A 55,133-nucleotide genomic window follows, 5' to 3' on the forward strand; every position below is an offset into this window, starting at 1 on the left:
ACACGAACTGTCAACCCTTCAAGTGGACCGCCACCGCCGATTCGATCCTTGTGAAGCTGCATCGACTTTGCTCACGTATCAGCGGGACAGGACACTAGTTCTGCCGCTGTGCGGGGTCGATCCGCCGCTCGCGATCGGCCGGCTGCAGCAGCACCACCAGCGCACCGGCCCCGCCTTCGGCCGGGCGGGCCTGCACGAAGGCCAGCACCTCGCGCTTCTGCACCAGCCAGCGCAGCACCCGGGTCTTGAGCACCGGGGTGCGGCCCGGTGAGCCCAGTCCCTTGCCATGCACCACGCGCACGCAGCGCAGGCCATGGCGGTGGCATTCCCGGATGAACTGGCCCAGGGCTTCGCGGGCTTCGTCGATGCGCAGTCCGTGCAGGTCGATGTGGCGCTGGATGCTCCAGCGGCCCTCGCGCAGCTTGCGCACCACGTCCGGGCCCAGGCCGGGGCGGCGGTAGCTCAGCAGGTCGTCGGTGTGCAGCAGGGTCTCCACGTCGAACTCGTCCGACAGGGCCTCGTGCATGACGCGGGCTTCGTCGAGCTGGCGCTGCACCGGCTGGGTCGAGGGGCCGGCGGGGCGGTGCTCGAACCGGCCATGGGCGGGCAGCCGCACCACCGGCCCCACGGCCATCTCGAACAGGCGCTGCTCGCGCTCACGGCGGCGCTCGGCCTCTCGGCGCTCGGCTTCCTCGGCCGCCAGCCGGGCCGCATGCTCGGCCATGGCGCGCCGTATCTGCTTGAGTTCGGCCAGCGACTGGATCTTCATGCGGCCGATTGTCGCCCCGGCCTGCCGGGCGGTGGGGCCGTGCCCCACATGACCTTCAGACCAGGCCCATCTCGGCCATGGAAGCCACGCGCTGGCGGGTGACGATGAAGTGGTCCAGCACCCGGACATCGACCAGCGCCAGGGCGTTGCGCAGCATGGCGGTGAGCGATTCGTCGGCCCGCGAGGGCATGCACTGGCCGCTGGGATGGTTGTGGGCCAGCACCACCGAGGCGGCCTTGTGGTGCAGCGCCCGCACCACCACCTCGCGCGGGTACACGCTGGTCTGGTTCAGCGTGCCCCGGAACATCTCCTCGCAGGCCAGCAGGCGCAGGCTGCTGTCCAGGAACACCACGGCAAACACCTCGTGCGGCAGCGAGCCCATGCGCAGCTGCAGGTACTCGCGCACCGCCATGGCGTTGTCCATCAGCGGCATCTGCTGCATTTCCTCGTGGAGCGAACGGCGCACCAGCTCGAGCACCGCCAGCAGTTCGGCCCGTTTGGCCGGACCCAGTCCCCTCACCCGGGCCAGTTCGTTCGGGCCGGCCTGCAGCAGGCCGCGCACGCCGCCGAAGCGGTCCAGCAGGTCCTGCGCCATCTGCAGCACATGACGGCCGGGCAGGCCGGTGCGCAGCAGGATGGCCAGCAGTTCGGCATCGGCCAGCGCCTGCGGGCCGTGGCTGAGCAGCTTTTCACGCGGTCTTGCCTGGGCGGGCAGGCCCTTGAGGCCGGGGATGGCGATCTCCTGCATGGAGCGGCTCCGGGAAAGAGGGGGCGGTCTTTTTACAATACGGGTTTTGTCGGTACACCCCGACGTGTCCCCTTTCCTCCCTCCCGCCATGTCCCAGGTCCAAGACGGTTCCTTCCTCACCCTGCACTACCGCATGTCCGACCTGCAGGGGCGGGCCTACATCGACACCTTCTCGGGGGCGCCCGCCACGCTCAGCCTGGGCTCGGGTCAGCTCTCGCCCGCCATCGAGCAGCGGCTGATCGGCCTGGAAGAGGGCGCCCGCACCGTGATCGAGCTGGCGGCCGGCGAGGCCTTCGGCGAGCGCCAGCCCGAGATGCTGCAATGGGTGGCCCGCAAGCTGCTCGACGAGCTGGGCGACCCGCACGAGCGCTATGCGCCGGGCGACGTGGTGCAGTTCCCCACGCCCGACGGCCAGGGCACCTATGCCGGTGCGGTGCGCGAGGTCCGCGAGGACGGCGCCGTGCTGTTCGACTTCAACCACCCGCTGGCCGGACAACCCGTCCGGTTCGAGGTGCAACTCATCGGGGTGCTGTGATGCCGCTGCAAGACATCGTGCTGGCCGAACCGCGCGGCTTCTGTGCCGGCGTGGACCGGGCCATCGAGATCGTGGAGAAGGCGCTGACCAAGTTCGGCGCACCCATCTATGTGCGCCACGAGATCGTGCACAACACCTACGTGGTCAACGACCTCAAGGCCAAAGGCGCCATCTTCATCGAGGAACTGTCCGAGGTGCCGCCGGGGGCCACGCTGGTGTTCTCGGCCCACGGCGTGAGCAAGGCCATCCAGCAGGAGGCCCACCGGCGCGGCTTCCAGGTGTTCGACGCCACCTGCCCGCTGGTGACCAAGGTGCATGTGGAGGTGGCCAAGCTGCACCGCGAGGGCTTTGAATTCATCATGATCGGCCACAAGGGCCACCCCGAGGTGGAAGGCACCATGGGCCAGCTGGACAGCGGCATCCACCTGGTCGAGGATGTCGAGGACGTCGCCCGCGTGCAGCCGTCGCAGACCGAGAAGCTGGCCGTGGTCACCCAGACCACGCTGTCGGTCGACGACGCTGCCGAGATCGCCGCAGCGGTCAAGGCCCGTTTCCCGCAGGTGCGCGAGCCCAAGCAGCAGGACATCTGCTACGCCACCCAGAACCGCCAGGACGCGGTCAAGCTGCTGAGCCCGCAGGTGGACGTCGTCATCGTGGTGGGCAGCCCCACCAGCTCCAACAGCAACCGGCTGCGCGAGGTCGCCCTGAAGCTGGGCACCCGCAGCCACATGGTCGACAGCGCCGACGAGCTGCGTGCCGAGTGGTTCGAGGGCGCCACCCGCGTCGGCCTGACCGCCGGTGCCTCGGCCCCGGAGATCCTGGTGCAGCAGGTCATGGAGCGCATCAAGGCGCTGGGCGCGATCTCGGTGCGCTCGATGGAGGGGCTGGTGGAAACCACCAAGTTCCCGCTGCCCAAGGGCCTGCGCATCGACGGTGCGCCCGATGCCGCCCCTGCCGGCGACGCCTGAAACTTCCCTCTTCTCCCGATTTCCCCATGCTCGACATCGTCCAACTCCGCAAAGACCTGCCCGCCGTCATCGAACGGCTGGAGCGCCGCAAGAACCCGCAGCCCTACCTGGACGTGGCGGCCTACCAGGCGCTGGAGTCCGAGCGCAAGACGCTGCAGACCCGCACCGAAGAGCTGCAGAGCCAGCGCAACAGCCTGTCCAAGCAGATCGGCATGCTCAAGGGCAAGGGCCAGCACGCCGAGGCCGATGCGGTGATGGCCCAGGTCGGTGCCATCAAGGCCGAGCTGGAGGCTGGCGCGGCCCGCCTCGATGTGATCCAGACCGAGCTGCAGACCCTGCTGCTGGCGGTGCCCAACCTGCCGCACGACAGCGTGCCGGTGGGCAGCGACGAATCGGGCAACGTGGAGCTGCGCCGCTGGGGCAGCCCGCGTGCCTTCGACTTCCCGGTGCGCGACCATGTGGACATCGGCGAGAAGCTGGGCCTGGACTTCGAGACCGGCGCCAAGCTGGCCGGATCGCGCTTCACCTTCATGCGTGGTCCCATCGCCCGGCTGCACCGCGCACTCGCCCAGTTCATGCTGGATGTGCAGACCCAGCAGCACGGCTACACCGAGTGCTACACGCCCTACATCGTCAATGCCGACACCCTGCGCGGCACCGGCCAGCTGCCCAAGTTCGAGGGTGACCTGTTCGCCGCGAAGAAAGGCGGTCAGGACGGCGGAGAAGAGGAGCAGGCGCTCTACCTCATCCCCACCAGCGAGGTCACGCTGACCAACGTGGTGCGCGACACGGTGCTGACCGAAGCCGAACTGCCGATCAAGCTGACCGCGCACACCCCGTGCTTCCGCTCCGAGGCCGGCAGCGCCGGGCGCGACACGCGCGGCATGATCCGACAGCACCAGTTCGACAAGGTCGAGATGGTGCAGATCGTGCATCCCGAGAAGAGCTACGAGGCCCTGGAAGAAATGACCCGTCACGCCGAGGCGGTGCTGCAGCAGCTGGGCCTGCCCTACCGCGTGCTGGCCCTGTGCACCGGCGACATGGGCTTCGGTGCCACCCGCACCCACGACCTGGAGGTCTGGGTGCCGGCGCAGGGCACTTACCGCGAGATCAGTTCGGTCTCCAACTGCGAGGCCTTCCAGGCCCGCCGCCTGCAGGCCCGCTTCAAGAACGCCCAGGGCAAGAACGAGCTGGTGCACACCCTGAACGGTTCGGGGCTGGCGGTGGGCCGCGCCCTGGTGGCGGTGCTGGAGAACTGCCAGAACGCCGACGGCAGCGTCACCGTGCCCGAGGTGCTGCGGCCCTACATGGGCGGGCTGGAGCGGCTGGCGGCCTGATCACCGCCGGCCTGCAGGATGGCATCGGCCGCCTGCAGCAGTTCGGTGGTGCCCAGGCGCACCACCCGCCGGCCCCGTCCGCGCACCTGCAGCACCAGCCGCGCGCTGAACCAGTGTTCGTGGCCCCGCCAGGCGATCAGCCGCGCCTGGGTGATGTCGGCCCAGGCGATGCGCCGGGGCGCGATCAGTCCGTGCCGCACACCGTCGGTGTCGAACTCGGTGACCGAGCCCATCACCTCGGCCCACTGCCCCAGCACCACCAGGCACAGCAGCCCCACCGCCAGCAGCAGATCGGACGGCATCAGGCGACACGCCTCCGACAGCAGTGCCGACGGCACCAGGGCCCCGACGGCCAGCCCGGCCACCAGCCGGATGCCCACCGGGTAGCTGGGGCCCTTCAGCGGCAGCGCGAGGTCGGGCCGGGGTTCAAGGCTTGCCGGTGCCATCGCCGTCGGCATTCGGTGCACTCAGCCCATCGAGCAGCTTCTCGGTCGCTTCCTCGGTGTCCTGCGTTTCATCGGCGGTGTCGTTCGGGTCACCCACGGCAGGCATTTCCACCGCATCGATGTCCACCACCTGCGGTGGATCGAGGAAGACGGTGACCGTCTGCGGCACGAAGATCACCAACGCCACCAGCATCAGCTGCATCAGCACGAAGGGCACGGCACCCAGGTAGATGTCGCGCGACTGCACCTTGGCCGGCAGCGCACCGTTCTTGAACAGCGTGTCGGCGATGCCGCGCAGGTAGAACAGCGCAAAGCCGAAGGGCGGGTGCATGAAGCTGGTCTGCATGTTCACGCACAGCAGCACGCCGAACCAGATCAGGTCGATGCCCAGCTTGTCGGCCACCGGGCCGAGCAGGGGCAGGATGATGAAGGCGATCTCGAAGAAGTCGAGGAAGAAGGCGAGGAAGAACACGAAGATGTTCACCACCACCAGGAAGCCGATCTGCCCGCCCGGCAGGCCGCTGAGCAGGTGCTCGATCCAGATGCCGCCGTCCACGCCCTGGAACACCAGCGAGAACACCCGCGAACCCAGCAGGATGAACACCACCATGGCGGTGATGCGCATGGTGCCGGTCATGGCCTCCCAGACCAGTTCGCGGTTCAGCCGGCGGTGCAGGGCGGCCAGCACCACCGCACCGGCGGCGCCCATGGCGCCGGCCTCGGTGGGCGTGCAGATGGCGGTGCTGATGCCGGGCAGGCCACCCATGCTGCCGAGCACGGCAAAGATGAGCACGGCCGACGGGATGATGCCGCGCAGACACTGCTTCCACAGCGCCCAGCCGCTGGCGGTGCGCGATTCCGGCGGCAGGGCCGGCAGGGCCTGCGGCCGCAGGCGGGTGAGGATGAAGGTGTAGGTGAGGAAGATCAGCACCTGCAGGATCGACGGACCCCAGGCGCCCTTGTACATGTCGCCCACCGAGCGGCCGAGCTGGTCGGCCATGACCACCAGCACCAGCGAGGGCGGCACCAGCTGCGTGATGGTGCCGCTGGCGGCCAGCACGCCGGTGGCGTAACGCATGTCGTAGCCATAACGCATCATGACCGGCAGCGCGATCATGGACATGGCGATCACCTGCCCCGCCACGGTGCCGGTGATGGCGCCCAGGATGAAGCCCACCACGATCACCGAATAGCCCAGCCCGCCCTTGCGGGTGCCGAACAGCTGGCCCATGGATTCCAGCAGGTCCTCGGCCAGACCGCACTTCTCCAGGATGGCCCCCATCAGCGTGAAGAAGGGAATGGCCAGCAGCAGGTCGTTGGACAGGATGCCGAACAGGTTGAGCGGCAGGTTGCCCAGGAAGCCGGGCGGGAACCAGCCCATGTGGATCGCGAACAGCCCGCAGCCCAGGCCGAGCGCACCCAGCGAGAAGGCCACCGGAAAGCCGATCAGCATGACCACGATCAGGCCCGCGAACATGAGCGGGGCAAAGGTTTCCATGCTCATTGCAGCGGCCTCTCGTAGTGGGTGTCCATGTGCAGCCGGCCCATGAGCCAGGCGGCGCGCTTGATGATTTCCGACAGGCCCTGCAGGGCCACCAGCGACATGCCCAGCGGGATGGTCAGCATGGCGGGCCAGCGGATCAGGCCGCCGGCGTTGCTCGACATCTCGCCGGTCAGGTACATGCGCTCCACGATCGGCCAGGCCAGCCAGGTCAGCGCCAGCGTGAGCGGCAGCAGGAAGCACACCAGCCCCAGCAGGTCGACCCACACCTTGGTGCGGGTGGGGTACAGGCCGTACAGGATGTCGACCCGCACATGCTCGTTGACGCGCAGCACCTGGGCCGCCCCCAGCATCACGCAGGTGGCGAACAGGTACCACTGGATTTCCAGGAATCCGTTGGAGCCGATGTCCAGCAGGTAGCGCACCAGCGCATTGGCGGTGCTGATGGCGCAGGCCAGCAGGATGGCCCACTTGGCCAGGGTGGCCATGCGGTCGTTCAGACCGTCGATCGCCCGTGACAGGGCGAGTAATCCGTTCATCCTTATCTCCTCGGCCCAGGGTGGGCGGACCGGGAGGCTAGGGGTGGCGGGGTAAACGGCCCGTAAAAAGCGGCCGAACGCCCGGGCAGGGCGTCAGGGGGTCGTCAGGGCTGGGGCGGAGGGCCGGGCATCAGGCGGTAACCGATGCCGACCTCGGTCAGCAGATGGATCGGACGCGTCGGGTCGGCCTCGAGCTTCTGCCGCAGCTGGCGGATGTAGATGCGCAGGTAGTGGCCCTGCTCGGCATGGCCGGGCCCCCAGACCTCGCGCAGCAGCTGGCGGCTGCTCACCACCCGGCCGGCCTGCTTGGCCAGCACCTCCAGCAGCCGCCACTGGGTGGCGCTCAGGCGCAGGCGCTCGCCGTCGCGCACCACGCTGCGCTCGGTGAGGTCGATCTGCCAGGGGCCCACCAGCAGGGGCTCCTGCTGGTCACCGGTGCGTGCGGCCAGGCGCAGGGCCACCCGGATGCGGGCATGGAGCTCCTGGACCCCGAAGGGTTTGACCAGGTAGTCGTCGGCGCCGGCATCCAGGGCCTCCACCTTCTGCGCCTCCTGGCTGCGGGCCGACAGCACCAGGATGGGCCGGTTGGTCCATTCGCGGATGGCCCGGATCAGGCGGATCCCGTCGCCGTCCGGCAGTCCCAGGTCGATCAGGAAGACGTCGATGCGGCGGTTGCCGGCCAGGGCCAGGCCTTCCCGCAGCGAGGCCGCCTCCTGCACGGCGTAACCCTCGGCCGTCAGCGTGGTCCGCAGCATGTCGCGGATGGTGGCTTCGTCGTCGACCACCAGCAGGTTCAGGGGTGTGCTCATTCGGACTCCATCAGGCGGGTCAGTTCGTCGCGCGCCTGGGCCGGGACCGGCACGGTGATCGTTAAGACGGCGCCGTTGCGGTTGGCGGCTTCGATGTGTCCGCCGTGCAGCCGCACCACCGCTTCGCAGATGGCCAGGCCCAGTCCGCTGCCGGCGGTGCCGGTGGCACGGTCGCCCCGGACGAAGCGCCGGAAGATGTCCGGCAGTTCCTGGGGGTCGATCCCCGGTCCATGGTCCTGCACGCACAGCACCCAGGCCTCGTCGGTGGTGGTCACCTCGATCTCCACCGGCGGGTCTGCAGACCCGTGCCGCGCGGCATTGGCCAGCAGGTTGGCCAGTGCCTGGGTCATCAGCCGGGGGTCGCACCACAGCAGATCGTTCTCGTTGAGCTGCAGCCGGCACTGATCGGGCTTGAGCGTGCCGGCGACCTGTTCCAGCGCTTCGCGCACCAGCTCGCCGGCCGGGCACCATTCGGGCTCGATGACCACGGCGCCGTCGTTGAGCCGCGTCCAGGCCAGCAGGTCGCTGGAGAGCGTCTGCAGGCGCCGGGCCTGGTCGATGATGTGGGCCAGCAGCTGATCACGCTGGGCCGGCGCGAGGTGGCCTTCCTGGCCGCGCAGGGAACTGGCGGCGCCCATGATGGTGGTCAGCGGTGTGCGGAAGTCGTGCGAGATCCCGGCCAGCAGCGTGTTGCGCACCCGTTCGGCCTCGGCCTGCAGCTCCACCGCACGCGCTGCCTCCAGCGCCCGCAGGCGCTCGATGGCTGCCTTGCGTGCCTGGGTGGTGAGATGGCTCACCACCAGGCCCACCACCAGCGCCACGGCAAAGGTGAAGAAGTACTGCGGATCGGTCGGTTTGAGCGACCAGCGCGGCGCCACGAACAGCCAGTCGAACACCATCACCGACGTCAGCAGGGTGAGCACCGCCGCGCGCTGTCCGTGGCGCAGCGCCATGATCACCATGGCCGCCAGATAGATCAGGATCAGGTTGATCGGGTGCAGCGCGTCGGCGATCAGTTCGCACAGGCCGGTGCTCATGAGGATCGCCAGAAACACCTCGCCAAGCTCACGGCCCAGGCCGGCCAGGCCCGGTCGGGCAGGTTCGGACGGTGATCGGGTGTTCACGGAGCGGAAGACAGGGCCAGCGGTGGTGCTCCAGCATAGCGGGCTCCACCTGCCCCCATCCGGGCCGCCAGCGTGTTCACCACACCCGCCGTGTCACCGACGCGGAACATCGACAGCAGCCGGGCCTGCACCGGTGCCTGTTCCAGCTGCTGCAGCAAGGCATGGTCGCCCGGCGACGGCGGGTACCTGACCAGCAGGGTGATGGACTCCAGCAGCCGCGCACCGGGGTCGATTCCCAGGGGAATGCCGGGCTCATGGGCCGCGTACACCAGCCGGGTGTGCTGCAGCTGGCGCACCGCGGCATGGGGAACGGCCACGCCGTTGCGGACCGCGGGCAGCTCACGGCGGTAGCGTGCCAGCAGGGCGGCGCGCACCGCGCCCCGGCGCACCCGGCGGCCATCGGCCACCTGCCGGTCGATGAAGGTCAGCAGCGCATCGAAGTCCGCCGCCGTGACGATGGGGTGGGCCTCGGCCAGCAGCACGGGACGGATCGGGGCGTCAGAAGACCCACACCAGGGCCGTGCCCGCCGAGAAACCGGCAGCGGTCAGGCCCAGCAGCGCCACATCCCGCCGTTCGTCCTTCTGCCGCCACGACAGCAGCGTCGTCACGATCATCACCGCCGCCAGCACACCCATCAGCACCACTTCGCTGTCCACGTCCGCTCCTTGTCCCGGGGCCATTCCCCGGCACGGGATTGAAGACGGCGAGGGGTAAAAAGTGCGTAAAAACGCTCAACGGCGGCGCACCCGGTCGCTCTTGCGGGTGCGCACGAAGAAGTCATCGGGCTTGGTGCGGACCCAGTCCACAAAGGAGCGCAGAGCGGGGTGTGCCAGCAGCTGCTCCACGCTGTGGTAGCTGCGGGCGAGCTCGGTTTCGGTGAGCACGGCATGGATCTGCCGGTGGCAGATGCGGTGCAGGTCGATGGTGTGGCGACCGCCCTTGCTCTTGGGCACCAGATGGTGGGCATCGCGCTGGTCGGCCGGAATGGCCCGGCCGCACAGCGGGCAGGCCGCCGGTACCGACACGGTCCGTTCCGCCTGCTCGGCCAGGGCGGCCAGCGCCCGTGCCTTGGCCCCCCTCATGGTGTGGCCGGCACCACCCGCAGCACCCGGCCTTGCGGGCTGTCGGTCAACAGCCACAGCGCGCCGTCCGGGCCGGCGCGCACATCGCGGATGCGCTCGCCCAGTTCCCGGAACAGCAGTTCCTGCGCCCCCACAGGGCCCCGCGCCGGATCGGCCATGGGCACGCGGCGCACGCTGCGCTCCTTCAGGGCCGCCACCATCAGGCTGCCGCGCCAGGCCGGGAACAGCGCACCGTCGTACCAGGCCATGCCGGCCGGGGCGATGGAGGGCGTCCACTGCAGCAGGGGTGGTTCCATCCCGGGCAGGGTCTGGAATGGCGTCACGCGGGCATAGGTGTAGTCGATGCCACCGGTCACGACCGGCCAGCCGTAGTTGGCCCCCGGGCGCAGGCGGTTGAGCTCGTCGCCCCCGCGTGCTCCGTGTTCATGGGCATAGACCACGCCACCCGCCACCACCAGCCCCTGGGGGTTGCGATGGCCCACCGACCAGATCTCCGGCAGCGCCCCGGACCGGCCGGTGAACGGGTTGTCCGCCGGGACCGAGCCGTCGGCCCCGATGCGCATGAACTTGCCCAGATGGGTGTGCAGCCGCTGGGCGTCGGTGCGATCCAGGTTGCCGTCGCCCATGCCGAACACCAGGGTGCCGTCGGGCAGCCAGGCCATGCGGCCGCCAAAGTGCTGGGTCTCTGCCTTGGCCGGCAGCGAGGTGAAGAGGGGCTTCACGTCCAGCAGCCGCGTGCCTTCGAGCCGGGCACTGGCCACCCGCAGGTGGTTGGCCTGGGGCTGTCCATGGGCATACGACAGCACGATGCGCCGGTTGCGGGCAAAGTCGGGGTCGGGCAGCACCTCGAACAGGCCCGACTGCCCGCGCGCGAGCACCGGGGGAACGCCGGCCACCGGTTCGGATCGCAGTTGCAGTCGGCCATCGGTGCCGGGCTCGATCAGCCGCAGACGGCCGGCCCGCTCGGTCACCAGCAGGCGCCCGTCCGGCAGGAAGGCCAGGGACCAGGGATGGTCCAGGCCGCTGGCCACCGTCTCGATGCGGTACGGGGTGGTCTGGGCAGGAGCGGGGGGCGCAGCGGCCAGGCCGAGCACGCCCGCCAGAAACAGCAGAACAGTCTTCATCGTCACGAATCATGGAACAAAGCCGATCGACCCGTGTGATCACGCCCTTTGCAGGACGGTTCCTGCCGCGCCGCCCTGGCGTGCTGCTGCTGGCCTGGCTGCTGGCCTCGGCCTGGGGATCGGTGGTGCAGACCCACTGGAACCTGCAGGCGCTGGCGGGGCTGGGGCTGGAGCTGCCCCCGGGCCTGCGCCTGAGCACCATCGGGCAGGACCTCGTCCATTTCGGTCCCGTCTATGCCGGCATCGTGGCGGCCGGCTGGGTGCCGGCACTGGCCGTGGCGCTGGGACTGGCCCGGCGCCTGCCGGCCTGGCGCGGCGGGCTGCTGGCGGCCGCCGCCGGCCTGGGCGTGGTGGCGGCCATCCGGGCGGTGGATGCCGTGGCCCCCATGCCCGCCTTCATCGACGCCACCCGCGGGTGGCCGGGGCTGCTGGCCATGGCCGCCGGGGCCGTGCTGGCCGGCGCGCTCTACGCGCGGCTCAGCCGGCCCGACTGAGACGCCGCCACCGGAACCGGTGCGTTTTCAGTCCAGCTGGATGTTCAGACCCTTGATGAGCGTCTGCATCTTGCCGGCCTCGGCCTTGATCAGGGCCTCGAACTGCTCGGGCGTGCCCACCACCACCTCGGAGCCGATCTCCAGCCACTTTTCCTTGAAGGCCGGGTCGGCAAAGATGGCCTGGATCTCGGCATTCAGGCGGGTGACGATGGGCTTGGGGGTGCCGGCCGTGGTCGAGATGCCGTGCCAGGCGTAGTACTCGAAGTCGGCATAGCCCAGCTCGCTGATCGAGGGCACATCGGGCAGCAGGGGCGAGCGGGTTTTGGTGGTCACGGCCAGCGGACGCAGCTTGCCCGCCTTGATGTGCGGCAGCGAGCTGCCCAGGATGTCGAACATGCTGGTGATCTGGCCGCCCATGAGGTCGACGATGGCCGGGCCGGCGCCCTTGTAGGGGATGTGGTCGATCTCGACCTTGGCCTTGGACTTGAACAGTTCGCCCCCCAGGTGCTGCGGCGTGCCGTTGCTGGCCGAGCCGAAGGTGATGCGGTTGGTCGGGTTGCGGGCGGCCTCCACATAGTCCTTGAAGCTGCGGATCTTGCTGTTGGTCTCGGACACCTCCAGCACCAGCGGGAACTTCGAGATCTGGATGACGGGTGCCAGATCCTTCACCGGATCGAAGCCCAGCCGGGGATAGAGGTACTGGTTGGCCGACAGGTTGCCGCTGGCGGCCAGCAGGATGGTGTAGCCGTCGGGCTTGGCGCGCACCACCTGGCCGGTGCCGATGTTGCCGCTGGCACCGGCCTTGTTCTCCACCACCACCGGCACGTTCAGGCGCTTGGACAGGGCAGGGCCGATCAGGCGGGCCATCAGGTCGGTGGGGCCGCCGGGCGGGAAGGGCACCACGAAGGTGATGGGGCGGCTGGGCCAGGCGTCCTGGGCCAGGGCGGCCAGCGGCAGGAGCAGGGCAGCGATGAGGCTGGCTTTGAATTTCATGGTGTCGTCTCCGGTGGTTGTTGTGGGTGGGAAAAACGGGTCAGCGGGCGTCTTGCGAGTGGATCTGCAGCGCCTCCAGGAAGCGCGAGACCATGTTGTAGGCCGCCACCGTGGCGGTGATCTCCACCACCTGCTGCGGCGGGTGCAGGGCGGCCACGCGCTGGAACACCGCATCGGGCACCTGCACCTGGCGCGTCATGGCATCGGTGTAGGCCAGCACCGCCCGCTGCTGCTCGTCGAACAGGGGGCTGGCTTCCCAGTGCTCCAGCGCATCGAGCTGGGCCTGGCTGATGCCCTCGTGCAGCGCGATGGGGGCGTGCTGGTCGGCCTCGTAAGGCGCGTGGTTGAGCAGGGCCACCCGCATGATGATGAGTTCGCGCAGGCCGCCGGGCAGCGAGTTCTTCTGGCGGATGGCGGTGAGGTACGTCAGCCAGCCCTCGGCAATCGGCCCGCTGTGCAGCAGCATCTGGTAGAGGTGCAGCAGGTGGCCACGCTCGGCCACGATGCGATCGGCCAGGGGACGCACCTCGTCGCGGGTGCAGTCGGCATAAGGAAGACGGGCCACGGATCTCGTCCTGGGTGATGGAGGAGCGCCGATTCTGTGGCGGGCCGATTGATATGAGAAATTCATTTTGTCGATCGATTTATCATCCATCGGCATGAATATCTCGCCCAAGCAGCTGCGCATGTTCCTGGTGCTGTCGGACACGCTGAACTTCAGCAAGGCCGCCGAACAGCTGTTCATCTCGCAGCCCGCGCTCACCAAGGCCATCCAGGATCTGGAAGAGGCACTCGGGCTCACCCTGTTCGAGCGCACCACCCGCAGCGTGCGCATCACGCCCAGCGGCGCACGCATGGCCACCGTGGCCCGCTCGGTGCTGGGCGAGTTCGAGGCCGGGCTGCAGCGCTTCCAGTCGTCGGCCGAACGCGAGGCCGCGCAGGTGGCCATCGCCGCCTGGCCGTCGCTGGCCCATGGCGTGCTGCCCACGGTGTGCGCCGTGCTGGAGCGCCAGCGGCCGGGGGTCCAGATCACGCTGCACGACGAGACCAACAGCGCCTGCCTGCAACGGCTGCTCAACCACCAGGCCGACTTCGCGCTGGCCTCGGTGTCGCCGACCCATCCGGAGCTGCGCTACGAAGAACTGCTGCGGGACCGTTTCGTGCTGCTGTCCTGCGGCCGATGGCGCAAGCGGGTGCGCCCCCGGATGCACATGGACGATCTGCTGGAGCTGCCGCTGATCACGCTCACCGACGCCAGCACCGCCATGCGCTACATGAGCGCGGCCTACCTGCAGCGCGGCATCGAATACCGGCCCCGGATGCAGGTGGACCAGGTCACCACGGTGGCCGGCCTGATCCGCCGGGAGGTCGGGGTGGCGGTGCTGCCCTGGCTGGGCGTGATGCCGCTGCTGCCCATGCCCGGCCTGCAGACCAGCGAGATCGTGGACGGCCCGCTGCGCTCGGTGGGCATCGTCACCCGCCGCCTGGGCCATCCCACGCCGCTGGCCCAGGCCGCCATGGAAGAGGTGCGCTCGGTCGGCCGCGAGCTCGTTGCCCGCCATCCGGGCTGGCTGCTGCCGCCGTCGGCGCGGCGGCGCTGAAGCGGGCCTGCGGCCCGCTGCGCTTCAGCGCTTGTCGGCCAGGAAGGCCAGCACCGCGGCATGGAAGCGATCGGGCGCTTCCAGGTGCGGCACATGGCCCACGTTGTCGAACTCCACCAGCTGCGCGCCCGGAATGCGCTTCTGCGCGTCCTTGCCCAGCTGCGGGTAGTTGCCCAGGTTCTTCACCGCCTCGGGCGGGGCGAAGCGGCGGCCGAACACGGTGCGGTCGAGCTGGCCGATGGCCAGCAGCACCGGCACCTTGAGCTGCGGCAGCTCGTTGTAGGTGGGGCCCTCGTAGATCATCTGGTAGGTCAGGGCCGACACGTGCGCGAAGCGCGGGTACTCGGGGCTGCGCTGCACGCGCGAGAACTGTTCGACGAAGCGTTCGAACTCCGGACGGTAGTTGTCCTTGAAGTAGCTCTTGATGAAGGCGCGGTAGCTGGTGGTGGTCTGGGCCATTTCCAGCCGGGTCAGGTTGGCGGTCTGCTGCGGGGGAATGGCCGGCACATAGTCTTCCAGCCCCAGCGGGTTCTCCAGCACCAGGGCCGAAACCCGGTCCGGGTGCCGGCGCGCAAAGTGCACGCCCAGCATGCCGCCCATGCTGTTGGCCACGATGGCCACCCGGCCCACCTTCAGGTGGTCGAGCACGCGCACCGTGTTGTCGGCCAGCATGGCAAAGGTGTAGCGGATCTCGGGCTTGGACGACTTGCCGAAACCGATCTGGTCGAGCGCCACCACCCGGTAGCCCTTGGCCGACAGCGCCCGCAGCGTGTTCTCCCAGTAGTCGGCACCGAAGTTCTTGCCGTGCAGCAGCACCACGGTCTGGCCGTTGGGGGCGGTGGTGGGCGCCACATCCATGTAGGCCATGCGCACCAGCTTGCCTTCGAGCTCGAACTGCAGGTACTGAACCGGGAACGGATAGGCCCAGCCTTCCATGGCGGCGCCCAGGGGCTCGGTGTGGTCGTAGGTGGGTTCGGTGGCCTTGGCGGCCGGGGTGGCCGTCGGTGCGGCGGCGTTCGGTGTGGCACAGCCGGCGATCAGGGCGGCCGCGGACAGCAGGCAGGCAAGCGTGAGGTGGCGCATGGGGTGTGTCTCGTCTTTTGTGATGGGGGAACAGGTTCCGCCCCGCTGGGCGAAACCCGCCAAGCGTAGCGCCAGACCGGCTTGCCCGCGCCGGCCCCCTCAGACACTGATGCGCGAGAGCAGGTCTTCCCGTTCGGCCGCCACCCGCGAGTCGCCCTGCAGGATCACCTGGCCGCGCTCGATCAGGTAGTGCCGCGTGGTGAGCCGTATGGCGCGGTGCACGTTCTGCTCCACCAGCACGATGGGTGTGCCCTCGCGCGAGAGTTGGCCGATCAGCTCGAACAGCTCGTCCACGATGATGGGCGCGAGCCCTTCGGTGGGCTCGTCGATCAGCAGCAGCCGGGGCGCGCCGGCCAGCACGCGGGCAATGGCCAGCATCTGCTGCTCGCCGCCCGAGAGCGTGGTGCCCATCTGGCGGCGCCGTTCGGCCAGACGCGGGAAGCGCTGGTAGATCTCGTCCATGCGCCGGCGGGATTCGGCCCGTGCCCGCGAGGGGCACTGCATCTGGCCCAGCCAGAGGTTTTCCTCCACCGTCAGGCCGGGGAAGATGCGCCGGTCTTCCGGCACCAGGCCCACGCCGCGCCGGCAGATGCGGTCGGCGTCCAGGCCATCCAGCCGTTCGCCGTCGAACAGCACTTCGCCGGTGGTAGGCGTCACCCAGCCGGCAATGGTCTTGATCACCGTGGTCTTGCCCACGCCGTTGCGACCGAACAGGCCGATCACTTCGCCCTTGGCAACCCGCAGGTCGATGCCTTGCAGCACATGGCTCAGGCCGTAATGGGCATGCACGCCCTTGAGTTCGAGCATCAGGTCTTCTCCCCGAAATACGCCGTCTGCACAGCCGCGTTGGCGCGCACCTCGGCCGGCCGGCCCTCGGCCAGCTTCTGGCCCTGGTGCATCACCACCACATGGTCCGACAGGTTCATCACCAGCTCCACGTCGTGCTCGACCAGCAGGATGGTCAGGCCGTGGTCGCGCGAGAGGCGCCGGATCAGTGCCTCGGTCTCGTGCGTGTCGCTGTGGCTCATGCCCTGGGTGGGTTCGTCGAGCAGCAGCATGCGAGGTCGCGAGGCCAGCGACACCGCGATCTCCAGCCGGCGCTGCTCGCCGTGCGACAGGTAGCCGGCCAGTTCCCCGGCCTTGCCGCCCAGGTCGAACTGCTCCAGCAGCTCGTCCACCCGGCGCAGCGCCGTGCTGCTGTGCTGCACCGGGCGCAGCAGGCCGCGCCCCTGCTCCAGGAACTGGGCCGCCAGGCGCAGGTTCTCGCGCACGCTCAGGTCGAAGAACAGGTTGGTGATCTGGAAGGATCGCGACAGGCCGCTGGCCAGCAGCCGGTGAGGCGGCTGCGCGGTGACATCGACGCCGTCGAACCGGACCGAGCCCGCCGTGGGCCGGATGGCGCCGCTGATGAGGTTGAACAGGCTGCTCTTGCCCGCCCCGTTGGGCCCGATGACCGCGGTGATGGCGCCTTGCCGGGCTTCGAAGCTCACATCGTTGACCGCCTTGAGCGCACCGAACTGCACGCTCAGGCCCTGCACCGAAAGGATGGGGGTCATGTCCGGTCTCCTGCGGAGTGGTGGCGCCGGTCCAGCCAGCGTTGCAGCACCGGCGTGGCATAGCCGATCAGGCCGCGCGGCATGAGGATCACCACCACCACGAACAGCACGCCGATCACGATGTGGTGGTGCGCGGTGAACGATCCCACCACCGAGCGCAGGCCGGTCAGGATGGCCGAGCCGTACAGCGGCCCGATCAGCGTTCCGGTGCCGCCCACGATGACATTGATCACCGCATGGCCCGAGACCTGGAAGAACATCAGTTCGGGCGACACGAAGCCGCGCAGCATGGGGTAGAGCGCACCGCTGACCCCGGCGATGCAGGCCGCCGCCACGAAGGCGCCCAGCTTGTAGCGCCAGGCGTCCACGCCCAGGAAGGCCACCCGGTGTTCATTGATGCGGATGGCATCGAGCTGCCGGCCCATGGGGGTGTCCATGAGGTAGCGCAGCGCGAGGTAGAACGCACCGATCAGGCCGAGCACCAGCAGGAAGAACACCTGCGGCGTACCCGAGCCCAGCCCGGGCGCAATGGCAGCCGCCGGCACGCCGATGATGCCGTCGGAGGCCCCCAGTTCGCGGGTGTTGTAGATCAGCTTGGAGATCACCTGGGCCAGACCGAAGCTGATCAGCGCGAAGTACACGCCCTTGGAGCGGATGGCGATCAGCCCGCCCACCAGACCGGCCAGGGCGCTGAACACCAGCGCCACGGCCAGGGCCAGCCAGAGCGAATCGGTCCAGTGCTTGAGCACCAGGGCCGACACATAGGCACCCAGCCCGAAGAACAGCGCCTGGCCCAGCGGCAGCAGCCCGACCCGGCCCAGCAGCAGGTCGACCGACAGGGCCAGACCGCCGAAGATCAGGGCTTCGGTGGCCAGGCGCAGGTAGAACACGTCGCCCAGGGCCAGCGCCACCGCGCCGAACAGCAGCGCACCGGCAAAGAAGACGATGGCCAGCCAGGAGGCGGCCGACAGGCGCCGGGCCGGTGCCCGGTGGGCGGCCGGGGCCGCAGCCACCGCCGTGGTCGTGATGGGGTGGCTCATGTCAGGCGCTCCCCAGCTTGCCGAACAGGCCTTGCGGGCGCCACATCAGCACCAGCACCATGATCCCGAACAGCAGCGGATCGCTCCACACCGGCGAGATGTACAGGCTGGAGATGGACTGCACCTGGGTGAGCAGCAGGCCGGCCAGCACCGCGCCCTTGATCGAGCCCATGCCGCCGATGATGACCACGCTGAACGCGATCAGCACGAAGTCGCGGCCCATGGTGGGGAACACCGAGTAGATCGGCGCCAGCAGCACCCCGGAGATGCCGGCCAGGGCCACACCGAAGGCGAAGGTGGCGGCATAGACCCGCTGCACCGGCACCCCCAGCGAGGCGCTCATGTGCCGGTCGTAGGCGGCGGCGCGCACCACCGCACCCAGCGAGGTGCGGAACACCAGCAGCCACACGGCGGTGATCAGCGCCCCGCCCAGCAGCATCACGAACAGCCGGTAGTTGGGGAAGAACAGGCCCAGCACCTCGGTGGCACCGGCAATCGGCGCCTCCACCCGCAGCGGGTTGGCACCGAAGACGATCTTCAGCGCGTCCTCCAGCACCACGGCCACGCCGAAGGTCAGCAGCAGGGTCAGCGTGTGCCGGTCCTTGCTGTGGAACACCCGCTGGATCAGGCCGCGCTCGGTGGCATACCCGAGCACCGCCATGAGCAGTGGCGTGAGCACCAGGGCCCACCAGAACGACAGCCCCAGACCGAGCAGGGCCACCGCCAGGTAGGCGCCGATGGCATAGAACTCGCCGTGCGCCATGTTGATGACATCCAGCAGGCCGAAGATGATGGTCAGCCCCAGCGCCATCAGCACCACGGCCACGCCGATGGACAGGCCGTTGATCATCTGGGGCGCCAGGACGAACTGCAACCAGTCCAGAGCGTGGTTCATGGTGTGGCTCTCGGCAAGGGCATCAGAAGCGGGTGCAGACGTCGGCGCCGATGGCGGCATCGGCCTTGACCTGGCCCACCACCTCGAACTGGCCGCCGTTGACCCGCATGGCGTACATGTCCTGCATGGCCTGGTGATCACCGGCGCGCATGGTCTTGACGCCCTGCGGCGTGGACCACTGCAGCCCGCGCATGGCGGCGCGCACCTTGTCGGTGTCGGTGCTGCCGGCCTTCTCGACCGCCGCCTTGTAGAAGAACAGCACGCCGTAGCTGTCGGCGCCATAGAGGTCGGGCTTGGCCTTGTTGGCGGCCTCGAAGTCGGCCACGAACTTGCGGTTCTCCGGCGAGTCGATGCTGGTGGCGTAGCCCACACCGGTGACGAAGCCGTCGGCCGCCTTGCCGATGGCCGGCAGGTTCTGCGAGGTCACGGTGCCCGAGGCGCCCACCACCTGCACATTGCGGCTGATGCCGAACTCGGCCATCTGCGAGAACAGGCGCACCGTGTCGTTGCCGGCCACCGAGGTGTAGATGACGGCCGGGCGCGAGGAGCGCATCTGACCGAAGAAGGGCGAGTAGTCCTTGTTGTCCAGCGGGGCGAACACCTCGCCCACCGACTTGGCGCCCTTGGCCTCGGCCGCCTGCTTGAAGGCGGCCACCGTGCTGCGGCCCATCTCGTAATCGGGGCCGAGGTAGAACACGTTGGCATTCGGCCGGGTGCCGGCCATCCAGTCGGCCAGGGCAGCGGACTGCATGCCGGCGCGGGCGTTGACGCGGAACACGTTGGGCGAACACTTGTCGCCGGTGATCGAGTCCGCAAAGGACACGGTGGTGGCAATGAGGCGGTTGTTGCGCTCGGCCAGCTGGCCCACGGCCAGGGTGGAGCCGCTGTTGACGGTGCCGGTCAGGAAGTCGACCTTGTTCACCTGGAACAGCTTCTCGGCCTTCTGCACCGCCACCGCCGGATTGGCTTCCTCGTCTTCATAGACGAGTTCCAGCGGGCGCCCGGCCACGCCGCCGGCGGCATTGATCTGGCGCGCCGCCAGATCGAGGCCCCACTTCACCTGCTGGCCGATGCCGGCGTAGGTGCCCGAGAGCGGCGTGACCACGCCGATGCGGATCGGCGTGTTCTGGGCCAGGGCGCTGCCGGCGAGGCAGGCCAGGGCCAGGGCGATGGGGGTGGTGCGGAAGGTGTTTTTCATGTTTGTCTCCTGGGTTGGAACGGGGGCGGGACGGGATCAGGTGCCGTTGAAGCGGGCACGGCGCTTGTCGTGGAAGGCCTCCACGCCTTCGCGGAAATCGTTCGAGCTGCGCAGGCGCGAGTAGCAGTGGCCCTCGAGCTCGATCGCAATCGACAGCGGCGAGTCTTCGGTGTCGTTGAGCAGCTTCTTGGCGGTGCGCTGGGCCAGCGGCGAGAAGCCGCGCAGCTCTTCGACCAGGGCGTCGGTGGCGGCCTCGAGCTCGTGGTCGGGCACGCATTCGGTGGCCACGCCCCAGTCGTAGGCCTGGGCACCGCCGATGCGGCGGCTGCGCATCACGATGTCCTTGGTGCGGGTGATGCCCACCATCTTCTGCAGCCGGGCCGAACCGCCGGAGCCGGGAATCTGGCCCAGCTTCTGTTCCGGCAGGGCGTACAGCGTGGTCGGCGTGGCCAGCCGGAAATCGCAGGCCAGCGAGATCTCGAAGCCCACGCCGAAGCAGTAGCCCCGGCCGGCGGCGATCACCGGCTTGCTGCAGCGCGCCGGGGCCGCCACGTTCCAGGCCAGCTTGCTCACATGCTCGGGCGAGGCTTCCAGAAAGCCGCTGATGTTGCCGCCGCTGGAGAAGTGTTCGCCTTCGGCACGCAGCACGATCACGCGCACATCGTCGTTGGCATCGAGTGCCTCGAAGGTGATGCGCAGCTGCTCGCGCTGCGTCATGGAAATGACGTTGAACGGCGGGCGGCAGAGGATGATGTCGGCGCGCTGGCGGGCCGGGTCGATCTCGACGCGGTAGCCGTCGAGGGTGGCGCTCAGGGTGAGCGCGGGGTGCTTGAGGTCGTTGAGCTGCATGGCGTCCTGCGGGGTTGGGGGAGGGGATCGGAGGGAGGGGGCCGGATCAGGCCGGTGGCACCAGGGGCAGGGCCGGTGGCATGGCGTCGAATTCGCCCGCCACCAGTTTTCGGCGCAGCACCTTGCCCACGGGGGATTTGGGGATCTCGCGCACGAACACGTACTGGCGCGGGCGCTTGAAGTTGACGAGGTCGGAGGCGCGGCAATGGGCATCGAGTGCGTCGGCCGCCACGCCGTCGCGCGGCTTGACGAAGGCCACCACGCGCTGGCCCCAGCGCTCGTCCTTCAGACCGGCCACCGCCACCTCGTCCACCGAGGGGTGCAGCGAGAGCACCGACTCGATGTCGACCGGCGAGATGTTCTCGCCGCCGCTGATGATCATGTCGTCCACCCGGCCGGTGACGAACAGGTCGCCCTCGGCGTCCACATAGCCGGTGTCGCCGGTGAAGTACCAGCCGTCCCGCAGGCTGCGGGCGTTGGCATCGGGCCGGTTGTGGTAGCCCTCGAAGGCCTCGTCGCTGAGCAGGTCGGCCACGATCTGACCTTCTTCCATCGGGGCCGCCACCTCGTCCGCGCCTTTGGCATCGAGGCGGATCACCCGCAGCCGGGTGTTGATGCCGGCCCGGCCGGCCGAGCCCGGCTTGCCCACTGCGTTCTGGTTGATCGAGAAGGTGTAGATCTCGCTGCTGCCGTAGTGGTTGACGAACAGCTCCGGCCGGAAGGCCTGCTGCAGGCGCAGCAGCAGGGCGTCGTGCATGGGGGCACCGGCAAAGCCGAGCTTGCGCACCGACTGGATGTCGGTGCGCGGGAAGTCGGGGTGGGCCAGCAGGTCGTGGTAGAGGGTGGGCACCAGGTAGAGGTGGCTCACCCGCTCGGTCTCGATGGCGCGCAAGGCGGCAGCGGCCTCGAAGCGCGGCATGCACACGAAGCGGCCGTCCACCAGGGCCATGGTGAGCAGCGATCGAACGCCCATGGTGTGGTAGAGCGGCATCACGCCCAGGGTGCGTTCGCCGTAGCCATACCGGTTCTGGGCCACATGGGCCAGCGCGGCCACCCGCTCGGCATGCTGGCGGCGCGGCACGCCCTTGGGCGCGCCGGTGGTGCCGGAGGTGTAGAGCATGAGCGAGAGGTCGTCGGCGCGGGCCATGGGCGTCGGGTCGGACGGCTCCGCAAAGGCCTGGGCGAAGCGCAGGTCTTCGGTGGCGGCATCTCCCACGGCCAGGCGCAGCACGCTGCCGGCCAGGGTGGACGCCTTGACCGCATCCTGTGATGCCGCCTCGTACACCAGCACACGGGCAGCCGAGTCGCGCAGCGCATGGTCCAGCTCGTCGGGCTTGGCACGCCAGTTCAGCGGCGTCATGACCAGACCGGCGAACTGGCAGGCCCAGTGCAGGGTGGCGGCCTCATGCCGGTTCTGCAGCACGCTCAGCACGGTGTCGCCGCGGCGCAGGCCCAGCCGCTCCAGGCCCTGCTGCACGCCGCCGACGGCGCGCGCCCATTCGGCCCAGGTCAGCCGCAGGGCGCCGTCCACCAGCGCGGTGGAGTGGCCGGCGCGGTCCACGCTCTGCAGGAAGGTGCGTCCCAGATCAAGCATGGGCCACCTCCAGCACGGCGTCCACGATGGGTGTGTAGCCGGTGCAGCGGCACAGGTGGCCGCTGAGCATGTCGCGCACCTCGGCCTCGTCCGGCCGGTGGCCGGCGGCCTGCTGGCGCCGAAGCCAGTCGGCACTGGACATCAGGATGCCGGCGGTGCAGAAGCCGCACTGCAGCGCGTGGTGGCGCTTGAAGGCGGCCTTGAGTGCATCGAGCGTGGCGTCCTGGCCCGGGGGCTGCTCCACGGTGTCCACGCAGCGGCCGTCGACCTGCACCGCCAGCGTCAGGCAGGCGCGCTGCGCCACACCGTCGATGCGCACGGTGCAGGCGCCGCACACGCCGTGCTCGCAGCCCACGTGGGTGCCGGTGGCGCCCAGTTCGTGCCGCAGGAAATCGCTGAGCAGCAGGCGGGGTCGGGCCTGGCCGGACCGGCTGCGGCCGTTCAGGGTCAGGGCGACCGTGTGCAGGGCATCGCGTTCGCGTACCGGGTGATTCATGAGGATCTCCGGGTGGTGGGATGGGCCTGCCGAGCCAGGTGGCGCAGCAGATGGCGGCGGGTGCTTGCGCTGGTGTGGGGGTCGTCCCGCACGTCGAGCGACCAGGCGAGTTCGTTGATGGCGTCGTCCAGGGCGGGGCCGTCGAGCGCCGGCAGGTCGATGGCCTGTGGGCGGTCGCTCAGGCCCCCCACCGCCACGCGCAGGCTGCCCGGGCCCGCCACCATGGCCACCGCGCACAGCGCAAAGTCGCCGTGGCGGCGCGAATGCTCGGCAAAGCCGCAGGCCTGGTCCGGCAAGGGACGCGGAAAGCTCACCGCCTCGATCAGCTCGTCGGCCCGGCGTGCGGTGCTGAGCAGGCCGGTGAAGAAGTCGCTGGCCGGCACATCGCGCCGGGCGCGCGCGCTGCGCAGGTGCACCGTGCCGCGCAGCGCCAGCAGGCACAGCGGCAGTTCGGCCGAGGGGTCGGCGTGCGCAATCGAGCCACACACCGTGCCCCGGTTGCGGATCGGGAAGTGCGAGATGTGCGGAAACGCCAGCGCCAGCAGGGGTGGCACCTGGGGGTGGGCCTGCAGCTGCGCCTGGGTGACGGCCGCCCCCACCCGCACCGCTCCGTCGGTCACGGTGATGGTCGAGAGTTCGGCGCTGCGCGAGATGTCGATCAGCAGCGCCGGCTGGGCCAGCCGCATGTTGAGCACCGCCATCAGCGACTGGCCGCCGGCCAGGATGCGTGCGGCCTCGCCGTGCCGCTGCAGCAGGTCGGCCGCAGCCTGGGCGCTGTCGGCCCGCACATAGTCGAAGGCGGCGGGCTTCATGCGCGCACCCCCAGGCGTTGCAGCAGCCGCCCCCACCAGGACGCCGGCCGCGCGCTGCCCCCGGCGGCCTGCCGGCCCAGCGATTCGAACAGCTGGGCCACGATGACCCGGGCCGCGCCTTCGAGCATGCGGCTGCCCACCATGGCCACCTTGCCGCCCACCTGGGCGCGGTAGTCGTAGTGCAGGCGGGTGCCGGTGGCGGTGGCCTCCAGCCGCACCGAGCCGTCGCCGGCGCCGGTGCCCAGGCTGGAGCTGCCCACGCCGGCCAGCCGCAGGCTGTGCGGGGCATCGATGTCGGACAGGCCGATGCGGGCCTCGTAGCGCGCCTTGATCAGGCCCACGCCCACGGTCACGTCGGCCCGGTAACGGTTCGGTCCGTCGGCCTCCAGGGCATGGCAGCCGGGAATCACCCTGGCCAGTGCAACGGGGTCCAGCAGCACCTCGAACACGCGCTCGGGCGGTGCAGCGATGTCCACCGTGCCCTGCGCGGCCAGCGACAGGCCGTCGCCCGCCGGGGCGACCGCCGGTGCGCGGGCCACCGGGTGGCGCGGTGCGGGGTCCGGCGTCTGCAGATGGGCCAGCACCCGGTCGGGGGTGAGCGGCAGGCGGATGTCGGTCAGATCCCGGTGCGGCCGCAGCGCGTCGGCCAGAGCGTTGGCGATGCACACCGGCGTGCTCATGTTGTTGCCCTCGCCCAGGCCCTTGGCGCCCAGCGGGGTGAAGGGGCTGGGGGTTTCCAGGTGCACGATCACCGGGTCGGGGGTCTCGCAGGGGGTGGGCATCAGGTAGTCGGCCAGCGTGCCGCTCTGGAAGCTGCCGTCCGGGCCGTAACGGAACTCCTCCAGCAGCGCTGCGCCCAGCCCCTGGGCGAAGGCGCCCCGGATCTGGCCGTCGGCCAGTGCCGGGTTGAGCAGGCGGCCGGCGTCGTGCGCAGTGATGTAGCGGTCCACCCGCACCGCGCCGGTGGCCGGGTCGATGTCCAGGCCGCACACATCGAACACGAAGCCATAGGCCGCCGAGGTGTTGACCCGGTCCTGGGCGTCTGGCGCCTTCAGCGTCTCCGGGGTCCAGAAGGCGGTCTCGCGCAGGCCGGGCGTCTCGCCCTCGGGCAGCAGGCCCGGTGCCCAGTGCGGGCTGGCGGCCAGCCGGGTGAACGGCTGCGACTGCTCGTGCCGCTGGCGGTTGAACACCTGGCCGGCCTCGAAGCCGATGTCGGCCGCACTGCACTGCCAGGTGGCTGCTGCGATGCGGGCCAGCTTGTCGCGCAGGCGCTGCGTGGCCAGGTGCACCGTGCCGGCCACCGCGCCGGCGAACCGGCTGCTGTAGTTGCCGGCGGCCACGCTCCAGGCGTCCTTGGCGGTGTCGAATTCCACATTCACCACCACCTGAGACGGGTGCAGGCCCAGCACGTCGGCCACCACCTGGGCGCAGACCGTCATGTGGCCCTGGCCGGCCGGTGCCGAGGCAATGGTCACGTTCACCCCGCCCAGCAGGTCGAGGGCCACCGTCGCGCTGGCAATCGCCCCGTTCTTGGGTCCGGCCTTGGCGCGCTGTTCGGCCGTCAGCACCGTGCTGATGTAGCCCATGTTCGAGACCGAGGGCTCGACGATGGCCGCCACCCCGATGCCATAAAGGCGCCCGGCGGCCCGGGCCGTGTGCTGGCGCTCGGCCAGCCGCAGGTCGAGTGCGCGGGCCATGGCCATGTCGGTCAGGCGCGCGTAGTCGCCCGAATCGAGCACGGCGCCGGCCGCAGCGGTGTAGGGAAAGGCGTGGGCCGGCACATAGTTGCGCTGCCGCAGCGCCACCGGGTCGATGGCCAGTTCCACCGCAATCCGGTCCATCAGCCGTTCGAGCGCGTAGAACACCTGCGGCCCGCCAAAGCCGCGCACCAGGCCGGTGGGCGTCTTGTTGCAGACCACCACCCGGTTGCGCACCGCCAGGTGCTCGATGGCATAGGCCCCGGTGAGCGCGCCGTGCATGCGGTAGAAGGTGGCCGGTTCGGGCGCGCGCAGGTAGGCACCCACCTCGTCGACCTGGTCGTAACGCAGCGCCAGCACACGGCCTTCGGGGGTGACGGCGGCCTCGATGGTGGTCATGCGGGCGGTGGCCGAGGTGGCGGCACTCAGGTGCTCCAGCCGGTCTTCCACCCACTTCACCGGCGCACCCGCCTTGCGCGAGGCCAGGCACATCAGCACCACATACGGGAACACCGCCTGCTTCACGCCGAAGCTGCCGCCGGAGTCGCGCGGCACCCGGTGGCGCAGCTTGTTGCCCGGCACCTTCAGCGCCATGGCCATGACCGCGTGCAGCGAGAACGGACCCATGAAATTGGAGGTCACGTCGTAACCCTCGTCGCCGGGCAGGTGTTCGGCAATCACCACGCCGCACTCCATGGGCGAGCAGCTGTTGCGCGGGTAGTGCACCGTGGTGCGCACGGTGCGGACGCCGGGCTGGTCGAACACCGGGTCGGGGGTGCCGTAGAGGAACTGCCGGTCCGACACCACGTTGCTGCCTACGCCCTCGTGCAGCGGTGTCGAGCTGTCCTGCAGCGCGTGCTCGATGTCGGTCACCACCGGCAGCGGTTCGTAGTCCACCCGCAGCAGGTCGAGCGCGTCTTCGGCGATGTAGCGGTCTTCGGCCACCACCACGGCCACCGGCTCGCCCACATGGCGCACCCGGTCCACCGCCAGCGCCCAGTGCTGCATGGGCTGCTTGACGCCCACCACGAAGGGCTGGGCCCAGGCCTGGATGTCGGCGCCGGTCAGGACCGCCCGCACACCGGGCAGTGCCAGCGCGGCCTCGGTCCGGATGGCCAGCAGGCGGGCGTGGGGGTGGGGGGAGCGCAGAACCGCGGCATGCAGCGTGCCGGGGCGGGTGCCCAGGTCATCGGCATAGGCGCCGCGTCCGTTCAGCAGGGCATCGTCTTCCAGCCGCTCCAGGCGCTGGCCGACCCATGCCTGCCGGGCGGCGCCCGCCAGCGAGGGTTCTGAGTGCAATCGTGTCTCCTGTGCCGACGTGGCGGCTGCTGTTCTTGTGCAGCGCCAGTGTCGGCAGGCAGGAGTCAGCGGCGTTAACGCCAGGGTCCGGTCAATGTCCGCCCGGTCTGCCCACTGTCCAAAAAGTCTGGTGACTTTGCGGCCGGATTCAGATCAGATCGGAGCGGGGACCGCGCGGCGGCTCGAACAGATTGACCTTGCGGCGGTAGTCGCTGGGCGTGATGCCCAGGTGCGCCCGGAAGAAGCGCGAGAAATGGCTGGGCGCCGAGAAGCCCAGCCCGTGCGCGACATCGCCCACCGACTCGCTGGTCTGGGTCAGCCGCTGCACCGCCGCCTCGAAGCGCAGCACGTTGGCATACACCAGCGGCGTGACCCGGGTGTCGCGCTGGAACAGGGTGAAGAAGTGCGCCCGCGACAGGCCGGTGGCCAGGGCCAGGCCGTCCACATCGAGTTCGCGCGCCAGGTCGCGGCGCATCAGCGCGATGGCCTGGCGGATGCGCGGATCCATGGCCACCGGCGGCTTGGACTTGAGCAGGCTGGCCAGGTCGCGCCAGCCCGAGTAGCTCTCGACCACCGCGATGATCAGGTTGAACAGCAGGTCTTCCAGGCGGCCGGGCGAGACCTCGTCGTCCCACCACAGCTCCAGCACGAATTCCTCGACCATCTTGCGGGTGGCGGCGGTGAGTCGCACGCAGGGTTCGGGGAAGAAGCGCGGATGGCCCGAGAGCGCCAGCGAGCGCTGCAGCTCGGCCAGCCAGCCCGGTTCGATGTAGAGCGCCAGGATCAGGGTGCGCGCATCGGGTGGCCCCTCGTGCTCGTAGGCGTGGTGTTCCCAGGCATTGACCAGCACGGCGGTGTCGTCCGACAGCGGGGCCCGCTCGCCGCGCACCCGGAAGGCACTGTCGGCACCGCCGGCCTTGATCAGGATGTGGCAGTGGTGGTGGGCATGCCCCACCAGCGGCGCATCCATGTCCAGCAAGGCCACCCGACCGAAGCGCCCCTGAAAGATCTTGACCGCTGATGACACATTGGGCTCCCGGAGCAGAGCGACGGGCTGTCGGCTGGGTTAGGGCTGCTCCAGCGCGGATTATTCCCCCCCCGCCGGGCGGTGCCAATCCGGGTGCGCCCAGGGGTCCCTGCGTCCAGTTGGTGCACCGCTGAGGTATCCCGGTGCATGCGGGCACCGGGCTGCGCCTTGCAACGGGGCGAAACCGGCCCGATCCGGGCCAAAAGGGGGTGGCACGCATCCTGCTCTGCTGGACCGTGCATGGAAAGCGGTCTGCAACTGTCGGTTGCGGCAGCCAGTGCGTAGGTCCACTAGGGTTCCGTCTGCGGCAACGCAGGGTCTGGTCCGAGAGTGGGCCGGCCTCGCCAGAGGCTCCACGGAGGGACAAAAGCCCGGGAGAACGACATCAGATCGGTTCTCCTGCGCCCATCCTTCACCACTGGAGCTTCATCATGAAACTGGCAGGTCTCTTCTCTTCCTCGGCAGTCGGCTCGGCTTCTTCTTCCTCCTGGGCGCAGCGGCTGCTCAAGCCGGCCCTGGGCGCGGTCCTGGCGCTGGGCGCTGCCGGCGCCATGGCAGCCGGCCCCACCACCATGAAGATCGGCACCGTGGTGTGGATCGGCTACGGCCCGTTCTATGTGGCCGAGGCGCTGGACCTCTACAAGAAATACAACCTCAAGGTCTCGCTGCAGGTCTTCACCGACCCGGCGCTGATCCCGCCCGCCATCGCCTCCGGCGCCATCGACGGCGGCATGCTGACCTACGACCAGGTGGTGGGCCAGGTGGCGGCGGGCAAGGCCATGAAGGTGGTCATGCCGATCGACTATTCCAACGGTGGCGATGCCATCGTGGCCGACGGCTCCATCAGCAAGGTGGCCGACTTCAAAGGCAAGAAGATCGGCTACAACCCGCTCTCCCCGAGCGACTTCCTGCTCTCGTACGCGCTCAAGACGGTCAACCTGACCGAGAAGGACATCACCCCGGTCAGCATGACGCCCGAGGCGGTGCCGGCGGCCATGGCCTCGGGCCAGCTGCCGATCGGTGTGACGTATGAGCCCAGCCTGTCGCAGATCCTCGGCCAGGGCGGCGGCAAGAAGTTCAAGGTGGTGTTCTCGTCCAAGGACGCGCCGGGCCTGATCGCCGACGTGCTGGTGTTCGACGACAAGATGATCAAGGCCAAGCCGACCGAGATCACCAACATCATGAAGGCCTACCTCGACGGCATGGCCTACATGAAGAGCAAGCCCGACGAGGCCGCGAAGATCATCGGCAAGTTCATGGGCGTCTCGGCCAAGGAAGCCAAGGAGCAGATGAGCGGGGTCTACAACATCCCCCTGGCCGAAATGCCCAAGGCCTTCGTCAAGAGCAAGGAGACCACCTCCTACTACGCCAGCGGCGAGGTGATCGGCCAGCTGCTCAAGGCCAAGGGCCAGATCAAGGAAGTGCCCGCCATCGAGGCCACCTTCGACGCCTCGTTCGTCAAGGCCCTGACCAAGTAAGCCCCGGGGGACCACCATGGCATCGATGTTCCGTCATGCCGACGGCGCCCTGCCCAACACCGTGGCCATGGGGGTCACGGTGCTGGGCTGGCCGCTGGGCATCTGGCTGCTGGGTCAGCCCGCCTGGCCAGTGAACCTGGCCGGCGTGCTGCTGGTGGTGCTCACCCTGACCTGGTCGGCCTATTTCATCCACGAGTTCGCCCACCAGGCCATCTTCCGCACGCCCCAGGCCAACGAGCGCTGGGGCACGCTGATGAGCTGGATCAATGGCAGCTGCTTTGCCCGCTTCGACGATCTGCGGCGCAAGCACATGCGCCACCATGTGGAGCGGGCCGACGTCATCACCTTCGACCTGCAGGCCTTCCTGCGTGCCCGCCCGCTGCTGTGCCGGCTGGTGCTGGCGCTGGAATGGCTGCATGTGCCGGCGGTGGAATTCATCATGCGCGGCTGCGTCATCGCCTTGCCCTTCATCGACGAGCGCAAGCGCAACGCCCGTACCCGCGTGGTGCTCACCGGCCTGGTGCGCCTGACCGGCTGGGGTCTGCTGGCCTGGTGGTCGCTCAAGGCGGTGGCGCTCTACCTGCTGGCCTATCTGCTGTTCATCCATGTGCTGCGTTTTGCCGACTGCTTCCAGCACACCTACGACGCCTACCCCATCCTGGACGACAGGCCCATCCCCACCGACAAGGTGCGCGACCGGGCCTACGAGCAGGCCAACACCTTCAGCGACGTGGTGGCCATCGATGCCCGCTGGCTCAATCTGCTGTGGCTGAACTTCGGCTTCCACAACGCCCACCACGAACGGCCGGTGGCGCCCTGGTACCAGCTGCCGGCGCTGCACCGCCAGCTGTATCCCGATGGCTGTGCCCAGGTCATCACCGTGGGCGAGCTGCTGCGCGCCTACCACCGCCACCGGGTCACCCGGGTGCTGTCCAAGGACTATGGCGAGGTGCTGCCGCCTGGCACGCCGAACCGGGCCGACGGCTTCATCGGTGCGGTGGGCGTGTCCTTCCTGACCGCGGTATGACCACCACGCCCGGACCCCGGGTGGTGCTGACCGGCGCGGCTGGCGGCATCGGCCGGGCGCTGGCCCAGGCCTTTGCCCGGACATGCGCGGCGCAGGGCGGCCGGCTGCTGCTGGTCGACCGCGAGGCCGCGCCGCTGCAGGCCCTGGTGGCCGAACTCGACAGCCCGCAGGTGCACAGCGCCGTGTGCGACCTGGGCAGCGACGAAGCGGTGGCGGCCCTGGCCGCCAGCCTGGCCCAGGGCTGGGGCGGCGTGGACGTGCTGATCAACAACGCCGGCACCGAATACCCCACGCCGCTGGACGATGCCGCGCCGCAGGCCAATGCCCGCTGGGCCGCCCTGCTCGACAACAACGTCACCAGCATGCTGCGTCTCACGCGCGCGCTGCTGCCGCTGCTGGGGGAGGGCGCTAGCGTCATCAACCAGTCGTCTATCTGGGGCCGCATCGGCGTGGCGGGCTTCTCGGCCTACAGCGCCAGCAAGCATGCGGTGGTGGGCCTCACGCGCTCGCTGGCCTTCGAGCTCGGGCCACGCGGCATCCGCGTGAATGCGGTCTGCCCCGGCTGGGTGCGCACCGCGGCCGCCATGCGGTCGCTCTCGGCCATGGCGCAGGAGCGGGGCTGCACCGAGGCCGAGGTGGAGCGCGAGATCCTGGCCCGTCAGGCGGTCCCGCAGATGCTGGAGCCGGCCGACCTGGCCGGCGTGTTCCTGTTCCTGGCCAGCCCGGCCTCGCGCGCGCTCACCGGTCAGTGCCTGAGCGTGAGCCATGGCGAGGTGATGGCATGAACCCCTGGCCCTCGGCGCGCACCGCCGCCGGCGTCACCGTGTCGCTCGCCGGGCGGCGCGCGCTGGTCACCGGTGCGGCCACCGGCATCGGCCGCGCCACCGCGCTGCGGCTGGCGCAGGCCGGCGCGCTGGTCTGGATCAACCACCTCGGGCAGACCGAGCAGGCGCGGGGCCTGCTGGACGAGATTGCAGCCATCGGCGGACAGGCCCGGGCGGTGGAGGCCGACGTGGGCTCTGCCGCCGAGGTGCAGCGCATGGCCGGGCAGATCGGTGCGCTGGACATCCTGGTCAACAACGCCGGCATCCTGCAGGACAAGCCGTTCCTGGAGACCACCGAGGCCGACTGGGACCGGGTGCTCACGGTCGATCTCAAGGGCGTGTTCCTGGTCAGCCAGGCCCTCATGCCCATCCTGCTGGAGCGCCCGGACGACCCGGGGCGCGCCTGCATCGTCAACATCGCCTCCGACCTGGGTCTGCTCGGGCGCGGCCGCTACGCCGCCTACTGCGCCGCCAAGGCCGGCGTGATCGGCCTGACCAAGGCACTGGCGCGCGAATTCGCGCCGCAGCTGCGGGTCAATGCGGTGGCGCCCGGTCCGGTGGCCACGGCCATGGTGTCGGCCGAACACATGAGCCCCGAGTGGCTGGAGAAGGAGCTGGACATTCCGCAGCACCGGCTGGCCGACCCCGGGGAAGTGGCCGACACGGTGCTGTTCCTCGCCAGCGACCTCGCGCGCTTCTACACCGGTCAGGTGCTCGGGCCCAACGGCGGCTCGGTCATGCCCTGACCACACAGGACCCAGCATGGCCCTGCTGCCCCGACACCCTTCCGACCGCCTCGCCACCGCCGTGTTGCTGTTCTCGGCCACGCTCTGGGGCCTGACCTGGATGCCGCTCAAGGCCTTCGTGGGCCAGGGCCTGACCGGCCCGGTGGTGTCGCTGCTCACCTACGGCTCGGTCGGCCTGCTGGCCGTGGTGATGCTGTGGCGCGACCGTGCCGCGTGGCGCAGCCAGTGGGCGCTGGTGCTGGGCCTGGTGCTGGTGGGTGGCTGGGCCAACACCTCGTTCGTCAATGCGGTGATGCTCGGCGACGTGGCGCGGGTGATGTTCCTGTTCTACCTGTCGCCGGTGTGGTCGGTGCTGGGCGGCCGCCTCTTTCTGAAGGAGCACATTCCCCCGGCCCGCTGGCTGGCGGTGGCCGGTGCCATCGTGGGCCTGTGGCTGGTGCTGGGCGGACCCTCGCTGTTCAGTGGCCAGTCGCTGGACTTCACGCTCGTGGATGCGCTGTCGCTGTCGGCCGGGCTGGCGTTCGCAGCCAACAATGTGATCGCCCGCGCGGCCGACCGGGTGCCGCTGCGCACCAAGACGCTGTCGGTGTTCGTCGGCTGCGGCCTGCTCTCGGCCCTGGCCACCGGCCTGCTGGGTCACAGCGTGCCGGACATGCCGGTGCTGCTGTGGGCCGCGCTGCTGGCCTATGGCTTCGGCTGGATGCTGCTGGCCACCATCACCTGGCAGTACGGCGTGAGCCACCTGGAGAGCAGCCGCGCCGGCGTGATCCTGCTGGCCGAACTGGTGGTGTCGGTCGGCACCGCCCTGGTCTTCGGTGGCGAGCGGCTCACGCCGCTGGGCTGGGCCGGCGGCGCCCTGATTGCCGTGGCCGCCCTGGCCGAAGCCCTCTTTCCGCCCGCGCCTGCGCGGCCCGTCGTGCAACCTTCCCCGCCTTCACCATGAACACCTCCGCTGCCACCGCCGGCCCGGCCCGCACCGTCTGGATGAACCAGCTCTCCTGGGTCGATTACCAGCGCATCCTCCGGCAGGACCAGCCGCCGGTGCTGCTGCCGGTGGGTGCGCTGGAGCAGCACGGCCCGCACCTGCCCCTGGGCACCGACGGTCTGCTGGCCAGTGCGGTCTCGGCCGACACGGCAGCGCAGGTCGGCGCTCTGGTGGCGCCCACCTTGAGCTACGGCTACAAGTCGCAGCCCAAGTGCGGCGGCGGCCAGCATTTCTGCGGCACCACCAGCGTGGACGCGGCCACCCTGATCGGCCAGGTGCGCGACGCGGTGCGCGAGTTCGCGCGCCACGGCCTGCAGCGCCTGGTGGTGGTCAACGGCCACTACGAGAACCAGTGGTTCCTGATCGAAGGCATCGACCTGGGCCTGCGCGATGCGCGGGCGGCCGACCCTGCCTGCGCGCTGCAGGTGATGCGTCTGGAATACTGGGACTTCATGACCGAGCAGACGCTGGGCCATGTGTTCCCCGACGGCTTTCCCGGCTTTGCACTCGAACACGCGGCGGTGCTGGAGACATCGATGATGCTGCACTACCACCCCGCACTGGTGCGCATGGACCTGCTGCCCGACGACGGTCCGGCCGACTTCCCGCCCTACGACATGTACCCCGCCCGCACCGACTGGGTGCCGGCCTCGGGCGTGCTGTCGTCGGCCCGCGGCGCGGACGCCGCCAAGGGCGCGCTGCTCGCGGCCGAGGTGGCCCGTCGCATGGCCGAGGCCATCCGCACCGGCTTCGAGCGGGGTACTGCATGAGTGCCATTTCGCACCTCGATTCGGCCACCACCGCGCTGGTGGTGATCGACATGCAGCGCGACTTCTGCAGCGCCGGCGGCTATGCGCACCGGGCCGGGCTGGACATTGCCCGGCTGCAGGCGGTGGTGAAGAGCATCGCCCGGCTGCTGGCGGCTGCCCGTGCGGCCGGGCTGACGGTGGTGCACACCCGCGAAGGCCATCTGCCCGATCTGTCGGACTGTCCGCCGGCCAAGCTGGCGCGCAGCGTGGCGGCGGGTGCTGCCATCGGCAGCGCGGGTCCGCTGGGCCGGCTGCTGGTGCGCGGCGAACAGGGCCACGACTTCGTGCCCGAGCTGCGGCCCTGGCCGGGCGAGACGGTGATCGACAAGCCCGGCTACGGCGCCTTCCACCGCACCGACCTGGAGGCCCGGCTCACCCGCCAGGGCATCCGCCGGCTGGTGCTGTGCGGCGTGACCACCGAGGTGTGCGTGCACTCCACGCTGCGCGAGGCGGTGGACCGGGGTTACGCATGCACCACCGTGGCCGATGCCACCGCCGCCAGCCAGCCCGAGCTGCAGGCCCCGGCCCTGGCCATGATCGGGGTGGAGGGCGGCATCTTCGGGCGCGTGGCGCACACAGCCGAGCTGCTGGCCGACTGGCAGACGGCCGCGCTGGCCCGCCGGGCCTGAAGGGAACGGCCGCATGGACCGCTGGATCGACCTGCCGGCCCCGCAGCACCGGGTGGCGCCGGCCTATCGGGGCGTGTGGCGCCGCACCTTGCTGGAAACCCCGCAAGGCCAGGACACCACCACCTCGGTGCACTGGCTGCAGACCGAGGGCTGGCATGCCGACCTGCGTGTGCCGGCCGGCCGGGAAGCCGACACGCCGCATAACCGCGTCCACTGGCAGGGCTTTTTCGGCATCACCCGCATCGAGCAACGGGCCGACGGTTTTCCGCCCATCTGCACCTGGCAGCGCCACTGGGACGTGCAGCCACCGCGCAGCACCCCGGACGCCGGCACCGTGGTGTTCGACACCCCCGACCGGCTCATCGAGTACGGCGTGCACGGGCACTACCTGGAGGTGTGGGAACGGCTGCCGGATTCGCGGGGGCCCTGCGCGGCACAACAGCAGGTCGATGCTGCCGGTCGGCCCACCGGGTGGTACCGGTTTGCGGCCGGTGCCCACACCATTCTGGTGCGTGTCCGGCCGACGGCCTGGCCGCCCGGCACCCCGCCCGACCAGACCCTGGCCGAACGGGTGCAGCAGCAGCCCGACGCTGCCACGGCGCTGCTCGATTTCGAGATCCGCCACATCCGGGCCTGAGCCATGCGCACCGATCTGCCCCTGGCCCCTGGCGACTGGTTCGAGTTCCACTCGCTGGGCGACGGCCTGACCCTGATCACCGAACCGCACGTGGTGCCGCTCCTGCGCTGCAACATCTGGCATGTGCGCGGGCGCGAGCTCGATCTGGTCATCGACACCGGGCTGGGTGTGGCCAGCCTGCACCAGGCCTCGCGCCACCTGTTCGGCCATCGGGTGGCGGCCCTGGCCACCCATGTGCATCTGGACCACGTGGGCGGGCACCATGAGTTTGCCGAGTGCTGGTGCCACCGCCTGGAGGCACCCGGCCTGCGCGGTGCCGATCCGGCCTTCACGCTGGGCGACATCGACCTGGCGCAGCTGGATTTCCCGGCGCCGGGGTACGAGACCGGCGGCCCCGCGCTCACCGCACTGCCGTCGCCCGACTTCGATCTGTCGGCCTGGCAGCTGCGCCAGGCCAGCGTGACGCGCGAGCTGGACGAGGGCGACGTGATCGATCTGGGCAACCGCCACTTCGAGGTGCTGCACCTGCCCGGTCACTCGCCGGGCTGCATCGGCCTGTGGGAAGCCGCCACCGGGACCTTCTTTTCGGGCGATGCCGTCTACGACGGTCCGCTGCTCGATGGCCTGCACCATTCCGACCGCGCCGCGTATGCCCGCACCATGCAGCGCCTGCTGGACCTGCCGGTGCAGGTGGTGCACGCCGGTCACGACCCGAGCTTCGGCCGCGACCGCCTGCGGGAACTGGCGCGGGCTTATCTGGAGCGGCTGGACGATCCGGCCTGAGCCTTCACCGGGTTCTTCTTGCCGATGCGGTCCCAGTCCCGGAGCGTCTGCTGCAGGCGGTTGCGCGCGTCGGTGTGGCTGGTGGCGAAGGCGGCGGTGAGCCGCTGGCGCAGCGCGGCATCCGGAGGCGGCTCCGCCCGTGCCTTGAGCCGGTCGATCAGCAGCATGACCAGCTGAAAGCTGCCGGCCTGCAGGGCGAGTTCGAGCGGCGTGCGTCCCTGCTCGTCGGCCACGCGCGGGTCTGCCCCGTGTTCGAGCATGTGCCGCACCAGCCCGTGCCGGCCGCCGGCGCAGGCCCAGTGCAGCGGCACCAGTCCCCCGTCGAGCTTCGCCAGGAAATCGGCCCCCGGCGCCAGCAGCCCGGGGGCCAGCGGCCAGCCGGCGGCCTTGATGGCCTGTTGCAGGGCCCAGGGCAGGGGCGTGGGTTCGGGGGCAGGGTGGGCAGGGCACATGGGGTTCGAGGGTACGGCATCGGGCTGGCATCAATCGTGCTTTGATGTGCTCACAGAGAGGCGGTTGCACCACAACAGTGAACCGCAGCCTTGAATGACCGCTAGGGTTCCGGGCGCTGCCCCCGTCTGCACGGGTCTGCGGCGCCGGCTGGTCCGAGAGCGGTCGGCCACGATCGTGTGGCTCCACGGAGGGACAAAAGCCCGGGAGAAGCTGGCACGGCACGCATGGAGCGTGCATGCGCTCGCCTCTCTGGCCTTGTGTCCCACCGATCAGGAGCCCTGCATGCCGACCCCTGCCCATGCCCTCGCGGAGGCGCCCGCCACCACCCGACCACCCGCGCGCTGGTCGCGCCTGTGGACGGTGCGTGCCCCGATCGGCCAGCGCACCTGGCTCACCCTGGCCGTGATCGGCCTGCTCTCCCCGCTGCTGGCCTGGGCCGCGCTGGCCCGCTGGGGCGGCATCGACCCGACCTTCATGCCGTCACCGGCGGCCGTGCTGGCCAAGTCCTGGACCTGGCTGGTGGAGGACGGGCTGATCGACGACATGGCCATCAGCACCTACCGGGTGGTCACCGGCTTTCTGCTGTCGGCCGTGATTGCATTGCCGCTGGGCCTGTTCATCGGCTCCTACCGCTCGGTGCAGGCGCTGCTGGAGCCGCTGACCGATTTCATCCGCTACATGCCGGCGGTGGCCTTCATTCCGCTGGTGATGCTGTGGGTGGGCATCGGCGAGGGATCGAAGATCGCCATCATCTTCATCGGCACCTTCTTCCAGATGGTGCTCATGGTGGCCGAGGACGTGCGCCGGGTGCCGGCCGCGCAGGTGGAAGCGGCCCAGACCATGGGCGCCAACCGGCGCGAGCTGGTGGAGAAGGTGATCCTGCCGAGCGCCAAGCCGGCGCTGCTGGACACCTTGCGGGTGACCATGGGCTGGGCCTGGACCTACCTGGTGGTGGCCGAGCTGGTGGCCGCCAACTCCGGCCTGGGCTACGCCATCCTGCGCGCCCAGCGCTTCCTGCAGACCGACACCATCTTCGCCGGGATCATCGTCATCGGCCTCATCGGCCTGCTCACCGACCAGGCGTTCCGCTGGCTGCACCGCCGAGCCTTCCCGTGGCTCTACCTCAAAGGATGAGCGCCATGAGCACCACCCCCGAACACCGCCTGCCCAAGGTCTCCATCCGCGCCCTGCACAAGCGTTTCGACGGTGCGTCCATCAACGCGCTGGAGCACATCGACCTGGACATCCGGCCCAACGAGTTCGTGACCTTCGTCGGTGCATCGGGCTGCGGCAAGAGCACGCTGCTGCGCACCATCGGCGGGCTGGAGACCCACACCGGCGGCGAGCTGCTGGTGGACGGCCGACCGGTGCAGGGTCCGGACATCGACCGTGCCATGGTGTTCCAGCACTACAGCCTGTACCCGTGGATGACGGTGCTGGAGAACATCCGCTTCTGCCGCCAGCTGCAGGCCCACACCCGCGACCGCACCTCGGCCGACGTGGAGGCCGCATCCGGCCGCAGCGACGCCCTGCTGCGCCTCATGGGCCTGCAGGATGCGGCCCAGGCCTGGCCCAACCAGCTCTCCGGCGGCATGCAGCAGCGTGTGGCGATCGCACGCGCGCTCATGGGCCGCCCCGGCATCCTGCTGATGGACGAACCCTTCGGTGCGCTCGATGCCCAGACCCGCGAGGTCATGCACGACCTCATCCGCCATGTGCACCGGCTGGAGAAGGCCACCATCGTCTTCGTCACCCACGACGTGGAGGAGGCCATCTACCTGGGCAGCCGGGTGGTGCTGATGGCACCGCGCCCGGGCCGCATCGACACGGTCTACGAAGTGCCCTTCGGCGACCAGCGCGACCAGGACCTCAAGCACACGCCGGAGTTCCTGCAGCTCAAGCGCGAGATCCTGGCCCGCATCCGCGAGACCTCCGGCATGAAGACCGACCTGGAGCAGCTCCAGCGCCTGAGCCGCATCACCCCCGAAACCCTCTGACCCCGACAGGAGACAAGCCATGAGCGATCCGACCGATGCCGCGCCCTTGAACGACCCGCTCACCGTCGTCCCGGCCGACCCGCCGGCCCACAGCCCGGTGGACGCGCCCGCCCTGTGGCAGCGCTTCCCCGCAGCCGCACTGGCCGGCGTGGACACCACCCGCGCCCTGTGGAGCGAGGTCATGCCCGGCGGCAGCCACTGGAGCTGGCGCATGCCGCGCGGCACCGCCATCCGCTTCGTGGCCCTGCAGCCCGGCGCCAACCTGAGCCTGGTGCTGTATGCGGCGCACGAGAAGCTGGAGCGCTACAACATGCCCGACAGCCTCAAGGCCCAGCACACGGCGCGCTACACCCGCGGCCATGTGCTCATGAGCGACATGGGCCGCGCCATGGCCAGCTTCACCGCCGACAGCCTGGGCTGGCACGACCCGCTGGGCGCGCTGCTGGACGCCGAGCGCATGGCCGAGCGCTACGGCGTGCGCCGCTACGAGGACGCACGCAACGGCATGTACCGCTCCGGCAAGGACGGCCTGCTGATCGAGATCGGCAAATACGGCCTGACCCGGCGCGACCTGGGCGTGCCGGTCAACCTGTTCTCGCGCGTGGGGGTGGACGCCGAAGGCCGCTTCGGCTTCGTGCCCGACCACTGCAAGGCCGGCGACCATGTGGAGCTGCGCTTCGACATGGACGTGATCGTGGCGGTGTCGAGCGCGCCGCATGCGCTCGATCCGTCGCCGGTGTACGACCCGCGCCGCATCGGCCTGCTGGCCTGGCGCTGCGGTGCGGCACCGGCCGACGACTTCTGCCGCGCCTTCCGCCCGGAAAACGCCCGTGCCCTGCACAACACCGACATGCTCTACCTGTGAGCCGGAGGCCCGCCATGAACACCCTCGACACCGAAGCCACCGCCACCTCGTTCCGCATCCGCCACAGCACGCTGGACCCGGCCAAGGCCGTCATGAACCAGCGCCATGCGGCCGGCGAACCCATCCTGTTTCCCCTGAACCAGGGGCAGACCCTGCGCATCGTCGACTTGGAGGGCAATCAGGCCGCCGACGTGCTGTTCTTCAACCGCGACGACGCGGCCGAGCACTACAGCGCCACCGACACCATGCTGCACCAGGGCGGCATCTACCTCACCACCGGATCGGTGATCCGCAGCAACGACGCCCGGCCCATGCTGACCATCGTGGCCGACACCTGCGGCCGCCACGACACCCTGGGCGGCGCCTGCGCGGCCGAGAGCAACACGGTGCGTTACGCGCTGCAGAAGAAGTACATGCACAGCTGCCGCGACAACTACCTGCTGGCCCTGCAGCAGGCCGACATCGGCCTGGGCAAGCGCGACCTGGTGCCCAACATCAACTTCTTCATGAACGTGCCGGTCACCGACGAGGGCGGCCTGAAGTTCGACGACGGCGTCTCCGGCCCCGGCAAGTACGTCGAGATGCGCGCCGAGATGAACCTGTGGGTGCTCATCAGCAACTGCCCGCAGCTCAACAACCCCTGCAACGCCTACAACCCCACGCCCATCCAGCTGCTGGTCTGGGACCCGGCCTGAGAACGGAGAACCCATGTTCCGCAAGGTCCTGATCGCCAACCGCGGTGCCATCGCGTGCCGCATCATCCGCACCCTCAAGGCCCTGGGGGTGCAGAGTGTGGCGGTGTACTCCGAGGCCGATGCCCAGGCCCGCCATGTGCGCGAGGCCGACGAGGCGTGGCTGCTCGGCCCGGCCCCGGCGGCCGAGAGCTACCTGCGTGCCGACCGCATCCTGCAGATCGCCCGCGAATGCGGCGCCCAGGCCATCCACCCGGGCTACGGCTTCCTGTCGGAGAACCCGGCCTTTGCCCAGGCCTGCGAGGACGCCGGCATCGCCTTCATCGGGCCCACGGCCGCGCAGATGCGGGCCTTCGGCCTGAAGCACACCGCGCGGGAACTGGCGCTGCAGCAGGGCGTGCCGCTGCTGCCGGGTTCCGACCTGCTGGCCGACTTGGAGCAGGCGCGGGCCGAGGCGCAGCGCATCGGCTACCCGGTCATGCTCAAGAGCACGGCCGGGGGCGGTGGCATCGGCATGCGGCTGGTGCGCAACGAAGCCGAACTGGCCGATGCCTTCGCTTCGGTGCAGCGGCTGGCCCAGGCCAACTTCAAGGACGCCGGCCTGTTCCTGGAGAAGCTGGTCGAGCAGGCCCGCCACATCGAGGTGCAGGTGTTCGGCGACGGGCAGGGCGGGGTGCTGGCCCTGGGCGAGCGCGACTGCTCGGTGCAGCGCCGCAACCAGAAGGTGATCGAGGAAACCCCGGCCCCCGGGCTGAGCGATGCCCAGCGGCGCGAACTGCAGGCCACCGCCGTGCGGCTGATGCAGGCGGTGAACTACCGCTCCGCCGGCACGGTGGAATACGTGTACGACGCGCAGGCTGGCGCCTTTTATTTCCTGGAGGTCAACACCCGGCTGCAGGTGGAGCACGGCGTGACCGAGCAGGTGACCGGCGTGGACCTGGTGGCCTGGATGGTGCAGCTCGCCGCCGGCGATCTGCCGCCGCTGGCCACGCTCGCTCCCACGCCGCAAGGAGCGTCCATCCAGGTGCGGCTGTACGCCGAAGACCCGGCCCGCCACTTCCAGCCCAGTGCCGGCCTGCTGACCGAGGTGGTGTTCCCCGACGGTGTGCGGGTGGACGGCTGGGTCGAGCGTGGCACCGAGGTGCCCGCCTGGTACGACCCCATGCTGGCCAAGCTCATCGTCACCGCACCCGACCGCGAACAGGCGCTGCAGCGGCTCGACGCAGCCCTGGCCGCCACCCGGCTGGCCGGCATCGAGACCAACCTCGACTACCTGCGCCAGGTGGTGCAGGACCCGGTGTTCCGCGAGGGCCGGCAGATCACGCGCTTCCTGGGCGGCTTTGCCTACCGGCCTTCCACCATCGAGGTGCTGGAGCCCGGCGTGCAGACCAGCGTGCAGGACTGGCCGGGCCGCCTGGGCCACTGGGATGTGGGCGTGCCGCCGTCCGGCCCTATGGACGCCTATGCCCACCGCATGGCCAACCGCCTGGTCGGCAACGCGCCGGATGCCGCCGCGCTGGAGATCACCCTGGCCGGCCCCACGCTGCGCTTTCATGCCGATGCGGTGATCGCGGTCACCGGCGCGCCGGCCCCGGTCACGCTGGACGGCCGCCCGCTGGCCCAGTGGCAGAGCCACGCGGTGGCTGCCGGCAGCGTGCTGGCCATCGGCCGCGCCGAGTCCGGCTGCCGGCTGTGCCTGGCGGTGGGCGGCGGCCTCGATGTGCCGCTGTACCTGGGCAGCCGCAGCACCTTCACGCTGGGGCAGTTCGGCGGTCATGCCGGCCGCCACCTGCGCACCGGGGACACGCTGCACCTGGCCGCCCCCGGCGCCGGCACCCCGGGCCGGCAGGCCACGGCGGCCGCGGTGCCGGCCTATGCCCACCACTGGGACATCGGTGTGCTGTACGGGCCGCATGGCGCGCCCGACTTCTTCACGCCGGCCGACATCGACACCTTCTTTGCCACCGGCTGGGAGGTGCACTACAACTCCAGCCGCACCGGCGTGCGCCTGATCGGCCCGAAGCCGCAGTGGGCCCGCACCGACGGCGGCGAGGCGGGGCTGCACCCGTCCAACATCCACGACAACGCCTACGCCATCGGCGCCATCGACTTCACCGGCGACATGCCGGTGGTGCTGGGCCCCGACGGCCCCAGCCTGGGCGGCTTCGTCTGCCCGGCGGTGGTGGTGGACGCCGAGCTGTGGAAGCTTGGCCAGCTGCGCCCGGGCGACACGGTGCGCTTCCACCGGCTGTCGCTGGCGCAGGCGCTGCAGCGCTCGGCGGCCATCGAGTCGGTCATCCAGGCCCCGGATGCGGCGGCGGCACGGCTGCCCGGCCCGCCGCAGGACGATGCCGCCGCCCACCCCAGCCCGCTGATCCACGACGACCCGGCGCGCGAGGCCGAGGACATTCCGCGCATGGTGGTGCGCCAGGCCGGCGACCGCTATGTGCTGGTCGAGTTCGGGCCGCTGGTGCTCGACATCGAGCTGCGCCTGCGGGTGCATGTGCTCATGACCGCCCTGCAGGGGCGCATCGCCGAAGGGCGCCTGCACGGCGTGATCGACATGACGCCCGGCATCCGCTCGCTGCAGCTGCACTTCGACCCCGCCCTCATCGACCGCCAGACCCTGCTGGCCACGCTGATCGAGGCCGAGGCCGCGCTGCCGCCGGTGGACCACATCGAGGTGCCCAGCCGCATCGTGCACCTGCCCCTGTCGTGGGACGACCCGCAGACCCGGCTGGCGATCGAGAAATACATGCAGTCGGTGCGCAAGGACGCGCCCTGGTGTCCGAGCAACATCGAGTTCATCCGCCGTATCAACGGGCTGGACCGCATCGACGACGTGTTCAAGGTGGTGTTCGACGCCAGCTACCTGGTGCTGGGCCTGGGCGACGTGTACCTGGGCGCACCGGTGGCCACGCCGGTCGACCCCCGCCACCGGCTGGTCACCACCAAGTACAACCCGGCCCGCACCTGGACGCCCGAGAACGCAGTGGGCATCGGCGGCGCCTACCTGTGCGTCTATGGCATGGAAGGGCCGGGGGGCTATCAGTTCGTCGGCCGCACGCTGCAGATGTGGAACCGCTGGCGCCACGGGCAGGGCGTGTTCGAACAGCCGTGGCTGCTGCGCTTCTTCGACCAGATCCGGTTCCACCCGGTGAGCGAGGACGAGCTGCACCGGATGCGCCAGACCTTCCCGCACGGCGGCTGTCCGCTGCGCATCGAGACCACCACCTTCAGCCTGCGCGAGTACCGGCGCTTCCTGGCCGACAACGCCGAGGGCATACAGACCTTCAAGACCCGGCAGCAGACGGCCTTCGAGGCCGAGCGCCAGCGCTGGGTCGACAGCGGGCAGATCACCTTCGAGGAAGCGGCGTCGGTGGATGCCGGCGGCGCAGCCGACATCGATCTGCCCCCGGGCGGCCGCACCGTGGCCAGCAGCGTGCCCGGCAGCGTGTGGCAGGTGCTGGTCAGCGAAGGCCAGCAGGTCCAGGCCGGTGACGTGCTGATGGTGGTGGAGTCCATGAAGATGGAATTCAGCGTGCTGGCCCCGGCCAGCGCCACGGTGCACCGGCTCATGTGCCGCGAGGGCGCCCCGGTGGCCGCCGGCCAGGACGTGATGGTGCTGGTCGAGGCCTGAAGCCACCCCCCTTTCTCAAGACAACCCGGAACCGCCATGAACCTGGACACACTTTCCTTCGACATCGCCAGCCTGCGCCAGGCCTATGCCGCCGGCACGCCGGTGCGCGCCGTCATCGCTGAAGCCCTGCGCCGCTGCGCGGCCGACGACCGCCATGTGTTCATCCGCCGCCTGCAGATCAGCGAACTCGAGACGTACCTGCAGGCGCTGGAGGCGGCCGACCCGGCCAGCCTGCCGCTGTACGGCGTGCCGTTTGCCATCAAGGACAACATCGATCTGGCCGGCATTCCCACCACGGCGGCCTGCCCGGACTTTGCCTACACCCCCGAGCGCAGCGCCTTCGTGGTGCAGCAGCTCATCGCGGCCGGGGCGGTGCCGGTGGGCAAGACCAACCTCGACCAGTTCGCCACCGGCCTCAACGGCACCCGCTCGCCCTATGGCGCCTGCGGCAATGCGTTCCGGCCCGAGTTCATCTCGGGTGGGTCGAGCGCGGGATCGGCGGTGTCGGTGGCCCTGGGCTGGGCCAGCTTCTCGCTCGGCACCGACACCGCCGGCTCCGGCCGGGTGCCGGCCAGCTTCAACAACCTGATCGGGCTCAAGCCCACGCTGGGCCTGCTGTCGGCCACCGGCGTGGTGCCGGCCTGCCGCACGGTGGACACGGTGTCGGTGTTCGCCACCACGGCGGCCGATGCCCAGGCGGTGCTGGCGGTGGCGGCCGTGCCCGATCCGGCCGACGCCTACAGCCGCGCCGCCCGCCCGTTCGGCCCCGACTTTTCGGCCGGGCCGTTCCGCTTCGGTGTGCCGCGCCCGCAGGACCTGGCCTTCTTCGACAACCCGGCCGCCCCCGGCCTGTTCGAGCAGGCGGTGCGGCGGCTGGAGTCGCTGGGCGGCACGGCGGTGGAGATCGATCTGCAACCCTTCCTCGAAGCCGCCCGGCTGCTGTACGACGGCCCCTGGGTGGCCGAGCGCCACGCGGCCATCCGCGATTTCATCGACCGGAAGCCCGAGGCGGTGTTCGAGCCGGTGCGCACCATCGTCCAGGGTGCGCAGCGTTACAGCGCCACCGACGCCTTCGTGGCGCGCTACCGCCTGCAGGCGCTGCAGCAGGTCTGCAACGCGGTGTGGCAGCGCATCGACTGCCTGCTCACCCCCACCGCCGGCACCACCTTCCGCATCGCGGCCATGCAGGCCGACCCGATCCGCCTCAATGGTCAGCTGGGCTACTACACCAACTTCATGAACCTGCTGGACTACAGCGCGGTCGCGGTGCCCGCCGGGTTCCAGGACAGCGGCGACGCCGCCGGACTGCCCTGGGGCGTCACCCTGGCCGCGCCTGCTTTCCGCGACGTGCCGCTGCTGCGGCTGGCCGACCGCTTCCACCGCGCGCAGACGCTGCGGCTGGGAGCCACCGAGGTCGCCCTGGAAGAAACCCCGGCCCTGGGTGCGGGTGCCCCGGGCGCGGGCGCCCTGCAGGCCGGCACGGTGCGGGTGGCGGTGTGCGGTGCCCACCTCAGCGGCCTTCCCCTGAACGGCCAGCTCATCCAGCGTGGCGCGCGCCTGCTGGCGGCGGTGAAATCGGCCCCGGAATACCGCTTCTATGCCCTGGCCGGCGGCCCGGTGAAACGGCCCGGCATGGTGCGCGTGGCCGAGGGCGGCGCCGCCATCGACATGGAGGTGTGGGAGGTGCCGGCCGAGCACTTCGGCAGCTTCGTCGACGGTATCCCCGCGCCCCTGGGCATCGGCAAGGTGCGCCTGGCCGACGGCAGCTGGGTCAGCGGCTTCGTGTGCGAGCCGGCCGGCCTGGACGGCGCCACCGACATCACCCACCTGGGCAGCTGGCGGGCGTGGCTGGCCACCGCATGAGAGGATGGCCTCCCGGCCCGCTGGGCTTTTGCTTCCGGGTCATCCTTCGCAGCTTTCGCCCCGACCCTGTTCCTTCATGCCCCGGCGCCACCGACACCACGAGAAACGGTCCATCCGCAACAGCCTCACGCACCGCCCGGACCTGGCGGGTCCTGCATCGCCGGCGACCGGATCGGGTCGGTCGACCCCCGCATGACCCCGACCGACGCGGCCTTCACGCCCGCTGAACCTGACGCGGTCGTGCGAGAACTGCGCCACGTGCAGGCCCTGATGCAGCTGGAGCAGCAGGAAGACCAGGCGCAGTTCAGGCTCAAGAGCGCCAAGGCCGGCATCGCGGAACGCAAGCGGCGCGGCGTCACCTGGCACCCCGTCACCATCACCCAGGAAGACATCGGCTTTGGCGGCAAGGTGGTGCTGGAGCTGGAGCGCCCCGCCGGCGAGGAAGGACTTCACCTGTTCCAGGTGGGTCGCAACGCCGCGCTGTTCGGTCCGGCCCAGGGGCCGGCGGGCGATCCGCCCACGCTGAGCGGCGTCATCACCCGCCTGCGGCGCAACCGGCTGCAGCTGACCACCCACCGGGAGGACCTGCCCGACTGGGTGCTCGCGGGCGGCAGGCTGGGCATCGACCTCACCTTCGACGAGGTGAGCTACCGCGAGATGAACCAGGCCCTGAACGAGGTGCTGCGCGCCCGGGACAACCGGCTCGCCGAGCTGCGCGACGTGCTGCTGGGGGCCCGGCAGGCCCGCTTCGACGCCACCCGGGCCGACGATCTCGTCTACCCGAGCCCGCTCAACGATTCCCAGCTCGAAGCCGTGCGCCATGTGGTCTCGGCCCGCGATGTGGCCATCATCCACGGCCCGCCCGGCACCGGAAAGACCACCACCCTGGTGCAGGCCATCCGCGAGACCATCCGGCGCGAGCGGCGGGTGCTGGTGTGCGCACCCTCCAACACGGCGGTGGACCTGCTCACCGAGAAGCTGGCCGCTCACGGCGTGAACGTGATCCGCATGGGCAACCCCAGCCGGGTGTCCGACCTGCTGCTGGCGCACACGCTCGATGCCCGGGTGATGGCCCATGGCAGTTACGGCCGGATGCGGGCCTTGCGCCAGACGGCCGACCAGTACCGCCAGACCGCCCAGCAACACGTGCGCCACTACGGGCACGAGGAGCGGCAGGAACGGCAGCGGCTCAGGGACGAGGCGCGGCAGCTGTTCCTGCAGGCCGACGATCTGGAGCGTTTCATCACCCAGGACGTGCTCGACTCGGTGCAGGTCATCACCTGCACCCTGGTGGGCGCCAGCCAGCGCGGCATCCGCGACCTGGTCTTCGACACCGTCTTCATCGACGAGGCCGCCCAGGCCATCGAGCCGGGCTGCTGGATTCCGATCGCCCGAGGCCAGCGCGTGGTGCTGGCCGGCGATCACCACCAGCTGCCGCCCACGGTCAAGAGCGAGCAGGCCGCCCGAGAAGGCCTGCGCGAGACGCTGTTCGAGAAGTGCATCCGCCGTCAGCCGGCCACCGCCCGCATGCTCACCCTGCAATACCGCATGCACGAGCAGATCATGGCGTTCAGTTCGCAGCGGTTCTATGGCGGGCGGCTGCAGGCACATCCGCGGGTGCGTCATGCCGGTCTGGCGGCCTACGACCCGGTGTTCGCGCCGGACCTGCCGGTGGAGTTCCTGGACACGGCGGGATTCGGCTTCGTGGAACGGACCGTTCCCGAGAGCCGGTCCACCGCCAACCCGGAAGAGGCCGCCCTGCTGCTGCGGCGGCTCAACCAGCTGCTGGCGGCCTACGACCCCGCCGGGCATGCCGAGCATCCGCTCACCCTGGGCGTGATCGCCCCCTACCGCGCGCAGATCAACTGCCTGCAGGACGCGATCGAGCAGGAGCCGCTCCTGGGCGGCCTGATGCGGCAGCGCCAGCTCAGCGTCGGAACGGTCGACGCCTTCCAGGGCCAGGAGCGCGACATCATCGCGATCTCGCTCACCCGCAGCAACCGCCTGGGCGAGATCGGATTCCTCTCCGACATCCGCCGCATGAACGTGGGCATGACGCGCGCCCGCCGCAAGCTCCTGCTGGTGGGCGATTCGTCCACCCTGGGCGCACACCCGTTCTTCCGGGAGCTGCTGGCCCATGTGCAGCACATCGGTGGCCACCGCACCGCCTGGGCCATGGAGGAATGAAAAAGCCCCTGCAGAGGACTGCAGGGGCCTGGGATCGTCGCTGGCGGAGAGAGAGGGATTCGAACCCTCGGTACAGCCAAAACTGTACGCCGGATTTCGAATCCGGTGCATTCGACCACTCTGCCATCTCTCCGTGTGCCGAAGCCCGACATTCTAGCAGCACCGCCCGGTGCGCCTTTTTGCACGCCGGCAGCGCCCGCGCCGATGCGACAATGCACCGCCGCCACCGCCAGCTCCCATGCTCGTCGACACCCAGCCCGCCACCTACCAGCACATGCCTGCGTCGCCCGAGGTCCGGGACCAGTGGGTCGATTCGCAGCTCATCGGCGTCCTGATGGACAACGTCGGACCGTCGCTGCTGGCCGCCAGCATCTCGTTGCCGGTGATGGTCTACCTCATGGCCGGGGAGGTGAACACGGCGGCGCTGGTGGTCTGGACGCTGCTCATGCTGGCCATGCTGGCCTACCGCTACCGGCTGATCGGCCTGTACCGCCTCCAGTACGACCATGTGGAGGGTCCCCAGCGGCTGGACTTCGTGCACCGCTACCGCTGGAGCTGGGCGGCCGTGGCCGTGCTGTGGGCCGGCCCGGTCGTCCTGAGCTACCTGCAGGCCAGCGTGACCACGCAGTTTGTCTGCGCCGTCGTGGTGCTGGGGCAGGGGCTGCTCAACCTCACCGGCTTCAGTGCCTGCCTGCCGGTGTTCCGCAGCTACGCCAACAGCCTGGCCCTGTCGGTGCTGCTGGCGGTGATCGGGTTGACGGCCCTGCACATCGATCAGCCCGACGTTCTGCAGAAAGGCATCCTGTTCGGCAGTCTCATGATCGTGTTCTGGTTCCTGATGCTGGTGGCCGGCGCACGCCTGCACCAGGTGCACCGGTCCAGCTTCGAGCTGCAGTTCTCCAACCAGGAGCTGATCGATTCGCTCACCCTGCAGACCCGGGCGTCCCTGCGGGCCGTGGCCACCAAGAACCGCTTCCTGGCCTCGGCCGCTCACGACCTGCGTCAGCCGGTGCACGCCCTGAGCCTGTACGCCGACTGGCTGGCCAGCGAGCCGGAAATGGCCCGCGACATCGCGCCGCGCATCCTGCAGTCCACCCGGGCCATCAATGAGCTGTTCGACTCGCTCTTTGACCTGACCCGCATCGACGCCGGCAACTACAAGGTCAACCTGCAGCATGTGGATGTGGAGAAGCTGTTCGCCGACCTGCAGCTGCAGTTCGAGCCGGTGGCCCAGGGCAAGGGCCTGCGGCTGCGCACCTACACCCGTCCGACCGTGCTGTGGTCCGATCCGGTGGTGCTGCGCCGCATCCTGGGCAACCTGCTTTCCAACGCCTTGCGGCACACGCATGCCGGTGGTGTGCTGCTGGGTCTGCGTCACCGGGACGACATGCTGGTGTTCGAGGTCTGGGACACCGGCGTGGGCATCGCCCGCGAGCACCAGCAGGCCATCTTCCAGGAGTTCTTCCGGGTGTCCCAGCACCAGGGCACCGAGGACAGCCTGGGCCTGGGACTGACCATCGTGTCCAAGCTGACCTCCCTGATGGGCTATCAGCTCTCGCTCAATTCGGAGGCCAACCGGGGCAGCGTGTTTCGCGTGCTCCTGCCGGCCTTCACGCAGCAGGAACCCGGTGGTCTGACCACGGTGGAAAACGGCCGGTCGTCCCGTACGGGCGACCCGACCTGAGGCCGCCGCGGGCGGTCAGAGGTCCAGCAGGCCGGCGGTGCGGGCCAGGTGGCTGGCCTGCGAGCGGCTCTTCACGTTGAGCCGGCGGAACAGCCGCCACAGGTGCACCTTGACCGTGTGCTCGCTGATGCTGAGCTGCTCGGCGATGTCGCGGTTGGACAGGCCCCGGTCCAGCATCACCAGCAGCTGTTTCTGCCGCTTGGACAGCTTGTCGGGGATGGTGGGGGCGTTCTCGTCGTCACCGGCCTCTTCGGCCAGGAACTCACGCAGCACCTTGGCAATCTGGGCAGCGCCGGCCGATTTCTCGACATAGGCGTCGGCGCCGGCCTCGCGGGCCAGGTCTTCGTAGTCGGAAGACGGCGAGGCGGACAGCACGATGAGCGAGGTGTCGGGCAGCATCTGGCGCACCTCGCGGACCCCGGAGACGCCGTTGGTGTCCGGCAGCTTGAGGTCCAGGCACACCAGTTCGGGTTCGCCGTGTTCGGCAATCGCCTTGCTGACCGAGGCCAGCCGCTCGAGTTCCACCACCTGCGTGGAGGCGCGAAGGCGGCGCAGCAGCATCACCACGGCTTCACGCATCAGGGGGTGATCGTCAATAACAAAGATGCTCATGGCGGGCGCGGTCTTCGGGTGGTCAAGTATCAGAATGGCCTTATTGTGGTGCCTTTACGGCCGAATGAGGGACATATAAAACACGGGATACATCCCTATTTCTCACAAAGGCCGGGTTGTGTACCGGGTATATCCCCTTTTCGGGTGACGTCAGCTTTCGGGGGTGGCCAGGGTCGCCAGCGCCGCCGCCAGGGCCGACGGATCGGGAGCCGGCTCCAGCCGGTCCTGCAGGTCGGCCACGGCAGGCAGGCCCTCGGCCTGGATGCGGGCCATGGCCTGGGCGGCCTCGCGCGGGGCCTCGAAACCCCGGCTCTGCAGCAGCACCGTGCCGCGGGCGTCGGTCAGCTTGAAGTGGAAACGGCCGTCCGATTCCCGGTACTGCTTGAACACCGGCCCGGCCGCCTTGGCGCCCTTGGTCTTGCGCACCTCGGCCACCTGGTCCAGCGGGCGCAGGCCCACGGCATGGCGCAGCCGGGCAGTGAACGGCGTGGCGGTGGCTCGGGCCTTGGCGGCGCCGGCCTTGAGCACGGCCTCGATGCGGCCCGGGTCCTTCATGAGCTCGTCGTACACGGCCCGCATCGGCGCGATCTCGCGGTCCAGCCGCTCGAACAGCCGTTCCTTGGCCTCGCCCCAGGCGATGCCTTCGGCGTACGCACGGGCCAGATCGGCGGTCTCGGCCTCGCTGGCGAAGGCCTGGTAGAGCTGGAACAGGGCCGAGCCTTCGGTGGACTTGGGCTCGCCGGGCAGGCGCGAGTCGGTCACGATGCCCATGATCAGCTTGCGCAGCTGCTCGCGCGGCACGAACAGCGGGATGGTGTTGTCGTAGCTCTTGCTCATCTTGCGGCCGTCCAGCCCGGGCAGGGTGGCCACATGCGCCTCGATGGCGGCCTCCGGCAGGGTGAAGTGTTCGCCGTAGAGGTGGTTGAAGCTCGATGCGATGTCCCGTGCCATCTCGATGTGCTGCACCTGGTCGCGGCCCACCGGCACCTGGTGGGCGTTGAACATCAGGATGTCGGCCGCCATGAGCACCGGGTACATGAACAGGCCGGCGGTCACGCCGTCGTCCGGCTCGGTGCCGGCGGCGGTGTTCTTGTCGACCGAGGCCTTGTAGGCATGGGCCCGGTTGAGCAGGCCCTTGCCGGTCACGCAGGTCAGCAGCCAGCAGAGCTCGGGGATCTCGGGGATGTCGGACTGGCGGTAGAAGGTCACCTTCTCCGGGTCCAGCCCGCAGGCCAGCCAGGTGGCGGCGATCTCCAGGGTGGAGCGCTGCACGCGGGCCGGGTCGCCGGTCTTGATGAGGGCGTGGTAGTCGGCCAGGAAGTAGAAGCTCTCCACGTCGGCCAGGCGGCTGGCCCGCACCGTGGGGCGGATGGCGCCCACATAGTTGCCCAGGTGGGGGGTGCCGGAGGTGGTGATGCCGGTGAGGACGCGCACAGGTTGCATGGCAGAGGGAAGGCAGAAGGATCGGTCAGGTCAGGAGCAGGCGCAGCGGGGTGAGCAGCAGTTCGATGGCCGAGAGGGTGAGGTCCATCAGCGGTCGCAGCCAGTAGCTGCCCACCAGTCCCGAGACCACCAGCGCCAGCACGATGAAGAAACCGTAGGGCTCCACCCGCGACACCATCTCGGCCTGCCGCCAGGGCAGCAGACCCACGAGGATGCGGCCCCCATCCAGCGGGGGCAGCGGGAACAGGTTGAAGGCGAACATCACCAGGTTCACGGTGACACCGGCCCGGCACATCTGCAGCCAGAAGCGCTCGTCCACCCCGGCACCCAGCAGCACATACAGCAGCACCAGCCAGCCGATGGCCTGCACCAGGTTGGCGCCCGGGCCGGCCAGGGCGACCCAGATCATGTCGCGCTTGGGGTTGCGCAGCCGGCCGAAATTCACCGGCACCGGCTTGGCATAACCGAACAGGAAGGCGCCGGCCGTGGCGAAGTACAGCAGCAGCGGCATGGCGATCGTGCCCACCGGGTCGATGTGCTTGACCGGGTTGACCGTGATGCGGCCCAGCAGGTGGGCGGTGGGATCGCCGAAGTGGCGCGCCGCATAGCCGTGGGCGGCCTCGTGCAGCGTGATGGCGAACAGCACCGGTATCGCGTAGAGCGTGACCGTCTGGATGATGAGGGCAAAGTCCATCGGTGGATTGTCCCAGACGCGGCGCCTCAGAGCCCGAGGCGGGCCAGTTCGCCCTGGCCCTGACGCAGCACCTCCGGCTCGCCGCCGGTGCCCATGGGCGTGAGGTCGATGACCGTGGTGGGCTCCAGCGCGCAGGCACCGGCATCGATCACGCCGGCCAGGTCGTGCTGCAGGCGTTCGCGGATGTCTTCCGGGTCGTTCAGCGGGCCGTCGTCACCGGGCAGGATGAGCGTGGTGGCCAGCAGCGGCGTGCCGTGCAGCTCCAGCAGGGCGCGCAGGGCGGCATGGTCGGGCACCCGCAGGCCGATGGTCTTGCGCGAGGGGTGGCTGACCCGACGCGGCACTTCCTTGCTGGCCTCCAGGATGAAGGTGTAGGGCCCGGGCGTCGCCACCTTGAGCAGCCGGTACTGGCGGTTGTCCACCCGGGCATAGCTGGCGAGTTCGCTCAGGTCGCGGCAGAGAAGGGTGAGGTGGTGGCGGTCGTCCACCTGACGGATGCGGCGCAGCCGGTCGGCGGCGGCCTTGTCGTCGAGGTGGCACACCAGCGCATAGCTGGAGTCGGTGGGCACGGCCAGCACGCCGCCGCCCTGCAGCAGCTGCACCGCCTGCTTCAGCAGCCGGGCCTGCGGGTTCTCGGGATGGACACTGAACAGCTGCGACATCGACGTCCCTCAGGGTTCGGGCGGTTCCACCGGCTGCTTCGCCCGCGAGGCCAGCACGCTGGCGGTGGCGCCGCAGAGCACGATCAGCCCGATGCCGGCCAGCTCCAGCGGCCCGGGCACATGCCCGAACACCACCCAGCCGCACAGCATGGCAAAGCCGATCTGTGCATACAGGAACGGCGTGAGCGTGGCCGCCGGGGTGCGGGCAAACGCCAGGATCAGCAGGAAGTGGCCGATGCTGCCCATCAGCCCCACCAGACACAGCAAGCCGAAGGTGCGTGCGTCCGGGATGGCCTGCCACACCAGCGGCAGGATGGCGGTGGACAGCGCAGCCCCCACCCAGCCGGTGTAGAAGTGCATGGTCATGGGGTCTTCGGTGCGCGCCATGCGGCTGGTCAGGATCTGGAAGGCGGCGTACAGCATCACCATCACCAGCGGCAGCAGGCTGGCCCAGCCCACCACACCGCCGCCGGGCTGCACCACCATCAGGGCGCCGGCAAAGCCGCCGATGACCAGCACCCAGCGCATGGGCGTGACCCGCTCGTGCAGGAACAGCGCGGCCAGCAGCGTGACCACCAGCGGCGAGATCATGACGATGGCGGTGAACTCGCCCACCGGCATGTACTGCACGCTCAGGAAGGACAGCACGCTCACCAGCAGCAGCAGGCCGCCGCGCAGCAGCTGGAAGCGGGGGTGTGCGGTGCGCAGCAGGCTGCGGCCGCGCAGCGGCAGCATCACCGCCGACACCAGCACCGCCTGGAACATGTAGCGGAACCACACCGCCACCAGCACCGGAATGAAGGCACCGACGTACTTGACGGTGGTGTCCAGCACCGCGAAGCAGGCCGTGGCCGTGACCAGAAAGGCAATGCCGGTGAGCGCCCGGGTGCCCGGGCTCTGCAGCGCGTCCGACATCAGTGGACGCGGGACGACAGCAGCGACCACACCGGCGTCAGGTGGCCGGGCAGGTCGGGCAGTTGGCCGAGGTCGGTGTGGCTCTCGTCGGGGCTGTGGAAATCGCTGCCGCGGGAGGCCGCCAGGTCGAACTCGGTGCAGAAGCCGGTGTACTTGACCACGTCGGACGCGTTGTGCGCGCCGGTGACCACCTCCACGCCCTGGCCGCCGTGGCCCTTGAACTCGGTGAACAGCGCGTATTCCTGCGTGGGCGTGAATGCGTAGCGTCCCGGGTGGGCAATGATGGCCACGCCGCCGGCACCGACGATCCAGCGCACCGCATCGCCCAGCCGGGCCCAGCGGTGCGGCACGAAGCCGGGTTTGCCTTCGGTGAGGTACTTGCGGAACACCTCCGGGATGTCCTTGCACACGCCGGTGTCCACCAGGTGGCGGGCAAAGTGAGAGCGCGAGATCAGGTCCGGGTTGCCCACGTAGCGCAGCGCGCCCTCAAAGGCGCCCTTGATGCCCACGCGGGCCAGGTCGTCGGCCATCTCGCGGGCGCGTTGTTCGCGGCCACCGCGGGTGGCGCGCAGACCCTCCACCAGCTCGGGGTGGTCGGGGTCCATGCCGAGGCCCACGATGTGCACCGTGATGTCCAGGAAGGTCACCGAGATCTCGGCACCGGTCAGGTAGGGCAGGCCCACGGCGCGGGCTGCTGCGATGGCGCGGGCCTGACCACCCAGCTCGTCGTGGTCGGTCAGCGCCCACAGCTCCACGCCGTTGGCCTTGGCGCGTTGGGCCAGGGCCTCGGGGGTGAGGGTGCCGTCGGAGACGACGGAGTGGCAATGCAGGTCGGCGTTGGTCAGGATGTCCACCGGCCCATTGTAGGTGGCGAGCCATCACCCCGGGGAGTGTCAGCCGGTGTTGCGCAGGCCCGCCGCGATGCCGTTGATGGCGATGTGGATGCCGCGCTTGACCTTGTCGTCCCGGTCGCTGGGCCGGGCGTTGGTGCGCCAGCGCCGGATCAGCTCCACCTGCAGGTGGTGCAGCGGGTCGATGTAGGGGAAGCGGTGGCGGATCGAGCGCTGCAGCGCGGCGTTGCCGGCCAGCCGGTCGGCCTCGCCGGTGATGAGGGTCAGCGCCTCGGCGGTGCGGTGCCACTCGGCCTCGATGGCGCCGAACACCCGGCGGCGCAGGCGCTTGTCTTCCACCAGCTCGGCATACAGCGACGCCAGCGCCAGGTCGCTCTTGGCCAGCACCATGTCCATGTTGGAGAGCAGGGTGGCAAAGAAGGGCCACTGCCGCACCATCTGCTGCAGCAGGGCCAGACGGGCCGGGCGGCCGGACGGGCCGTCCTGGTCGAGGAAGCCCTGCACCGCCGAGCCGAAGCCGTACCAGCCCGGCAGCGTCAGGCGGCACTGGCCCCAGCTGAAGCCCCAGGGGATGGCGCGCAGGTCCTCGATGCGCTGGTTGGCCTTGCGCGACGCCGGCCGCGAGCCGATGTTGAGCTCGGCGATCTCCCGGATCGGCGTGGCCGAGAAGAAGTACTCGGCAAAGCGCGGTGTGTCGTACACCAGGGCACGGTAGGCGGCCATGCTGGCCTGCGAAAGCGCATCGGCCGCTTCCAGAAAGCGCTTCGGTGCCGGCTTGGCGGTGGGCAGCAGGGTGGCCTCCAGCGTGGCGGCCACCAGGGTTTCCAGGTTGCGCCGGCCGATGTCGGGGTTGGCGTACTTGGAGCCGATGACCTCGCCCTGCTCGGTCAGCCGGATCTGTCCACGCACCGTGCCTGGCGGTTGCGCCAGGATGGCCTGGTAGCTCGGGCCGCCGCCGCGCCCCACCGTGCCGCCCCGGCCGTGGAACATGCGCAGGCGGATCGGGCTGCCGTCGAACAGTTTCACCAGCGCCATCTCGG

The 55,133-nt window shown here is 69.9% G+C and carries 55 protein-coding genes, 1 tRNA gene and 2 riboswitches (1 of these 58 running past the window's edge); of the genes, 22 read left to right on the plus strand and 34 right to left on the minus strand.

The window, feature by feature from the left end:
- Window positions 1-94: 94 nt before the first annotated feature.
- Together CAP38_RS04725 and radC are read right to left on the minus strand one after the other, a co-directional pair.
- Window positions 95-769 (minus strand): Smr/MutS family protein, encoded by a 675-nt coding sequence (locus tag CAP38_RS04725; RefSeq protein ID WP_086119775.1) that lies wholly within the window; start codon window positions 767-769, stop codon window positions 95-97.
- 55 nt (window positions 770-824) lie between these two features.
- The gene (gene radC, locus CAP38_RS04730) at window positions 825-1,517 is read right to left on the minus strand and encodes a DNA repair protein RadC (RefSeq protein ID WP_086119776.1); all 693 of its coding nucleotides are present in this window, start codon (window positions 1,515-1,517) and stop codon (window positions 825-827) included.
- 88 nt (window positions 1,518-1,605) lie between these two features.
- Here radC and CAP38_RS04735 point away from each other — a divergent pair, with 88 nt between their 5' ends.
- Genes CAP38_RS04735 through serS form a run of 3 tightly spaced genes read left to right on the plus strand, consistent with a single transcriptional unit; the run spans window position 1,606 to window position 4,357 of the window.
- Window positions 1,606-2,052: a peptidylprolyl isomerase gene (locus tag CAP38_RS04735; protein ID WP_086119777.1), complete on the plus strand. Its 447-nt coding sequence runs from the start codon at window positions 1,606-1,608 to the stop codon at window positions 2,050-2,052.
- The gene (gene ispH / locus CAP38_RS04740) at window positions 2,052-3,020 is read left to right on the plus strand and encodes a 4-hydroxy-3-methylbut-2-enyl diphosphate reductase (RefSeq protein WP_086119778.1); all 969 of its coding nucleotides are present in this window, start codon (window positions 2,052-2,054) and stop codon (window positions 3,018-3,020) included. Before CAP38_RS04735 ends, ispH begins: the two co-directional genes overlap by 1 nt.
- 26 nt (window positions 3,021-3,046) lie before the next feature.
- Complete coding sequence (gene serS, locus CAP38_RS04745; RefSeq protein WP_086119779.1) at window positions 3,047-4,357, plus strand: serine--tRNA ligase; 1,311 nt, start codon at window positions 3,047-3,049, stop codon at window positions 4,355-4,357.
- Here serS and CAP38_RS04750 read toward each other — a convergent pair.
- From CAP38_RS04750 to CAP38_RS04790, 9 genes are all read right to left on the minus strand, one after another.
- Window positions 4,324-4,815 carry a hypothetical protein gene (locus tag CAP38_RS04750; RefSeq protein WP_143435751.1) on the minus strand — a complete coding sequence of 164 codons (492 nt, stop codon included), beginning with the start codon at window positions 4,813-4,815 and terminating at the stop codon, window positions 4,324-4,326. The two genes, serS and CAP38_RS04750, sit on opposite strands and share 34 nt — an antisense overlap.
- A complete protein-coding gene (locus CAP38_RS04755) occupies window positions 4,784-6,307 on the minus strand; it encodes a TRAP transporter large permease subunit (protein WP_086119781.1) in 1,524 nt (507 codons plus the stop codon). The genes CAP38_RS04750 and CAP38_RS04755 overlap by 32 nt, the downstream gene beginning before the upstream one ends.
- The gene (locus tag CAP38_RS04760; RefSeq protein WP_086119782.1) at window positions 6,304-6,843 is read right to left on the minus strand and encodes a TRAP transporter small permease subunit; all 540 of its coding nucleotides are present in this window, start codon (window positions 6,841-6,843) and stop codon (window positions 6,304-6,306) included. The genes CAP38_RS04755 and CAP38_RS04760 overlap by 4 nt, the downstream gene beginning before the upstream one ends.
- 104 nt (window positions 6,844-6,947) lie before the next feature.
- The gene (locus CAP38_RS04765; RefSeq protein WP_086119783.1) at window positions 6,948-7,652 is read right to left on the minus strand and encodes a response regulator; all 705 of its coding nucleotides are present in this window, start codon (window positions 7,650-7,652) and stop codon (window positions 6,948-6,950) included.
- Window positions 7,649-8,776 carry an ATP-binding protein gene (locus tag CAP38_RS04770; protein WP_086119784.1) on the minus strand — a complete coding sequence of 376 codons (1,128 nt, stop codon included), beginning with the start codon at window positions 8,774-8,776 and terminating at the stop codon, window positions 7,649-7,651. Before CAP38_RS04770 ends, CAP38_RS04765 begins: the two co-directional genes overlap by 4 nt.
- Window positions 8,773-9,258, minus strand: coding sequence for a hypothetical protein (locus CAP38_RS04775; RefSeq protein ID WP_086119785.1), 486 nt, complete (start codon window positions 9,256-9,258; stop codon window positions 8,773-8,775). Before CAP38_RS04775 ends, CAP38_RS04770 begins: the two co-directional genes overlap by 4 nt.
- Before the next feature lie 16 nt (window positions 9,259-9,274).
- Entirely contained in the window at window positions 9,275-9,433 is a 159-nt protein-coding gene (locus tag CAP38_RS15315) for a hypothetical protein (RefSeq protein ID WP_179188460.1), read from the minus strand.
- Between the two features lie 75 nt (window positions 9,434-9,508).
- The gene (locus CAP38_RS04785) at window positions 9,509-9,859 is read right to left on the minus strand and encodes an HNH endonuclease (protein WP_256924282.1); all 351 of its coding nucleotides are present in this window, start codon (window positions 9,857-9,859) and stop codon (window positions 9,509-9,511) included.
- The gene (locus tag CAP38_RS04790) at window positions 9,856-10,983 is read right to left on the minus strand and encodes a PQQ-dependent sugar dehydrogenase (protein ID WP_086119787.1); all 1,128 of its coding nucleotides are present in this window, start codon (window positions 10,981-10,983) and stop codon (window positions 9,856-9,858) included. The genes CAP38_RS04785 and CAP38_RS04790 overlap by 4 nt, the downstream gene beginning before the upstream one ends.
- 11 nt (window positions 10,984-10,994) lie before the next feature.
- On the opposite strand from CAP38_RS04790, the gene CAP38_RS04795 reads away from it, so the two are divergent.
- Entirely contained in the window at window positions 10,995-11,477 is a 483-nt protein-coding gene (locus CAP38_RS04795) for a hypothetical protein (protein ID WP_179188461.1), read from the plus strand.
- 27 nt (window positions 11,478-11,504) lie between these two features.
- On the opposite strand, the gene CAP38_RS04800 is transcribed toward CAP38_RS04795, so the two are convergent.
- Both CAP38_RS04800 and CAP38_RS04805 read right to left on the minus strand, forming a co-directional pair.
- A complete protein-coding gene (locus CAP38_RS04800; protein ID WP_086119788.1) occupies window positions 11,505-12,470 on the minus strand; it encodes a tripartite tricarboxylate transporter substrate binding protein in 966 nt (321 codons plus the stop codon).
- A gap of 40 nt (window positions 12,471-12,510) precedes the next feature.
- Window positions 12,511-13,035, minus strand: coding sequence for a carboxymuconolactone decarboxylase family protein (locus CAP38_RS04805; RefSeq protein ID WP_086119789.1), 525 nt, complete (start codon window positions 13,033-13,035; stop codon window positions 12,511-12,513).
- A 94-nt stretch (window positions 13,036-13,129) separates the two neighbouring features.
- On the opposite strand from CAP38_RS04805, the gene CAP38_RS04810 reads away from it, so the two are divergent.
- Window positions 13,130-14,071 (plus strand): LysR family transcriptional regulator, encoded by a 942-nt coding sequence (locus CAP38_RS04810; protein ID WP_086119790.1) that lies wholly within the window; start codon window positions 13,130-13,132, stop codon window positions 14,069-14,071.
- Window positions 14,072-14,095: 24 nt separating this feature from the next.
- On the opposite strand, the gene CAP38_RS04815 is transcribed toward CAP38_RS04810, so the two are convergent.
- The 12 genes from CAP38_RS04815 to CAP38_RS04870 form a co-directional block, all read right to left on the minus strand.
- Window positions 14,096-15,154: an alpha/beta fold hydrolase gene (locus CAP38_RS04815; protein WP_086119791.1), complete on the minus strand. Its 1,059-nt coding sequence runs from the start codon at window positions 15,152-15,154 to the stop codon at window positions 14,096-14,098.
- Window positions 15,155-15,253: 99 nt separating this feature from the next.
- On the minus strand, window positions 15,254-15,961 hold the full coding sequence (locus CAP38_RS04820) for an ABC transporter ATP-binding protein (RefSeq protein ID WP_086119792.1): 708 nt from the start codon (window positions 15,959-15,961) through the stop codon (window positions 15,254-15,256).
- Complete coding sequence (locus CAP38_RS04825; protein WP_086119793.1) at window positions 15,961-16,710, minus strand: ABC transporter ATP-binding protein; 750 nt, start codon at window positions 16,708-16,710, stop codon at window positions 15,961-15,963. Before CAP38_RS04825 ends, CAP38_RS04820 begins: the two co-directional genes overlap by 1 nt.
- The gene (locus CAP38_RS04830; RefSeq protein WP_086119794.1) at window positions 16,707-17,750 is read right to left on the minus strand and encodes a branched-chain amino acid ABC transporter permease; all 1,044 of its coding nucleotides are present in this window, start codon (window positions 17,748-17,750) and stop codon (window positions 16,707-16,709) included. The genes CAP38_RS04825 and CAP38_RS04830 overlap by 4 nt, the downstream gene beginning before the upstream one ends.
- Before the next feature lies 1 nt (window position 17,751).
- A complete protein-coding gene (locus tag CAP38_RS04835; RefSeq protein ID WP_179188462.1) occupies window positions 17,752-18,645 on the minus strand; it encodes a branched-chain amino acid ABC transporter permease in 894 nt (297 codons plus the stop codon).
- Window positions 18,646-18,667: 22 nt separating this feature from the next.
- Window positions 18,668-19,843, minus strand: a complete 1,176-nt coding sequence (locus tag CAP38_RS04840) for an ABC transporter substrate-binding protein (RefSeq protein WP_086119795.1) — start codon at window positions 19,841-19,843, stop codon at window positions 18,668-18,670.
- Window positions 19,844-19,879: 36 nt separating this feature from the next.
- The gene (locus tag CAP38_RS04845; protein WP_086119796.1) at window positions 19,880-20,692 is read right to left on the minus strand and encodes an enoyl-CoA hydratase/isomerase family protein; all 813 of its coding nucleotides are present in this window, start codon (window positions 20,690-20,692) and stop codon (window positions 19,880-19,882) included.
- Window positions 20,693-20,738: 46 nt separating this feature from the next.
- Window positions 20,739-22,286 (minus strand): AMP-binding protein, encoded by a 1,548-nt coding sequence (locus tag CAP38_RS04850; RefSeq protein ID WP_086119797.1) that lies wholly within the window; start codon window positions 22,284-22,286, stop codon window positions 20,739-20,741.
- Complete coding sequence (locus tag CAP38_RS04855; protein WP_086119798.1) at window positions 22,279-22,782, minus strand: (2Fe-2S)-binding protein; 504 nt, start codon at window positions 22,780-22,782, stop codon at window positions 22,279-22,281. The genes CAP38_RS04850 and CAP38_RS04855 overlap by 8 nt, the downstream gene beginning before the upstream one ends.
- Window positions 22,779-23,594, minus strand: coding sequence for a xanthine dehydrogenase family protein subunit M (locus CAP38_RS04860; RefSeq protein WP_086119799.1), 816 nt, complete (start codon window positions 23,592-23,594; stop codon window positions 22,779-22,781). Before CAP38_RS04860 ends, CAP38_RS04855 begins: the two co-directional genes overlap by 4 nt.
- Window positions 23,591-26,590 (minus strand): molybdopterin cofactor-binding domain-containing protein, encoded by a 3,000-nt coding sequence (locus tag CAP38_RS04865; protein WP_086119800.1) that lies wholly within the window; start codon window positions 26,588-26,590, stop codon window positions 23,591-23,593. Before CAP38_RS04865 ends, CAP38_RS04860 begins: the two co-directional genes overlap by 4 nt.
- Before the next feature lie 148 nt (window positions 26,591-26,738).
- Window positions 26,739-27,617, minus strand: coding sequence for an AraC family transcriptional regulator (locus tag CAP38_RS04870; RefSeq protein WP_086119801.1), 879 nt, complete (start codon window positions 27,615-27,617; stop codon window positions 26,739-26,741).
- Between the two features lie 279 nt (window positions 27,618-27,896).
- Window positions 27,897-27,997: riboswitch (guanidine-I (ykkC/yxkD leader) on the plus strand.
- Between the two features lie 51 nt (window positions 27,998-28,048).
- On the opposite strand from CAP38_RS04870, the gene CAP38_RS04875 reads away from it, so the two are divergent.
- The 9 genes from CAP38_RS04875 to CAP38_RS04915 are packed head-to-tail and all read left to right on the plus strand — an operon-like array spanning window position 28,049 to window position 35,535.
- Window positions 28,049-29,095: an ABC transporter substrate-binding protein gene (locus CAP38_RS04875; protein WP_218776557.1), complete on the plus strand. Its 1,047-nt coding sequence runs from the start codon at window positions 28,049-28,051 to the stop codon at window positions 29,093-29,095.
- Window positions 29,096-29,120: 25 nt separating this feature from the next.
- On the plus strand, window positions 29,121-30,122 hold the full coding sequence (locus tag CAP38_RS04880; protein WP_256924284.1) for a fatty acid desaturase: 1,002 nt from the start codon (window positions 29,121-29,123) through the stop codon (window positions 30,120-30,122).
- A complete protein-coding gene (locus tag CAP38_RS04885) occupies window positions 30,119-30,907 on the plus strand; it encodes an SDR family NAD(P)-dependent oxidoreductase (protein ID WP_086119803.1) in 789 nt (262 codons plus the stop codon). The genes CAP38_RS04880 and CAP38_RS04885 overlap by 4 nt, the downstream gene beginning before the upstream one ends.
- Window positions 30,904-31,692 (plus strand): 3-oxoacyl-ACP reductase family protein, encoded by a 789-nt coding sequence (locus CAP38_RS04890; protein ID WP_086119804.1) that lies wholly within the window; start codon window positions 30,904-30,906, stop codon window positions 31,690-31,692. The genes CAP38_RS04885 and CAP38_RS04890 overlap by 4 nt, the downstream gene beginning before the upstream one ends.
- Window positions 31,693-31,708: 16 nt before the next feature.
- Window positions 31,709-32,635, plus strand: a complete 927-nt coding sequence (locus tag CAP38_RS04895; RefSeq protein ID WP_086119805.1) for a DMT family transporter — start codon at window positions 31,709-31,711, stop codon at window positions 32,633-32,635.
- Entirely contained in the window at window positions 32,632-33,447 is an 816-nt protein-coding gene (locus CAP38_RS04900) for a creatininase (protein WP_086119806.1), read from the plus strand. Before CAP38_RS04895 ends, CAP38_RS04900 begins: the two co-directional genes overlap by 4 nt.
- A complete protein-coding gene (locus CAP38_RS04905) occupies window positions 33,444-34,115 on the plus strand; it encodes a cysteine hydrolase family protein (RefSeq protein ID WP_086119807.1) in 672 nt (223 codons plus the stop codon). Before CAP38_RS04900 ends, CAP38_RS04905 begins: the two co-directional genes overlap by 4 nt.
- A gap of 13 nt (window positions 34,116-34,128) precedes the next feature.
- Window positions 34,129-34,752 (plus strand): hypothetical protein, encoded by a 624-nt coding sequence (locus tag CAP38_RS04910; RefSeq protein WP_086119808.1) that lies wholly within the window; start codon window positions 34,129-34,131, stop codon window positions 34,750-34,752.
- Window positions 34,753-34,755: 3 nt separating this feature from the next.
- Window positions 34,756-35,535 (plus strand): MBL fold metallo-hydrolase, encoded by a 780-nt coding sequence (locus tag CAP38_RS04915; RefSeq protein ID WP_086119809.1) that lies wholly within the window; start codon window positions 34,756-34,758, stop codon window positions 35,533-35,535.
- On the opposite strand, the gene CAP38_RS04920 is transcribed toward CAP38_RS04915, so the two are convergent.
- Window positions 35,505-35,987 (minus strand): ankyrin repeat domain-containing protein, encoded by a 483-nt coding sequence (locus CAP38_RS04920; protein ID WP_086119810.1) that lies wholly within the window; start codon window positions 35,985-35,987, stop codon window positions 35,505-35,507. The two genes, CAP38_RS04915 and CAP38_RS04920, sit on opposite strands and share 31 nt — an antisense overlap.
- A gap of 90 nt (window positions 35,988-36,077) precedes the next feature.
- Window positions 36,078-36,197, plus strand: a riboswitch (guanidine-I (ykkC/yxkD leader).
- Between the two features lie 73 nt (window positions 36,198-36,270).
- Here CAP38_RS04920 and CAP38_RS04925 point away from each other — a divergent pair.
- From CAP38_RS04925 to CAP38_RS04955, 7 genes are all read left to right on the plus strand, one after another.
- Window positions 36,271-37,122 carry an ABC transporter permease gene (locus CAP38_RS04925; protein WP_086119811.1) on the plus strand — a complete coding sequence of 284 codons (852 nt, stop codon included), beginning with the start codon at window positions 36,271-36,273 and terminating at the stop codon, window positions 37,120-37,122.
- A gap of 5 nt (window positions 37,123-37,127) precedes the next feature.
- Window positions 37,128-37,985: an ABC transporter ATP-binding protein gene (locus tag CAP38_RS04930; RefSeq protein WP_256924286.1), complete on the plus strand. Its 858-nt coding sequence runs from the start codon at window positions 37,128-37,130 to the stop codon at window positions 37,983-37,985.
- Window positions 37,986-38,004: 19 nt separating this feature from the next.
- A complete protein-coding gene (locus CAP38_RS04935) occupies window positions 38,005-38,850 on the plus strand; it encodes an urea amidolyase associated protein UAAP1 (protein WP_086119813.1) in 846 nt (281 codons plus the stop codon).
- Between the two features lie 14 nt (window positions 38,851-38,864).
- Window positions 38,865-39,545, plus strand: coding sequence for an urea amidolyase associated protein UAAP2 (locus CAP38_RS04940; RefSeq protein ID WP_086119814.1), 681 nt, complete (start codon window positions 38,865-38,867; stop codon window positions 39,543-39,545).
- A 13-nt stretch (window positions 39,546-39,558) separates the two neighbouring features.
- Entirely contained in the window at window positions 39,559-43,182 is a 3,624-nt protein-coding gene (gene uca / locus CAP38_RS04945; protein WP_086119815.1) for an urea carboxylase, read from the plus strand.
- Window positions 43,183-43,218: 36 nt separating this feature from the next.
- Window positions 43,219-45,045, plus strand: coding sequence for an allophanate hydrolase (gene atzF, locus CAP38_RS04950; RefSeq protein ID WP_086119816.1), 1,827 nt, complete (start codon window positions 43,219-43,221; stop codon window positions 45,043-45,045).
- A 192-nt stretch (window positions 45,046-45,237) separates the two neighbouring features.
- Window positions 45,238-47,232 (plus strand): AAA domain-containing protein, encoded by a 1,995-nt coding sequence (locus CAP38_RS04955; protein ID WP_086119817.1) that lies wholly within the window; start codon window positions 45,238-45,240, stop codon window positions 47,230-47,232.
- Between the two features lie 41 nt (window positions 47,233-47,273).
- On the opposite strand, the gene CAP38_RS04960 is transcribed toward CAP38_RS04955, so the two are convergent.
- Window positions 47,274-47,365 (minus strand) — tRNA-Ser (locus tag CAP38_RS04960).
- Between the two features lie 105 nt (window positions 47,366-47,470).
- Between CAP38_RS04960 and CAP38_RS04965 the strand changes: the two genes are divergently transcribed.
- A complete protein-coding gene (locus CAP38_RS04965; RefSeq protein ID WP_086119818.1) occupies window positions 47,471-48,916 on the plus strand; it encodes a HAMP domain-containing sensor histidine kinase in 1,446 nt (481 codons plus the stop codon).
- Window positions 48,917-48,931: 15 nt separating this feature from the next.
- On the opposite strand, the gene CAP38_RS04970 is transcribed toward CAP38_RS04965, so the two are convergent.
- The 7 genes from CAP38_RS04970 to ppc all read right to left on the minus strand — a co-directional run.
- Window positions 48,932-49,528, minus strand: coding sequence for a response regulator transcription factor (locus tag CAP38_RS04970; protein ID WP_086119819.1), 597 nt, complete (start codon window positions 49,526-49,528; stop codon window positions 48,932-48,934).
- Between the two features lie 150 nt (window positions 49,529-49,678).
- A complete protein-coding gene (locus tag CAP38_RS04975; RefSeq protein ID WP_086119820.1) occupies window positions 49,679-50,971 on the minus strand; it encodes a tryptophan--tRNA ligase in 1,293 nt (430 codons plus the stop codon).
- 25 nt (window positions 50,972-50,996) lie between these two features.
- On the minus strand, window positions 50,997-51,665 hold the full coding sequence (locus CAP38_RS04980; RefSeq protein WP_086119821.1) for a site-2 protease family protein: 669 nt from the start codon (window positions 51,663-51,665) through the stop codon (window positions 50,997-50,999).
- A 26-nt stretch (window positions 51,666-51,691) separates the two neighbouring features.
- Complete coding sequence (locus CAP38_RS04985) at window positions 51,692-52,327, minus strand: L-threonylcarbamoyladenylate synthase (RefSeq protein ID WP_086119822.1); 636 nt, start codon at window positions 52,325-52,327, stop codon at window positions 51,692-51,694.
- A 9-nt stretch (window positions 52,328-52,336) separates the two neighbouring features.
- Entirely contained in the window at window positions 52,337-53,242 is a 906-nt protein-coding gene (locus tag CAP38_RS04990) for a DMT family transporter (RefSeq protein WP_086119823.1), read from the minus strand.
- A complete protein-coding gene (locus tag CAP38_RS04995; protein ID WP_086119824.1) occupies window positions 53,242-54,096 on the minus strand; it encodes a 3',5'-nucleoside bisphosphate phosphatase in 855 nt (284 codons plus the stop codon). Before CAP38_RS04995 ends, CAP38_RS04990 begins: the two co-directional genes overlap by 1 nt.
- A gap of 39 nt (window positions 54,097-54,135) precedes the next feature.
- Window positions 54,136-55,133: the end of a phosphoenolpyruvate carboxylase gene (ppc, locus tag CAP38_RS05000; RefSeq protein ID WP_086119825.1), read on the minus strand. 1,795 nt of this gene lie beyond the right edge of the window; the window shows 998 of its 2,793 coding nt (coding positions 1,796-2,793); its start codon lies beyond the right edge, outside the window — the gene reads right to left on this strand; it ends in the stop codon at window positions 54,136-54,138.

Source organism: Hydrogenophaga sp. IBVHS2 (genome assembly GCF_002127215.1).
Classification (GTDB): Bacteria; Pseudomonadota; Gammaproteobacteria; order Burkholderiales; family Burkholderiaceae_C; genus Hydrogenophaga.

Excerpts from the sequence above, each read along its gene's own strand:
- CAP38_RS04725 (WP_086119775.1), bottom strand. The coding sequence starts at position 769 with ATGAAGATCCAGTCGCTGGCCGAACTCAAGCAGATACGGCGCGCCATG.
- CAP38_RS04785 (WP_256924282.1), bottom strand. The coding sequence starts at position 9,859 with ATGAGGGGGGCCAAGGCACGGGCGCTGGCCGCCCTGGCCGAGCAGGCG.
- CAP38_RS04915 (WP_086119809.1), top strand. The coding sequence starts at position 34,756 with ATGCGCACCGATCTGCCCCTGGCCCCTGGCGACTGGTTCGAGTTCCAC.
- CAP38_RS04890 (WP_086119804.1), top strand. The coding sequence starts at position 30,904 with ATGAACCCCTGGCCCTCGGCGCGCACCGCCGCCGGCGTCACCGTGTCG.
- CAP38_RS04920 (WP_086119810.1), bottom strand. The coding sequence starts at position 35,987 with ATGTGCCCTGCCCACCCTGCCCCCGAACCCACGCCCCTGCCCTGGGCC.
- CAP38_RS04885 (WP_086119803.1), top strand. The coding sequence starts at position 30,119 with ATGACCACCACGCCCGGACCCCGGGTGGTGCTGACCGGCGCGGCTGGC.
- CAP38_RS04750 (WP_143435751.1), bottom strand. The coding sequence starts at position 4,815 with ATGCCGACGGCGATGGCACCGGCAAGCCTTGAACCCCGGCCCGACCTC.
- CAP38_RS04925 (WP_086119811.1), top strand. The coding sequence starts at position 36,271 with ATGCCGACCCCTGCCCATGCCCTCGCGGAGGCGCCCGCCACCACCCGA.
- uca (WP_086119815.1), top strand. The coding sequence starts at position 39,559 with ATGTTCCGCAAGGTCCTGATCGCCAACCGCGGTGCCATCGCGTGCCGC.
- CAP38_RS04980 (WP_086119821.1), bottom strand. The coding sequence starts at position 51,665 with ATGGACTTTGCCCTCATCATCCAGACGGTCACGCTCTACGCGATACCG.
- ispH (WP_086119778.1), top strand. The coding sequence starts at position 2,052 with ATGCCGCTGCAAGACATCGTGCTGGCCGAACCGCGCGGCTTCTGTGCC.
- CAP38_RS04735 (WP_086119777.1), top strand. The coding sequence starts at position 1,606 with ATGTCCCAGGTCCAAGACGGTTCCTTCCTCACCCTGCACTACCGCATG.
- CAP38_RS04875 (WP_218776557.1), top strand. The coding sequence starts at position 28,049 with ATGAAACTGGCAGGTCTCTTCTCTTCCTCGGCAGTCGGCTCGGCTTCT.
- CAP38_RS04765 (WP_086119783.1), bottom strand. The coding sequence starts at position 7,652 with ATGAGCACACCCCTGAACCTGCTGGTGGTCGACGACGAAGCCACCATC.
- CAP38_RS04825 (WP_086119793.1), bottom strand. The coding sequence starts at position 16,710 with ATGACCCCCATCCTTTCGGTGCAGGGCCTGAGCGTGCAGTTCGGTGCG.
- CAP38_RS04965 (WP_086119818.1), top strand. The coding sequence starts at position 47,471 with ATGCTCGTCGACACCCAGCCCGCCACCTACCAGCACATGCCTGCGTCG.
- CAP38_RS04975 (WP_086119820.1), bottom strand. The coding sequence starts at position 50,971 with ATGCAACCTGTGCGCGTCCTCACCGGCATCACCACCTCCGGCACCCCC.
- CAP38_RS04830 (WP_086119794.1), bottom strand. The coding sequence starts at position 17,750 with ATGAGCCACCCCATCACGACCACGGCGGTGGCTGCGGCCCCGGCCGCC.
- serS (WP_086119779.1), top strand. The coding sequence starts at position 3,047 with ATGCTCGACATCGTCCAACTCCGCAAAGACCTGCCCGCCGTCATCGAA.
- CAP38_RS04860 (WP_086119799.1), bottom strand. The coding sequence starts at position 23,594 with ATGAAGCCCGCCGCCTTCGACTATGTGCGGGCCGACAGCGCCCAGGCT.
- atzF (WP_086119816.1), top strand. The coding sequence starts at position 43,219 with ATGAACCTGGACACACTTTCCTTCGACATCGCCAGCCTGCGCCAGGCC.
- CAP38_RS04845 (WP_086119796.1), bottom strand. The coding sequence starts at position 20,692 with ATGCAGCTCAACGACCTCAAGCACCCCGCGCTCACCCTGAGCGCCACC.
- CAP38_RS04895 (WP_086119805.1), top strand. The coding sequence starts at position 31,709 with ATGGCCCTGCTGCCCCGACACCCTTCCGACCGCCTCGCCACCGCCGTG.
- CAP38_RS04815 (WP_086119791.1), bottom strand. The coding sequence starts at position 15,154 with ATGCGCCACCTCACGCTTGCCTGCCTGCTGTCCGCGGCCGCCCTGATC.
- CAP38_RS04835 (WP_179188462.1), bottom strand. The coding sequence starts at position 18,645 with ATGAACCACGCTCTGGACTGGTTGCAGTTCGTCCTGGCGCCCCAGATG.
- CAP38_RS04930 (WP_256924286.1), top strand. The coding sequence starts at position 37,128 with ATGAGCACCACCCCCGAACACCGCCTGCCCAAGGTCTCCATCCGCGCC.
- CAP38_RS04905 (WP_086119807.1), top strand. The coding sequence starts at position 33,444 with ATGAGTGCCATTTCGCACCTCGATTCGGCCACCACCGCGCTGGTGGTG.
- CAP38_RS04820 (WP_086119792.1), bottom strand. The coding sequence starts at position 15,961 with ATGCTCGAACTCAAGGGCGTGCATGCCCATTACGGCCTGAGCCATGTG.
- CAP38_RS04940 (WP_086119814.1), top strand. The coding sequence starts at position 38,865 with ATGAACACCCTCGACACCGAAGCCACCGCCACCTCGTTCCGCATCCGC.
- CAP38_RS04935 (WP_086119813.1), top strand. The coding sequence starts at position 38,005 with ATGAGCGATCCGACCGATGCCGCGCCCTTGAACGACCCGCTCACCGTC.
- CAP38_RS04910 (WP_086119808.1), top strand. The coding sequence starts at position 34,129 with ATGGACCGCTGGATCGACCTGCCGGCCCCGCAGCACCGGGTGGCGCCG.
- CAP38_RS04840 (WP_086119795.1), bottom strand. The coding sequence starts at position 19,843 with ATGAAAAACACCTTCCGCACCACCCCCATCGCCCTGGCCCTGGCCTGC.
- CAP38_RS04755 (WP_086119781.1), bottom strand. The coding sequence starts at position 6,307 with ATGAGCATGGAAACCTTTGCCCCGCTCATGTTCGCGGGCCTGATCGTG.
- CAP38_RS04990 (WP_086119823.1), bottom strand. The coding sequence starts at position 53,242 with ATGTCGGACGCGCTGCAGAGCCCGGGCACCCGGGCGCTCACCGGCATT.
- CAP38_RS04810 (WP_086119790.1), top strand. The coding sequence starts at position 13,130 with ATGAATATCTCGCCCAAGCAGCTGCGCATGTTCCTGGTGCTGTCGGAC.
- CAP38_RS04985 (WP_086119822.1), bottom strand. The coding sequence starts at position 52,327 with ATGTCGCAGCTGTTCAGTGTCCATCCCGAGAACCCGCAGGCCCGGCTG.
- CAP38_RS04760 (WP_086119782.1), bottom strand. The coding sequence starts at position 6,843 with ATGAACGGATTACTCGCCCTGTCACGGGCGATCGACGGTCTGAACGAC.
- CAP38_RS04795 (WP_179188461.1), top strand. The coding sequence starts at position 10,995 with ATGGAACAAAGCCGATCGACCCGTGTGATCACGCCCTTTGCAGGACGG.
- CAP38_RS04955 (WP_086119817.1), top strand. The coding sequence starts at position 45,238 with ATGACCCCGACCGACGCGGCCTTCACGCCCGCTGAACCTGACGCGGTC.
- CAP38_RS04800 (WP_086119788.1), bottom strand. The coding sequence starts at position 12,470 with ATGAAATTCAAAGCCAGCCTCATCGCTGCCCTGCTCCTGCCGCTGGCC.
- CAP38_RS04855 (WP_086119798.1), bottom strand. The coding sequence starts at position 22,782 with ATGAATCACCCGGTACGCGAACGCGATGCCCTGCACACGGTCGCCCTG.
- CAP38_RS04880 (WP_256924284.1), top strand. The coding sequence starts at position 29,121 with ATGTTCCGTCATGCCGACGGCGCCCTGCCCAACACCGTGGCCATGGGG.
- CAP38_RS04900 (WP_086119806.1), top strand. The coding sequence starts at position 32,632 with ATGAACACCTCCGCTGCCACCGCCGGCCCGGCCCGCACCGTCTGGATG.
- CAP38_RS04790 (WP_086119787.1), bottom strand. The coding sequence starts at position 10,983 with ATGAAGACTGTTCTGCTGTTTCTGGCGGGCGTGCTCGGCCTGGCCGCT.
- CAP38_RS04970 (WP_086119819.1), bottom strand. The coding sequence starts at position 49,528 with ATGAGCATCTTTGTTATTGACGATCACCCCCTGATGCGTGAAGCCGTG.
- radC (WP_086119776.1), bottom strand. The coding sequence starts at position 1,517 with ATGCAGGAGATCGCCATCCCCGGCCTCAAGGGCCTGCCCGCCCAGGCA.
- CAP38_RS04850 (WP_086119797.1), bottom strand. The coding sequence starts at position 22,286 with ATGCTTGATCTGGGACGCACCTTCCTGCAGAGCGTGGACCGCGCCGGC.